A 57671-nucleotide genomic window follows, 5' to 3' on the forward strand; every position below is an offset into this window, starting at 1 on the left:
TGTTCGTAATTCATATTATTCAGCTAATTTTTTCTTTTATTTTACTAGAGCGCTCGCACTTTCGCAAGAGGTCTATTAAAGCATTGGGAATGAGTGAGGACGATCGGGGTTTGGAGCTTGCGTATAGTTGTATTATTTTTTAAATTGGTATAAAGAGTAACCAGCAAAGCCAAGAAGTGATTCTTGGAATCCCACACCATACCCGGAGAGGGTTGGCGTATGGAGGATTTCATTATGAGAACTGATAAAAAATGATAGATGCCGTAGCCTTGCCCGTAACAGAAGAAAGTCAAGTCGGAGAAGCGCGGCGAATCGCAGTCGCCCTGGCGGCCGAAGTCGAATTTAACGATACCGATCGCGGTAAAGTGGCAATTGTTACCACCGAAGCAGCAAAAAACGTGGTCAAGCACGCCCGCGAAGGAGAAATTTTGCTGCGAACATTCAAAACAGCGGCAGGATATAGCATTGAAATAGTAGCGCTAGACCGGGGGCAGGGCATGGCAAATGTCGCGTTGTGTCTGCGGGACGGTTTTTCTACAGCGGGAAGCCCTGGAACTGGATTGGGGGCAATTAAACGCCTCTCTACTTTTTTTGATATTCATTCTGTACCAAAACTCGGGACAGCCATATTAGCGCGGCTGGAACCGACCCAAAATAGCCGGGAAGCCTTCCAAAACAGCAATTACTTGGAATTTGGGGTCATCCACTTGCCCAAAGTAGGAGAGCAAATTTGCGGGGATTCCTGGGCTGCGGAAAATCACCTTGACAAAAACCTGATTTTAGTTGCTGACGGGCTCGGCTACGGGGATTTGGCAGAGGAAGCGTCTCGCGAAGCAGTGCGGGTATTTCAAGAAAACGCCAAACTCGGGCCGAAAGCAATTTTAGAGAAGGCGCACGCTGCTTTAAAAAATACCAGAGGAGCGGCTGCGGCGATCGCCCAAATAGATCCTACCCAACAAACAATTTGTTTTGCCGGAATTGGCAACATCAGCGGTGTAGTTGTCACAGATAACCAAAACCGCAGCATGGTTTCCTACAACGGCACAGTTGGACATATGATGCGAAAAGTAGCAGAATTTGTCTATCCTTGGTCGCAGCAGTCCCTACTCATCATGCACTCCGACGGTTTGGCGGCGCAGTGGAATTTAAACCGCTACCCGGGTTTAGCCTCCAGGCATCCTGCTTTAATCGCAGCCGTGCTCTACCGGGACTTCAAACGCACTCGCGATGACATGACAGTTATAGTAGCCAAGATGAGAGAAGCAGCGTGAGTTACCCAATCCTGACGACGGAAGTCCGCTTTGAACAAGACATCGTACAAGTACGCCAAAGAGCTCGCCAAATTGCTAAAGGGCTGGGATTCGATTCCCAAGTACAAACCCGCATCGCCACAGCAGTTTCCGAAATTGCCCGCAATGCTTTCAAATATGCAGGCGGTGGCAAAGTAGAATTCATTGTGGAAGGGGAATCGCCCCAAATTTTTCGGACTAGGATTTCAGACACGGGGCCGGGAATTGCTGATTTACCGGCTGTGTTAAGCCCCAATTTTCGATCGCAAACCGGCGCGGGACTTGGTTTAGCCGCAGCGAAACGGTTGATGGACGAAGTGAAAATCGACTCTCAGCCCGATCGCGGAACGGCTGTACAATTAGTTAAGCAGTTTTCCAAAAATATGCCTGCGCTGAGTGCGATCGAACTAAATCAATTAGTTGACAAACTAGCGCGCCAAATTCCCGAAGATCCCTATGCCGAAATTCAGCAGCAAAATCAAGAATTACTACGCACTTTAGACGAACTCCGCCAGCGTCAAGAAGAGCTCGTACAATTAAATCAACAACTAGAAGATACCAATCGCGGAGTCCTGGCACTTTACGCTGAATTGAACGACAAAGCCGAATCTCTCCGGCGCGCCAGCGAACTCAAAACCAGCTTTCTCTCCAATATGAGCCACGAGTTTCGCACTCCGCTAACGGCAATTATGAGCCTTTCCGAAATATTGTTAAATCGCCTCGACGGAGAACTTTCAGACGAACAGGACAAGCAAGTAAATTACATTTACAAATCTGCTGAGTCTCTCGCAGAACTTGTCAACGACTCGTTAGATTTAGCCAAAGTCGAAGCCGGAAAACTAACTGTTCGCTTGGCTGATTTTGAAGTCGAAGATTTGTTCAGCGCCCTGCGAGGAATGATGCGCCCCCTGCTTCCCCAAAACTCTGCCGTTTCTCTAATTTTTGAAGAACCTCTCGAACTTCCAATCCTCACCACCGACGAGGGAAAAGTTTCTCAGATTTTGCGAAATCTGATTTCTAATGCCCTCAAATTTACTGAAGCAGGTGAAGTTCGAGTTGCTGCGGAAATAGGAGAGGAGGGAACAGTTACTTTTTCAGTGGCAGATACGGGCATTGGCATTTCTCCACGCGACCAAAGGCGGATTTTTGAAGAATTTGTCCAAATAGAAAATCCCTTGCAGAATGGCGTCAGAGGCACCGGATTGGGATTGTCTCTATGCAAAAAACTGGCGGAATTTCTAGGGGGAAGCATTGAAATCACAAGTTCACCCGGAGTTGGTTCGACTTTTTTGGTCACACTGCCGATTCTGTATCCTGGAGAGGAAGAAAACCCTTTGGAAATGTCGGCTGCTAAGGGAGATGAAATATCGCTGGCAAGCGCAAATTCTCGTAGCTTGCGGGGTTCCGGGCGATCGCCAGCGGCGGATTCAGCAGCCAAAGTTTTGAGTGGGGAGGATGAAGATAGTTTTTCGGTATTTGCTGAAAAACTTGCTGGCAGAAATTCATTGTACTGCGATATAAACACCCACGGTGCTGCAAATTTGCGATCGGCGGCTCTTTGAGCAACCGCCAGCAATTTTTATCGACATTATGATACTGACTCTGACCGAATTTGAGGTTGGAGAAGGGTTGAAATGCGATCGAACTACTTGTCAAATACCTGCTATCGTGATGAATTCAAAACATTTTGGGTTACATCACTTTTTTGCTGTGCGGGATGCTAGACCTGCACGGTGCAAAATATTATTCCGATGCGAAGGGAAACGATATCAGGAATTATAGCTTTTGAGAACTGAAGTCGGATGCTGCGAACGTAATTATATTTTTTCACCAAAATTTATATTGTTCATAAGAGAGGTAATTTATAGCAGGCAAGATTTATTTAATTGGCAACAGAATTTAACCTTTGTGCTGTAAAATGTAGCAGTTCTCAGTTGCCGACTATATAGTAGGGACTTACCGAGGGCCTGTTTTCGTGTCGGCGATCGGCTAAAATCCATGATAAATCTCGTTCTTAGCAAAGTTTCGATTAATAAAAAGAATGCAACTGTAGGCGCGTAATTCAAACCCATACAAAATAAGCCATTCTCAATTCTAAAATCTCAAATCTAAAATGGTATGACTTTCATCTCCCTTCAATATGCGCTGTTTCTGTTAGTTTTGTTCGCGGCTTACTGGTTGGTTCCGCTGCGGTGGTGGCGGCTGTTCATCATGTTGGCAGGTAGTTTGATTTTTTACGCTTCGCTGCAAATTTGGTACATTCCTCTGCTGTTAGTTGGTGCTTTGTTTAATTACTGCTTGGCAATGGCGATTGGGGAACCTCTGGATTGGCGGATTGCTAATGAATCTTGGAACCGCCGCCGTTTGTTGCTGCTGTGGATAGGCATCTGCCTGAATGTTTTGCTGCTTCTGGGCTTTAAGTATGTGCCTTTTTTATTGAGTTCGATCGGCACTTTGTTCAATTGGCCTTTAGCTATCGACGGGGCTGACTGGGTGAAAAGTCACGTCATCGCACCTTTGGGATTGAGTTTCTTTTGCTTTGAGTGCATTGCTTATTTGATTGACGTGTACCGAGGCGCGCCTGCTGCTACTTCGCTGCTGCACTTTGCTGCTTACAAGCTGTTTTTTCCCAAGCTGATTTCTGGCCCGATTACTCGGTATCACAACTTGATCTATCAACTGAAAACCCAGCAATTTCCGACGCCAGATCGCATTTCTGAGGGACTTTGGACGATCGCCTTTGGTGCAGTAAAAAAAGGTCTTTTCGCAGATAACTTAGGAATTTATGTCGATTTAAGTTTTACCAACTTGCAGCGGGCGGGTAGCGAGGATTTGTGGCTGGCTATTTTTGCTTACGGGCTGCAACTTTATCTCGATTTTAGTGGCTATGTTGACATGGCGCGGGGTACTGCTTTGCTGCTGGGTTGGTATTTGCCACCAAATTTTGATTTTCCTTATTTTAGTGCCAGCATAGCTGATTTTTGGCGACGCTGGCACATGACTTTAGGCGATTGGCTACGCAATTATTTGTATTTTCCTTTGGGCGGTTCGCGAGTCGGTTTGTGGCGCACTTGTCTGAATTTGGCGATCGTCATGTTAATTGCGGGAATTTGGCACGGGGCAGCTTGGGGATTTATTGTGTGGGGGGGTTTACACGGTTTAGCTTTGGCGGTTCACAGGCTGACTGATGTGCTGTTTAAGCGGTTGCGGATCGAGTTTTTGTGGGAAAATCCGATCGGTATTGCGATCGGTTGGCTGTTGACTCAGGCGATGGTTTTTGGTAGTTGGATATTTTTCCGACTTCCAGATTTAAAGGATTCTGGATGGGCGATTTCGCATTTGTGGGGACACGCTGCTGACGTGCAGTTTGCTGAGAAAGTTTATGGCGAAGCTTTGGGTTTGGAAAGAGTGCATTTAACTTGGATGTTGGCGGCTTTGGCTGCGGCGATGCTGGGGAATTATGCGTTGAGTCGGGGTTTGAAATTGGAGTTAAATTGGCCGCTGAAATTGGTGTTAGTGCCGCTTTGTTTGTATGCGGTTTGGGTGTTGGCTCCCGAAGGGGGTTTGCCTTATATTTATTTTGATTTTTAGGGTATTATTTAATTCGCCGTAAGGTGCAGCGACCCTACGACGACATTGATGTCCGCCGAAGTGATTCCCAGTTACCTATTAGTGTCAACTTAAGCTTTTAGTTCGGCACTCCTTCCGCTCACCCAACAGTCCGCCAGGGAATGAATTCCCTGTCTCATAGCTAAAGTCCTCTCAAAGAGGACTGAAGAACTTATTAGTCCTAATAGCGAGGAGTTTCGCTTTGAGGCTCTTGTTTCAACCGCTGCCGGACTGAGGGTTGAACGTTAAGTTGACATCAATGCCCGCTACCCTACAACTCACACCCAACAGTCAACAATCATCTTGCTCTTGGGCCCTACAACTGATAAGAACACCAGTCGCTCCAGCTACCGACATAAAGTTTAGCATCGGGAATTCCGGCGATTTCTAAAGACAGTAAATTAACGCAAGCCGTCACCCCGGAACCGCAATAAACAATAATTTCTTCGGCTTTTTCTAATTCCGTCCACCGCTGTTTTTGTTCGGATGCCGATCGCAATTTTCCAGTTTCATCAGTCACCCCTTGCCAAGGATAGTTAACCGCACCCGGAATGTGACCTGCAATGGGGTCGATAGGCTCCCGCAAACCTTCATATCTCTCGCTTTCTCGCGAATCAACCAAAACATTTCCCGGCAAGTCTTTACGCTCTTTTACCGCCTCAATATCTACCGCCAAATCCTGCTGCAAGTGGGTCACAAATTTACCCTCCCGGGGTTCTGGCAAAATATTTGTTACCGGATAGCCCGTCGCTTTCCAGCCGCTGAAACCGCCGTCTAACAAAGCGACTTTGCTGTGTCCCATATATCGCAGCAGCCACCACAAACGAGCGGCAAAAGCCAGCCGCGAATCGTCATAGGCGACGACTAAAGTTTCTGGTGAATTAATGCCGATCGCGCTCAGCTTCTCAGCTAATTCTTCAATATTTGGTAGGGGATGTCTACCGCCGTGTTTGCCCACTGAACTCGCAAGATCGCGGTTTAAATCTAAATAGAAAGCTCCGGGAATGTGGCTTTCTTGATATTGTTTTTGTCCCAATTCAGGGTCTGCCAGGGAAAACCGACAGTCAATGATTACAACTTGCGGATTGTCCGTATTGGTGGCTAACCATTCAGGAGAAACGATTAAAGTGTTGTCAGTCATAATTATTCAAATCTATATTTTAACATTATCTAGAAGGAGATTTTTTCTCGGATTCTGCTTGGTCGGGAGGAGATTTCTTAGAAGTAGCTTTCTCTGAAGCTCTATTTTCAGAATTGGATTTTTTAGTAGTTGCTTTCTCCGAAGTTTCTTTTGGCGAATTGGATTTTTTAGGAGTTGCTTTTTCCGCAGGTGATTTTTCGGCTGGTGCGGGAGTTGGAGTTGGCAGAGGGGGAGTTACTGCTGCTTCTTGAGCGTAAAGCAGATATTTCTGATACTCGATTACTTTTGCTTGAGCTAGTTGATGGTTGGGGCTAGAAACTGGTACTCTTCTCATTAATGAGACCGCTTCTTGCCACCGATCGGTAACTGTAGTCCAATCTTCCTTTGTTTTTGCCGCTCGGCCTAATTCTGCTGCTTTGAGTGCGCTGTTAACGGCTTCTCGAAAAGTATCTGGTGCAGTTGCTAAATTTGCTGTTTCATCGGGATTCTCCCCCGCAGTTGCTGCTGGCTGGTTCAAAATTTTACCGACAAACGCCACCACGGCGATCGCCAACATACCGGTTACTAGCCCGACTACAATGAAAGTCGATCGCAGTCGATTCTCAAATGCAGCAAGTTCCGGCGGTTTTTCCTCCTCAAATTTGTTCTCCATCTCTGTGCGATCGTCCATATTAGCAACCGCAGTATTTGGCACAGATTCTCCCCCAAAGCTCTGTGGTTCAAAATTGCTATTCTCCAAACTAAACTCTTGACTCCAAGCAGCAGCAATCTGACCGTTTTCTCGGCCCTCAACCTTCACTTTACGAATCGAATCCGGCTGCAAATTCGTCAGATCGGTGCGGACAAAATCAACTAATGTATTTTCTATGGGTACCTGCTCGGCCTCAAGAATTACATCCAAACAGTCGCCGTCGAGATTCGCCGAGGCTGTGATGCCTTCAGATTGCAACTGGCTGTTTAGCCAAGATGCGATGGCCTGCGGATTTCCCTGCTTGGCAAGTTCCTGAAAATTAAGCTCTGTCATAGCTGGACACCTGATAATGCAGAAGGTAGAAGGTAGAAGGAAGTTCGGTAACGGATTACGTAACAGATGTAACGGATGGAAGAAGTCAGAAGGCTTTAGTTATTTAGCAGAGAAGTCAGAAGCAATATGATAGCTCATGTTTCAGCAATTAAGAACGTCTTAACCTTCGGGCGCGGTTGCTATAGAAGGCAGAATTAATGAAAAAGTCAGAAATAATTTTTTTAAAGTTGAAAACACCCTAACTGAAATTCAACAAATAGTATAATGTATCGTGGCAAATCCCAGCCCAAATACGCAAATTATCACTCTCGCTCCCCCTCCCAGCCCTTGGGAAAAGACTCGCAGTCCTTATTCCCAAACGAACTCAGGTTTGTAGTGAGGAATGCAAGTCGTCTTGATCAGCCGCCAAATACTGTTGCTGCAACCGGGTTTTTGATACCGGGCGCGCCAGTCCAGATATTGCAAGCATCGCCCCTAAAACCAGCATCCGGCTGGAAAAATTCTTGATCGCGCGGATGGGAGATGGGAAATTTTAGGTGAAAAATTTGTGCGATCGCAGTGCCATCGGCCGGCAGCGAGTGATATCATCAGTGAGTCAATATTCAAGTTTTTATAGCAAATAACTCGATCGCACAATGGTAGCAATAGCAATTTTAGCGGCTGGACGCGGCACACGCATGAAATCTGACTTACCCAAAGTTCTACACGAATTGGGCGGTCGATCGCTAGTTGAGCGAGTCGTCCAAAGTTGTCAACAAATTCAAATTACCAGGCGACTTGTCATCGTCGGTTATCGAGGCGAACTCGTTAAAGAATCGCTGATGAGATGTCAAGAAATATCGGAGAAAAATTCTCAACTTCCTCCCCTAGAATTTGTAGAACAAACCGAACAATTGGGAACAGGTCACGCCATCCAACAATTGCTGCCTCACTTAGAGGGATTTCAAGGGGACTTGCTGGTCTTAAATGGGGATGTACCTTTGCTGAGGGCAGAAACTATCAAACAATTGATAGCAATTCACAAACAGCACCAAAACTCTGCTACCTTATTGACAGCTAATTTGCCGAATCCCCAAGGATACGGTCGAGTATTTACCGACAGTCAAAACTTAGTCCAGCAAATTGTCGAAGACCGCGACTGCACACAAGCTCAAAAGCAAAATCACCGCATTAATGCAGGTGTTTACTGCTTTCATTGGCCGGATTTAGAGAAAATTTTGCCAGAATTGAAGGCAGATAATGACCAAAAAGAATATTACCTAACTGATACGGTAAATTTCCTCAATCCGGTAATGGCGCTGGATGTGGAAGATTATCAAGAAATATTGGGAATTAACGATCGCAAACATTTAGCCACAGCTTGCGATATTTTGCAAACGCGGATCAAGGACAAGTGGATGACGGCGGGAGTGACGCTGCTAGATCCCAACAGCATCACGATCGACGATACCGTAGAGTTGCAGCCGGATGTGGTAATTGAACCGCAAACTCACTTGCGGGGAAACACTTCGATCGCCTCTGGGAGTCGCATCGGCCCCGGCAGTTTGATCGAAAACAGTCAAATTGCAGAAAATGTGACTGTACTTTATTCGGTGGTTTCTGACAGTATGGTTGCCGAAAATTCGCGAATTGGCCCTTACGCACACTTGCGGGGACACGCAGAAATTGGGGCGAACTGCCGCGTCGGCAATTTTGTAGAATTGAAAAATACTCAAATAGGAGATCGAACTAATGTTGCTCACTTGTCTTATCTAGGCGACGCCACTTTGGGAGAAAAAGTCAACATCGGTGCTGGGACAATTACGGCGAATTATGACGGAAAAAACAAGCACAAAACTCAAATAGGCGATCGGAGTAAAACGGGTTCTAACAGCGTGCTGGTAGCACCGATAGCTTTGGGGGAAGATGTTACTGTAGCAGCGGGTTCTGTGGTGACAGAAGATGTGCCGAATGATTGTTTAGTAATTGCCCGTTCCCGGCAAGTTGTCAAACCAGGTTGGAAGTTGAAAGAACCTAAAAAGTGAACGATTGTTCACTTTTTAGATGATGAGTTTCCCCCCGCGAGTTTCGCATTCGATACCACAGAAACGGGGTTTTTATAAGGGGCGCGATCGCGCTCTAGGAGAAATTTTGGTAAAAAACCCGGTTTCTGCGTAAGTCGGCAAGCTTGAGAAATCGGGTTGATGGCGATCGGCTATTTTGTGTTATTTTTGCTCGTGCAGATAGTTGTTAATCGCTTTGGCGATTTTTTCTTGCTCGTAGGGACTCATCGTGTTGGGCAGGGATATGCGAGATCCTCCACAAACTAACAGTCTGACTTCGTACCAAGTGTCATTCTGCCGATCTTTGGTTTGATCGACTTCCACGCCATAAATCTCGCACAGAGAGTATTCAATTACTTTACGTGCAAACAAACCCTGCTGTTTAACAGTCAAGGTGTTTAAATTTCCATCGAAGCTGTAGGTTTCATTATTTCTCAAGACGATCACTGCGGCTGCTGCAAGCAAAAATATGCCTCCTGTCCATCCCAACCAGCGATCTTCTTGGCTTAAGCGCAGCAATCGATCTTTGGCATTTTTAACAAAAAAATTGATGTCAGAAGCAACAGCGTCTTGGCTTCCCCAATTAGTGGAGTTAGCAGTGAAAGGAACATAGCCAACAGAAGTCAAAAGTACCACTCTGGTTTTATAGCCGCATCTTTGAACTTTAGCTCCCTGCAAAGAAGCAAGCTCAATTTCTTTGATGTTCGACCCCAGTAAATTCGATCGCACCAACTGACAATTTCCTTGTTTGGCCTGCAATCGCTGGCAGCTCAGGGTTGCTTTATGATAATCAAAAGCCAGCCCGAACAGTCCAAAGGCTATGAATAAACAACTAGGCAACCAAAAATCAAATATGCTTTGAGTCTGAATTATTAATTCACTTGCTGTTTGCTTGATTATTTTCATTTATCTCACCTTGTGATTCCAAAAATGAGGCTACAGATCGACTTCCTGACCCGGATGAGCAGAATTGTTAACTTATATATTATTTGAAGTCGTCCTTTACCATGACCCCTTTTATTGTGCTAATAGATTAGCACTAAAAGCTCTCACAGACAACCAAGGTCGCGAGTTTACCTGCAGCTGAGTTTAAGATACTTTTCCGTGATTTAAAGTCAATATTCCGGACAGTTGTTCATAGCTGAATGGGTTATTCTCGCTTGACTTAGAGCCACTGTGGATGATTAAATCAATAGACCTCTTGCAAAAGTCATTATGAAAGGTTAAGTTCATAGTTATAGATGCCTGCAATCAGGTTGAAGCATAAACCAAATCTACGTCGGCGATTTCGGTAACGTTCCGACAGAATCCGAACAATTTTCAGTTTCCGATTGACGTGTTCAATGACAATACGTTGGCTTGCCAGAGTACGGTTTTCCTGTCGTCGAACCTTAGATAAATTAGAGCTTTTGGGCTTTTTAGTAGGGATCTGACTATTGGCAAGAAGTTTCCCAATTCCTTGATAACCCTTGTCACGCCAAAGCTTAATTGTAGTGGCTAGCCTGACTTTACTGAAGAATGAATAGTCACAAGGAATGCCTTCTGCCTTTACCACGAAGCTCTGCAAATAATTGCTCCCGTCTTTTGATTGACCACTAATTGTGACTTCAAGGTGTGATACTTTTTTTTGCCCGAAAACACTTGTCGTTTTTTTTTTGACGCTCGACTGGACTTTCGGCCACATCGACCACAACCAGTCCTAAAACTGAGTCAGGTTGTGGCAGTGCTTTCTTTCCGGGTAAGCTAAACCGACCTGAACGAATCAATGTATTCTCTACGTGCCTCACTTGCCGGAACGCAGTGGATTCATTGATGTTCCCGCTTTGAGCAATAGACATCTCCCAAAAAGAAATGGTTGATCGATCGCTCTTAAATTATAAGGGAATTTTATACCCCAAAAAGATGAGCAAACTCCGAGAATACCTGGAAAATCATCCATCCGAGACTCAAAGAATGTTGGGGATAGAGTCCGACCAACTAATAGAACTAATTACCAAGGCAAAAAACCTGTACGACCGCCACAAAAAACAGCAAGAAAATCAGAAAACTCGGCTCATCAAACCTGGCAGCGGTCGCTCTCCTAAACTAACGAGATCAGACCACATTCTTTTGACATTAGTGTACCTGCATAACTTACCTATAGCCTTTCTCCGAAAGATGAGGTACGACTGGGCATAGGGCATAAGGCATAGGGCATAGGGCTCCGTGGGCATAGGGCATACCTCACTTTTTTGAGAACCGCTATACTTTTCAAATACTTGGGGTACAATTTGGCATGGGTACTCCACGCTAATTATATTTTTCACCACTGAGTAAAGATTTTAAGAGAGTTATTACCCGGTTCATTGTTAGAACAAGTAAAAAAAAATGATTCCGCTCGGGCATGGGTGCGGGAAATTTTGAAAGAATTTGAGTTGATAGTAGATAGCTACCAGCAGCCCATACAAAGACCTACGGACAATGAAGAGCAGAAAAAAAATTACTCTGGCAAGCAAAAGAGACCTACTAAAAAGAACCAGGTAATAGTCATGCCATCCGGTAAAGAGAGGGTTGACGTAGTAGTAGGAGAAACCGGATAAACAGCCGACATAAACATTTGGAGAAAGCAGCAAGCGTCATGAGAAACCTCACAAAACTTTCAAGGGGATAAAGCTTATGCACTCGACCATTAATTAATACTACTCATAAAAAACATCGTCAGGGAGTTCTGACTCCTGCTTGCAGAGAGAGCGAATAAGTCAAAGGCTCAAAAAAGAATCTTTGTCGAGCATCTAATTAGATTACTAAAAATATGGAGAGTAGCATCAGAAATATTTCGCTTAAGAGCAAAAAATTACGCGAGAGTAATTTTGGTGGTATGTGGATTAGTAAGATGGCGAATAGGTGCGATCGTTATGTGTCAATAAAAGTCCCCACAAGCTGAAAAAAAACAGTAAAATTTAGGTCATCAAATTGGGTAGTTTTTATCGCTTGACCGTTGAAACCCTTATGGAAGCGTTGGTTTCTGGCCGACTGTCCCTGCGGGAACCGTCCGCCAGAAACCAAGCGGGGAAAGGGATTGGAATTATGGGAGAGGTCTAATGTGAAAGTAGGTACGGTACTCTCGTCAATATTGTAATGCCAGTAGTACCTGATCTTCTAAGCTCAGTTTAGGTGGACGACCGGGTTTCCGTTTCTTGCGTTTCTGTTGTTCGCTTTACTGACACCATTTCTGCAAAAGTTGTAGACCCAACGCCACATAATTTCTTAAAGGCTTCTGGCTTTAAGCTTTGCACTTGTTCGTAAGTCATCAGTTTTTCCTCTCAATCACCTCACTATTGCCCTTATTGGAGACTTTTGCAAGAGGTCTAAGGAAAAATAGGTTCCCAAGTATAATCCTCTATCGAGCCTATAACTGGAGATGCAATGGTAGCAATAATGGCTTGCCTCAATCTTTCAATCTCGTTTTCCGTCAGCACTCAAGAGTTCCTCTACAACTCGTAAAAATTCACCCATTGTTATGTCCAGAGCATTTGTAATGTGACTAAGAACTCTAACAGATGGACTTTTCAGCCCTCGCTCAAGCTGGCTGATATAGGTTCTGTGCAGACCTGTGACTTCTGCCAGATATTCTTGGGACCAACGTTTCTCTATGCGACGACGTTGTATTTCTAATCCTAAAGTTTGGTCTAGTTTGCTAGGCTGCATAGAGAGAAATAGTAAGGTTTTGAATACAAAAGTGCTACAGACTAAAGTATTCAAGGTGGCTATATGAACACTGAACTCACTCCCCTCTGGTGGCAATGGCATCTTGGCTGTGTCCAAAAGCCCAGGTTTAACCAGCTTTTTCCCCATGCCGGGAAACTTCCCGCTAAATTAAAGAAGTAAAAAAATCATTCACATCCTACCCAGGAGATGCCATGCCTCGCGTCAGAGCACCAGAATTCCCCGGAAACTACCCCTGGTTAAACACCGAGAAACCTTTATCCATTGAATCCTTAAAAGGGCGCGTCGTCCTCCTCGACTTCTGGACGTACTGCTGCATCAACTGCTTGCACGTCCTCCCAGACTTAAAATACCTCGAACAAAAATATAAAGATTCCCTCACGGTTATCGGCGTTCACTCGGCTAAATTTGAAAACGAAAAAGAAGTAGAAAACATCCGCCAAGCTATCCTCCGCTACGATATCGAACATCCCGTAATCGTTGACAGCGGCATGAAAGTTTGGCAAAGCTACGCGGTTCGCGCTTGGCCGACTTTAATGGTGATCGATCCTGAAAGTTATGTCGTCGGCTTTGTTTCGGGCGAAGGCAATAGAGAAGCACTTGACGAGTTAGTTGGCAAGTTAATTGCTGAATACAAAGATAAAAATGCACTTAACTTTAAACAACTCAGTTTTCGCTTAGAAAAACAGCGCAAACCTGTATCAACACCGCTGGCTTTTCCCGGTAAAGTGCTGGCATTTGCGATCGCTGCAACGGAGGCAAAACAGCTTCACCCACAGGTCGCGCTTTTGGGCGAAATGAGTCAGGAAAATGAATCTGTAGATGAAACTGTATTGCCCGGGCCTGCTAATTCAGTCATACAAAACTTAGTCGGTTCTTGCTTATTTATTGCTGATTCAGGACATAATAGGATTGTTGTCAGCACCCTCGAAGGTGAGGTGCTGCACGTCATCGGTAGTGGCAAACCGGGTTTAACTGATGGGGACTTTGAAGAGGCTGAGTTTTTTGCACCTCAAGGTATGGCTTTTGATGCAGAAAGTCAAATTCTATATGTTGCTGATACGGAAAATCATGCTCTCAGAAAGATTGATTTTACGACTCAACGGGTGGAAACTGTTGCTGGTACCGGCGAACAAAGTCACGAAATTTCACCCCGCAGCGGCAAGGGTTTAGAAACGCAATTGAATTCGCCTTGGGATTTAGAAAGAGTTGGAAATAGACTTTTTATTGCAATGGCGGGTTCCCACCAAATTTGGGAAATGCAGTTAGACACTGGCACGATCGGCACTTATGCGGGTATTGGCCGAGAATCCTGTGTGGACGGGAATCTTGCAGAATCAGCTTTTTCTCAGCCCAGCGGGCTCGCTACGGATCGATCGGAGTTGTTTGTTGCCGACAGCGAAATTAGTTCGATTCGTGCTGTGGGTATAGATGAAGACCCGAAGGTTCGCACTGTTTGCGGTAGCGGTGAATTGTTTGGTTTTGGGGATAAAGATGGTCGCGGCGATCAGGTAAGATTGCAGCACTGTTTGGGTGTTGAATACGCTCAAAATTACCTCTGGGTGGCTGATACTTACAATCACAAAATTAAACGGATCGACCACCGGGGCGGTACGTGCAGAACAATGATTGGAGATGGTAAAGCAGGTTTGGTTGATGCTAAAGGTCTCAAGGCTCAATTTTTTGAACCTTCAGGGTTGAGTGCGATCGGGCCTCATTTGTTTGTTGCTGATACGAACAATCATGTAATTCGGCGAGTTGAGTTGGATACGCTGGAAGTCACAACTTTGGATTTCCCCAGTTTGTGCGCTCCGGATGTTTGTCTTCCTGATTAAGCCGATCGACCTTTTTGACATCAGGCACGGTTTTCAATTCTCCTGATTGCCAGATTGATTGTGGTAACGTAGGGTGCTCTTCGGCGCACCTTACCGCAACTTTCCAGCAAAGTAAGTTACCCTAATTATTCGTGGCGAGTGTAGTGTCTCAACAGCAATTCAGTCCTGGATGCAGAACCTTTATATTTAGGGTACAGGGGAGAAGAACACCTGACCGATATAAGTAGAACGCCAAACCACTTTTTGCGTCCAGGACTGAATTACTAAATGTTGTTAATTCCATCGCTACTAAAACCCCGATCGCCCGTATTAAATAATCGCAAAAATCCTCGCCCCAATCTAAAATTCCGAATAGCTCAGCAGCCGCACTATTTTTTCATCATCATTCAATTCACCGACTATTCGTCGCACCGGTTTCGGCCAGATTTTAATCAAAGTAGGAGTTGCTGAAATCTGATCTGCCTCAGCTTGGTCTGGATGTTTCAAAACATCAATTACTTTTAAAGTGTAGGGACGATCGAGGCATTTCTCTAAAAACTGGTGTAAAGTTTCCAGGGTGCGTTCAGTGCTGGGGTTGCTGCCGGAAACAAACAGACGCAAAACGTACCCTTGAGTTTGTGGCGGTGGGGTAAGTGCTGTTGGTTTGGGCAGCCGAGTCTGCTGGGATTGCGGAAAGCCCAAGGGAGTTACTATCGAACTGCTCCAGTCCGATCGAGCTTCGGGACTCGCATACTGTACAACTAAGTCGTGATTTTCCCAAAGTTCGGGGAATTGTTCGTGATAAGTAGCAATCGCCATCGGTTCGCACATTTCTTCGCTCCGGGGATGCCACACTAAGTCACCAGTCCCAAAAATGGCGTTCAGCAGCGTTTGATGTCGCAGCACGGGGGGGTAAGCCTCGGCAGCAAGCCGCACCTGCCGATCGCCTGGATCGAGCCAGCAGTCAACGGTTGCCGTGTAGCAAGGTATCAGAAAATGCGGGGGTTCCGACAAACCGAGGATCTCCTGTAGAGCTACGCACAACTGCAAGTGCCACCGAGTTTGCTTGCGGGGGTCTATGCAATAGATTAAGTCTCCCCCTGGTGTAAACAGCGCAATTCCTTTGAAAAAATCCGGCAAAATGGGGCGATCGACTTTCAATTCACTACACCAATAAAAGTTAAAAGTTAACAGTTAAGTGTTAACTTTTAACTGTTAACACTCGACCTTTAGACTCGACCTCGGAGCATCTGAGCCATTTCGTTCGGGTACGGCGAGTTCTCTACACAAAGTTCTTCAGTAATCCGACCTTCTTGATAAAGACCGTAGAGCGACTTATTCATAGTCGTCATGCCTTCATAAGTATCTTTGATCATAATTTGATTGATTTCCTCATTCTGGCCCTTCAGAATGTATTCCTTAACCACGTCGGTATTGATCAAAACGTCGTGGAAAGCAGCCCGCTTTCCGTCTGTGGTTTTGCACAGCAGTTGAGCAATAATCGCCACTAGGGATTCGGAAATGGAAACCCGTATGGCTTCCTGTTCTTCGGGCCCGAACATATCCAGAATCCGGTTCAGGGTTTTAATCGCACTGTTGGTGTGCAGGGTTCCTGCAACTAAGTGACCTGTCTGAGAGGCTTTGAGGGCGATTTCCACCGTCTCTCTGTCCCGAATTTCTCCTACTAGCATCATGTCCGGGTCTTGCCGCAGAGCGCCTTTGAGAGCGTTCATAAACTTGAGCGTGTGCCTGCCGACTTCCCGGTGCTTGATCAAAGATTTTTTGCTTTCGTGTACGAATTCTACCGGGTCTTCGATCGTGATGATATTGTAGGCTTTATTCTTATTGATGTAATCGATCATCGCAGCCAAGGTGGTAGACTTACCAGAACCTGTCGGGCCCGTCACCAAAATCAGCCCTTTGTGGTAGCCGCATATTTTCTTAAAGACCTCCGGCAGCTTCAATTCCTCCAGTGTCATTATTTTGGAAGGAATTAGCCGAAGCACCATCGCCGGGCCGGCCAAGGAGTCCATGCAACTGATCCGAATCCGCACGAACCCGAAGTCGAAAGCGCCGTCAAAGTCTAGGGTTTTTTGGAAAATTTCAATTTCTTCATCGCTCATGCACTCGCGCAACCAGCCAAAAAACGTATCTAAATCTGTTGGTGGATAGCCGATGTCGGCAATTTCGCCCCGCGTGCGGAAGCGAGGCACTTCGTTTACGCCGAGGTGAAGGTCGGATACTCCTTCATCTTTGGCTCGGAGGACTAGCTCTTTCAAAGTCGGAGATCCGCCGCTGCTAAAGCTCGGGCTTTTAGGTGTGGCGAAGGATTGCGGCGGCGGTGCTGGTGCTGGTGCTGGTGCGGGCGGCGGTGCGGGCGGCATTGCTGCTGCTCTGGGGGGCATCCCTGGAGCTGGAGGGCGGGGCATTCCTGGCGGTGGGGGAGCTCCGGGTACGGGAGGGCGAGGAGCTGGCGGATGCTGCTGTGTCATATGCGCTACCTTAAGTTGGTGAGAAGGCTGACTCGAACAGATGATTTGTGGGAGTTGGACAATGCCGATCGCCCGAAGAGCGTCTCTTGCACAAAAGCTTAACTGCTCTCCTCAGTCTATCGCAAGATCAGTTTCTACTGGTGCAATACAAAGGAAATATTCTGCCAATAGGAGGATGCGCTCACTCTTTATCTACGCCCAAATAGGGATTTTCCACATTTTTGAAGCAATTTTTTAATGGAAAGAGTTTTCCGCACTAAAACAGTATAAATTGATACTTCATCCAACAATTAAGGACTTAAACCGATGAATTCTGTCGATCTGGCTTTTACTCCAGCTCTGGAGTTGGCGGAGTCGATCCGCACCCTGGAAGTGTCGCCTTTAGAAATTGTCAATCTCTACTTGGAACGGATCGATCGATTAAACCCTGAGCTGGGCAGTTATTTTACGGTAACGGCAGAGCGGGCGATCGCCCTAGCTAAATCTCAAACCGAAAAACTAGCGGGGTTAAACAAGCCACAGGAATTGCCACCTTTTTTCGGAGTGCCGATCGCCATTAAAGACTTGACACCAGTTACGGGCGTTCCGTGTACATACGGCACTCAGGCTTTGCTTGGTAACATCTCTGCCTACGACGAGTCAGTAGTATGGCGGATCAAAGCAGCGGGATTTAACATTCTGGGCAAAACAGCCACCTCTCAAATTGGCTCATTACCTTACACCGAACCAGAAGGTTTCCCGCCCGCGCGCAATCCCTGGAATTTAGACTATACGCCCGGAGGTTCCAGCGGCGGCTCAGCGGCGGCTGTAGCAGCGGGTTTGTGCGCGATCGCCCAAGGTTCAGACGGCGGCGGTTCGATTCGAGGGCCGGCTTCCTGCTGCGGTTTAGTGGGCATTAAACCGTCGCGGGGGCGAGTTTCCTGGGCACCTGTCGGAGATTACCTCAGCGGCATTTCTGCCAACGGCCCCCTGGCGCGCACAGTAGCTGACGCCGCCGCACTTTTGGATGTGATGTCAGGCTACACAACAGGCGATCCGTACTGGCTACCAGATTCAAATCCGACGTTTTTAGAGGCTTCCCGTCAACAGCAGGGTAAGCTGCGAATTGCGTTTTCTACGACTATTTCCCCTGTGGGCGAGGCTGCGCCTATCTGTCAGCAAGCGGTACTCGAAACCGTCAAGTTACTGACAGATTTGGGTCATGATGTCGAACCTGGATGCCCAGATTTTACGGGTTTAATCGAACCGTTTATCGCAATTTGGCAGTCTGGGGCGGCGGCAAGTGGCATTCCAGGCGCTGCTTTGGAACCGATGAATCGCTGGCTGTTAGAAAGAACTATTTCCGCTGGGGAATATTTGCGGGCGGTGAATCAAATGCAGGTGATTTCACGGCGGATTGTGGGATTTTTTGAAAAATTTGATGTGTTAGTTTTGCCGACTTATATGCACTCGCCAATCCGGGTTGGAGAGTGGGCGGATTTGAGTTTTGAAGAAACTTTGCAGCGGATCATTAATTGGGTTGCTCCTTGTCCGCCATTTAATGCTAGCGGTTTGCCTGCGATCGCACTTCCTGCCCTTTTAGATAACAACGGTTTGCCCGTGGGAATTCAAATTATCGGGCGGCCGGCGGCGGAAGCAACTTTAATTACTTTAGCGGCGCAGATGGAAGCGGCGAAACCTTTCCCGGTTTTAGATTTTAAATAGGGAAGAGCCAGGGATAAAAGCACGTTTCCCTTTTTTATGGGTATTATTCCCAATCAGGACTTGTGGGTCGGAAACTAGAAACCGGGTTTTTTTCAATAATTTCTCGTCCTAAAACCCCTATTTTGCCAAGGAATAGGGTTTCTCCGGGCAAGTTTTACTTATTACCAATTACGCTGTAATTTATTGAGAATACCTCTTTAGATTGATAGATATTGTGATTATTTTATTTTAAATATAATAGCAGTTCGCTGCCAATATTTAGGGTGAAATGTATGTTAACTTCCGGGCCGATTACCGCTCCCGTTCCCGTTTTTCTAGTTCTTTTAGCAATCATGCTACTCGCGCCTCTGTTATTTGAGCGCTTGCGACTACCGGGAATAGTCGGGTTAATTATTGCGGGCGTAATTGTCGGCCCCAACGGTCTCAATTTGCTGCAACGAGACGCTACTATTGTTTTGTTAGGTACTGTAGGATTGCTGTTTTTGATGTTCCTAGCGGGACTGGAAACTAGCCTCGACGACCTTAAACTCAATGCGGACAAAGCTGTCATATTTGGGCTGGCTACTTTTTCGTTGCCGATGATATTGGGGACAGGAGCAATGCTGCTGTTGGGATATAGCTGGCTAGCTTCAATTTTAGTCGCTTCTTGTTTTGCTACGCACACGCTATTAGCGCTGCCAATTCTCACCAAATTGGGATTGATGCGAACTCAGACTATTACTACGACTTTGGGGGGGACTTTAATTACGAATGTGTTGGGACTGTTGGTGCTGGCAATTGTTGTTAAAGCTTTCAAAGGAAATCTAACTCTCGAATTTTGGCTATTTCTCATTCCATCTCTTGCTATCTACACTTTTGCTACTTTGTGGGGAGTCCCCAAAATCGGTCGCTGGTTTTTTAAGAAATTTGGACACGACGAGAATGCCGAATTTATATTTGTATTGGCTACCCTATTTCTAGTTTCTTACGCAGCAGAAATAATTGAAATTGAGGCAATTATTGGGGCCTTTTTATCGGGAATTGCCATTACTCAAATTATTCCCAAAATGAGTCCGCTGATGAATCGGATTGAGTTTATTGGCAACACGCTGTTTGTGCCGTTTTTTCTGATTTCTGTGGGGATGTTAATTGACCCGCTAATTTTGGTGAAGCAGCCACAGTCTTTGTTAGTGGCGGCGGTGATGATTTTAGCAGAGGTGGTGAGCAAGTTTTTGGCAGCTTGGCTACCGGGGAAATTATTTGGTTTTGAGTTTCCGAACATTATGGTAATGTTCGGTCTTTCTGTTGCTCAAGCTGCTTCTACTTTGGCGGCGATTACGGTTGCTTTTGACATTAAATTGGTCGATCGCGTAACGGTGAACGGCATCATTGCCATGATTTTAGTAACTTGTGTCGCTTCTCCTTGGATTGTATCTCGGTGGGGTCAAGAAATGCAGCAGCCGGGGTCGAGTTTGCCGACCGCTACGTCGGGAAAGCATTCATGGGGAGAGCGAGTTTTAGTGCCTGTTGCTAATCCGAATACAGAAGATAATTTGCTGCGTTTGGCTTTGATTTTAGCAAAAAGATATCAGGGAACTTTGCTGCCGCTGCATATTTTGTCCGATCGCGGGGAAGCAATTTCGCCGGCAGATAAAATGCAGCAAACTCAACTTTTGACGGCTGCGGAAACTGTTGCTCATGCTGCTGCTTGTGCGGTTGAACCGATCGCGAGGATAGATGATGCGATCGATCGCGGAATTCTGCGGAGTGCAACCGAACGCGAAGCTAGTTTAATTGTTTGCGGTTGGAAGGGATTTTCTACGACGCGCGACAATTTTTTTGGCAGCATCATTGACACAGTGATCAGGCGATCGCCCGTACCCGTACTGATTGCTCGATTTCCCGATCCTCTCCAGAATACAGCCAGAGTTATTTTGGCGGTAACTGACAGCGAGTTGACTCGGTTTGGGTTTCAGGAAACCGTGGATATTGCTAAGAGTTTGGCAGAGGAACTCAAGGCGAGTTTGCAAGTGTTGTTGGTGGCGACAAAACGGGAACAAATCAACAAAAGTGCGGCGGAGGTGGAAATTCTTTCTGAGATACCAGTAAATCGGGTGCGGGGAAATTTTATCAAGTTAGTTTCGCAGAATTTGTTAGAACACGATTTGCTGATTTTAACAACAATTTCTCAACAACAGAATTTGTGGGAACAACCTGGAACTCTCAAAGAACCGGAAGCGATTGCCCGGACTCACCCAAATATTTCCATGCTGGTTGTTTATTTTCCTGTATCTTGAGGAATATATTAACCGCAGATGATGTTATGAATCTGCATTCATCTGCGGTTAATATTTTAGGACTAAAGCTAACTGGCAAATTAAACAAAGGTATGTAGTTGCAATCGAATCACTATTTACTAAGCTAAGATCGCAACTACATACCTAAAATTTAAGCCCTACTTATGACAATTGTGTAAGTCCTATATTTAATCCTAATCCAACGGAATTGCTAGCAAAATTTCCGCACCTTGGCGCGGTTAGAGAATACACTCGATCGCTCTTTTGACTCGCGAAGTTGGTATTTTTTGGGCTGCCGATTAAAAAATCCTTCAACTCATCATCCTTAGCACCCGCACAAGAAGTGCACTTAGGTACGGAATGTGCGATCGGCAAGTAAATATGCGTAGAGGCCTTGCCGATCGCACTCCGATGGAGGCAATTTCTCGGCATCTAGGACAATATCTCGGTATCTGGGAGAATTTTGAGAATATGGTGATCTACCCCCTCTAGTTCAATAAGGTAAAAATGAGCATCAGACCAAATTTCAGATGGTTTTCTTCAGTGGCGAGTGTTTTGGGTTCGATTTCGATCGGCCCTTTGAGCGGCGCGACATCCTCTGTAAAAGCAGCAGAAACGGTTGTTGTCCGCAAAGGTATTTTAGAATCGTCAATATCGGTTGCGGATTTGCGCGAACTCGCAGAAACAGGAAAAGTCCCTGCCAAACTGCAAGCTTATGCCAATCTCCTGTCTGAGGAACAGCGGAGTAAGATTTTTCGGGCGCTGCAAGCGAAAATTCCCCTAAATGTAGTCGGCCTGAGCAACTTGCTAAATACGGGCATCGGCACTGCCATCCTGACGGATTTGACTACAGTGATACCCAGGCACGACGGTGGGGGTGTGGAAGCGCTGCGATCGGCTCTGCTGCTGGGAGCAAACGCGCCGGAAGGCTTATCGGTATTGAGTTTCATTGAGTCTTATCCGATCTCGCGGGTCGTGGTGGATCTCGATCGAGCTTTCGCAGTTTTGGGAAATATGAACACAAGTTTTTGGCAAACTCAGCGCTTTATGGCGGCGATCGCACCTCAGTTAGCAGCGGTTAAACCCGCGTTTAAGCTGCCTTTCGATCCCACCCAGCCCGGACCTAATGTCGTGCAGGTACGGGCGCTAGATTTGAACGATAGTACCCGCAATCGACCTATTCCGGTGGATGTGTACTGGTCGATAGCTGCGACGGCCGACAAACCGACGATCGTCTTTTCTCACGGGTTGGGTTCCGTCCGCACGGATTTGCGCTACTTAGCCGAGCATTTGGCGTCTCACGGCTATGTGGTAGCAGCTTTAGAACATCCGGGCAGCAACGAGACGAATACCAATGCTGCGATGGCGGGGAAGTGTCCCTTGCTAGCTCCTCAAGAGTTTTTAGACCGTCCCAAAGACATCAGTTTTGTACTCGACGAACTGACAAAATTGAACCAAACTGATGATAACTTGCAGGGGAAAATCGCGATCGACCGAGCGATAATAATTGGCTATTCTTTCGGCGGCGCTACAGCCTTGTCCGTGGCCGGCGCCGAACTGCAATTGAGCGCACTCAAACAAAGGTGTCAGGGAGATTTGATTGGGTTCAGCTTAGGCGAAGGCATTCAGTGCGCGGCGGCCGGATTGCCCGAAGAACGGTATCAATTGCGGGATGCGAGGATTAAAAGGGCGATCGCCATGAATCCGATCACATCATTATTATTTGGAGAAACTGGTTTAAGTGCCATTCAAATTCCCACATTAATAGTAGCATCTTCTGCGGACAAAACCACTCCCGCCTTAGCAGAACAAATTGCAGGATTCCCAAAAATTCCATCTCCCAAATGGCTAGTCGGTTTTGTAGGAGGAACCCACTTAAGCGTCAAAGATCCGAGTACAACTTTAAACCAAGTTCGCAGACCGAACACAGTAATGAGTGGCGATGAAGTTGTCGGCGACCAAGCTGTTAGCATACGCAATTATATTAAAGCTATAAGTTTAGCCACGGTCGCTCAACTGACTCCAGAAGCTGACAAATATGCAGTTTTTCTTACGCCAGAATACGCGCAATTAGCTTCCACCTCGGCAATCCCGGTGCGGCTAGTAACAGAAATTTCCCCGGAAATTCATACAGTAGTGCAAACTTTTATTCAAGGGAATAAGTAGTGATTAGTTATTAGTCGTTAAGTAGGTAAGCGCCAAAAAACCATAGTATTTTGTTGAGTTCTCGACCCAGAACATAATTATGTAGAGTTCGCAGTCCGAGCCTTACCACTATTAGTTATTAGCTAATAATCTGATGTCCGCTCGAACACCTCTAATAAAGGTGTTTGTAGTGGTAGTTCGAGGGGACATCAGATTGCGACTAGCCGGCTTTCCTATTGTAGGCGACGCCCCTTACCCCCCAGGGCTGTATTTTCTTCTTAAGCTGTCTCTGATATTTTTTGTCCGTGCAAGGGCAAAATATAACAAAGCGCTTTCACAAACTCTACTCCCAAACTGCCATGCCTAAAAAAAATCTTATCCCGCTGTTGCTGCTGTTTATAGCGCTGTTTACCCTTTACGGTGACACTTTAGCTTTTCTGCCCAAACCTGTAAGAGATACTAGCGTGGCAAGCCGAAAGTTCTTCGTCGGGTTGTGGCCTTCGTGGGTGAAGCCGAAAGATTCAAACAAGCAAAGGGAGAAGGAGATTGAAAACTTGGAAAAAAGTCCTAGTCCCAGTCGATAGTTTTGAGCTATCAGCGAGAAACCCGGTTCCTCTAATAATACCTAGCTATTTTCTTGTAGGTTGGGTTAAGGGAATCACAACCAAACATGACGATTTGAGATTGTAGATTTGAGATTTTTCCTTCAATCTCAAATCGATTAAACTTGAGATTTTAGATTTTCCTCAAACCAGTAAGGTGTGCAATGCACACCCTACAGATAGAGGTTCTGCCTCCAGAACTGTTTTAGATTGGTTCTCCCATCTAAAATCTAAAATCTAAAATCTAAAATTGATTAGGCGTGCTTTTTCAACCAGCTAAACATAGCTCGCAAATCTTTACCAACTTCTTCAATAGGATGTTCTGCTTCCTGACGGCGCATGGAGGTAAAACCTGGTTTGCCGGCTTGGTTTTCGAGAACGAATTCGCGGGCAAATTGGCCGGATTGAATTTCGCTGAGAATTTTCCGCATTTCGGCGCGGGTTTGATCCGTGACGATGCGGGGGCCGCGAGTTAAATCGCCGTATTCTGCGGTATTGGAGATGCTATCGCGCATTTTGGCGAGACCTCCTTCTACTACTAAGTCAACGATAAGTTTAACTTCGTGCAAACATTCAAAATAAGCTAATTCCGGTTGGTATCCAGCGTCAACTAAAGTTTCAAATCCAGCTTTAATTAAGGCGCTCAAACCGCCGCACAAAACTACTTGTTCGCCAAAAAGATCCGTTTCTGTTTCTTCGCGGAAAGTGGTTTCCAGGATGCCGGCTCTGGTGCCGCCGATACCTTTAGCATAGGCCATTGCCCGATCGCGCGCTTGACCGGAAGCATCTTGATATACTGCAAACAAACTCGGAACGCCTTCCCCTTGTTCGTAAGTCCGCCGCACCAAGTGTCCGGGGCCTTTGGGGGCAACCATTACTACGTCTACATTCGCCGGCGGAACAACTTGGCCGAAGTGAATGTTAAAACCGTGAGCAAATGCTAAAACATTTCCTTCAGAAAGGTTCGGTTCGATTTGTTCTTTGTAAATAGTTTTTTGAACTTCATCGGGCAATAAAATCATGATGAAGTCAGCGGCGGCGGCTGCTTTGTCTACCGGGTGAACTGTTAAACCCGCGTCGGTTGCTTTGGCGGCAGATTTGCTACCGGGATACAAACCGACAACGACATTCATGCCACTGTCTTTGAGGTTTAGGGCGTGGGCGTGTCCTTGGGAACCGTAGCCGATGATAGCAATCGTTTTGTTGGCTAAGAGGTCTAGGTTCGCGTCGGTGTCGTAATACATACGGGCCATAGTGCTTGTCTCCTGAGATGCAAATTGGGTGATTGACTGCAAAACTCTCATTTTATCAAAGTAGGGTACTTTTTTTACATAAATTTTCAGATTAAGATTTTGGCGGGGGAAAATAAAGGGCGATCGCGCTGAATTTAGCAGGGTTTCTCGCAGAGTCTGCGATCGTCAAATATAATTGTCAATAGCGTGCTGTGCATTTGAAAAAACCTCATATCTTGCACGATTCTCAAGAACAGGCAAGATGCCTGTTCCACAAAGAGTAAATTTTCTTGTGGAACAGGCATCTTGCCTGTTCCTAAAAAGCTTATTGAGAATTCTCCAACATCTCAGAAAAACGCAACTAACTAACTTTTTTCATATGAAAATAAAAGCAATACATCATGTGGCGATTATTTGCTCGGATTACGCAGCGTCGAAGAAATTTTATGTAGAAGTATTGGGATGTTCCATTATCAAAGAAACTTTCCGAACCGAGAGGAATTCTTACAAACTAGATTTGCGAGTCGGAAACGGCGACACCATCGAGCTTTTTTCATTTCCCCATCCTCCTGAAAGAATTAACAATCCTGAAGCTTGCGGTTTGAGACATTTAGCTTTTGCAGTGGAGGACATAGAAGCATCAGTTGCTTACTTAAAATCTCAACAAGTAGAAGTAGAAGAAATTCGCCTTGACGAGATTACTGAAAAACGGTTTACATTTTTCAGAGATCCCGACAACTTACCGTTAGAAATATATGAAAATTAAGGAGTCTCTCTATTTGGTCAAGCCGTTATTAAGTCAACCAGTCCGTAGTGCTGACTATACAAACTGCATCATTCATTTCCAATCTAAAATCTAAAATCTAAAATCTAAAATTGTATAATGGACTCTATCATCAGAAACACAATCACGATCGGATTGCCGGCTTTAATGCTATTTATAGCCATATTAGCTACAGGTAAAACAGGTGACGCAGCCGTTTGGTCGGGTTTGGTCAAAGTCGGCGGTTCCTTTGGTATGCTGATCGGCTTAGGTGTGTTGGTATTTGTAGGATTTGTTGCCAATTATTTTAGTTATTTTGTGGTAGATAGCTTGCTGGTGAGGTTTTATCAAAAGCGGCGAGAGTTGGAACAGCCAGAACAACTGGTAATAGAAATTGATAAATTGCCGATTACCAACGACCTTAAAATTAAGCTCAAATGGGCAGTGATGCACAGCACGCCCAACAAAAACCTTAGCTTGAAGCACATAATTTTAAAATGGTTTATTATCGCAGCAACTGTCAATGCCGTATTATCAATAGTCGGTTATTTGGGAGAATTCAACATTTTTTTTGAATTGAGTTCTCATTTTAAACTACAATATCTGGTGGTGGGTTTCTCTACTTTTATATTCTTCGCTCTCGTGCGCTCAAAAAAAATATGGTGGCTGGTGAGCGCATTTTGCATTATCATTAATTTGGCGGAAATTGTTCCTTGGTATTTTCCAGCGCCAGCAGTTGCCGGAGCAACGCCCGGACACAACTTGCGGATTTTGCATTCAAATGTTTTAAGGGCTAATCGGCGATATTCTGAGGTGATATCGCTGGTTAAAGCAGAACAACCTGATATCGCGGTTTTTGTAGAAGTCAACTCAACTTGGGCAAAACAGTTATCGGTTTTAAGCGAGATTTTTCCTTACTCTTCTACCCAGCAAGAATCTGAGAGATTTGGCAGTGCAATATACAGCAAGCTGCCTTTAGAAAATTCCTCTGTTAAAGCCTTTTCAAATCGAAGAAAGAGCTTGTCGGCGGATGTTAAATTTCAAGGTAAAATCATTTCTCTGATTCTTGCTCATCCGACTGTGCCAGTCAAACAGGAGAGTTTTATCAATCGCAATAAACAGCTAGCAGCCATCGGCGAGTATGCAGCCCAAGTAAAAAATCCGCTGATTGTGGTTGGGGATTTAAATACCACAATGTGGTCGCCATTCTACAAAAATATGGTAAAAACCGGAAATTTGCGAAATGCGCGATCGGGCTTTGGCATTTTACCGACTTGGCCGACTTTTATGCCGCTGGCTTATATTCCGATCGATCACTTTCTAGTCAGCAAAGAAATTGGTGTTTTGAAGATTCGTACTGGCCGCAATGTCGGTTCGGATCATTTGCCGTTAATTACAGATTTGGTCATTTGAAGGCAGGATTCGATATTTTCTAACAAATTATTGATTAACTGTATCTGGTATTGCTGAATATTTGTCTGTAGCGGCTCTTTGCTTTCATGAAAACAGATAACTTTTCCGGCGATTTCCTTGTAGTGTTGCAGCATGAAAAAAGTATCGGTACTGAAGCGAGCGAGATAGTTTTTAGCAGCCTCGCTGCAAATTTCCGTTACTTGATTTAGATAAGCTTCTGACGATTCAGGCGGCTTTTCATACCCTGTTCTTTTATTCAAAATATAGCTAGCACCGCCGACTACGGCGGCTCCCACAGGCCCGCCCAACAGCCAACCTAAGCCGGTGGCGATCGCCACTGGAGCCACTTCGCTGTCGATCGACTTTTGAGCTGGAGGTGGTGGCGGTTCCGGTAAGCTGACTTGTGGGGATGGAGGAAAGGAAATCAAAAGTGCGATCGGCTGTTCTTTCTCAAAGAATTCGCAAGCTTTATTTACCCATTCTGCGATCGTTTGCTGCTGATGTAACGCCTCTCGCTGAAATTTTAGCTTCCACGCATCAAAACTCCCTTCCTGAAGCGACAGCGCCATTTCCGATTGATACCGCTGCAAAAGTGTGGGCTGGTAAAGCCAACTCTCGAAGTCAGAAACGCTGGCAAAAAACCCTTTTGATATCAGTTTTTCAGCTTTTTGTTTAATTTCAATTTTGTCTTTGTGCTTTTTTTGAGCGGCAGCTATTTCTGCAGTTACAGTTTCAGACTTTGCTCGGAGAGATTGGCCAATTTTAGTAGCTATAGCTTCAATTCTGGGCAACTTAACTGCTAGTTGTTCCTGTTGAGCTGCCACAATACTTTGCAAAGCCGATTCAAACGTGGCAATTCCTGTAGTTTGGGCTGCGGCCACATCTCCTTTCAGCCTCGCCCTCAAAGCCGGCAAAGCATCGACGCGGTAGATATTGCTGATATTGTTCGGCAAATTGGAGCGAAAACTTTCGGCAACAAACAACAAGCGATTGTAAACTTGTTTTTGGTCGTCTGGTTCGAGTAGATTGAGAAAATTGGCAACAAAGACTACAGTGTTGATGTGGCGATCGCTCAACCAATCTCTCAAGTTCTCCCGTTCCCCTAAAGTCATCAATTTGCGAGCATCTAAAACCTGCACAACCAAATCAGCAGTTAGCAATTTATCCCGAACCAAATTATCCTGTTCTTCCCGATCGTTGGTTCCCGGCAGATCCAGCAATTCCACACCCGTTTTCAGGAAAGGGTGGGGACAGTAAACATTCACGGCGGCCACATCATCCCGCATTTGTCTCGCGTCGTCAAGGATGGCGTAGCGTTTCAAAACATCAGTCCCCGCTTCGCTAACTTCCGTGCCGTCTTTCAGGGTAATTTTGGCGCGCAATTCCTCGCCGTAGTTGACATAAATGGCAGCACCTGTAGTGGGCACTAGGTCGATCGGCAAAGCACGATTTCCCAGCAAAGCATTGAGCAAAGTTGACTTGCCGTAATTAAACGGGCCAAAGACAGCAATTTGAAAAGTTGGTTTGGCGAGATAATCGCAAATTGAGGTGGTATCTCGATACAGTTGGGAGTTTTTGTCAAGTTCGAGAATACCGAGTGCTGATTTGAGATAGTCAGTCAGGTTTTGATAAATTTCGGGTTGTTGCATATTGCTGTTTTATTTCATTTAGCGGATGCTAGGAAAGCTTGATATAGCGATTCAATACTCTGCGACTGGGCAGAAACATCAGCCTCCAATTTTTTCAACCGCTCAGATTCAGCCTGACAATTAATCTCGCGAGATTCCTTTTGTTCGAGCAAATTATCTAACTCAGATTTCCGAGAATTAATATCCGCATTCATGCGATCGCCCACTTCCCGCCCGTAAACATCAAAACACTCTTTCACAGCATCGTGAATCGGCTGCCACTGCTCTTTAGCCACCTGCGGCAGATATTTCACCAGCTCTTTTTTCGCGGCTTTCACCAACTCTTTGCGAGCTCCGTCTGCTTGCAAGAACCCAACACCCATCCCCAATAAAGCCAAGTACAGCGGCCCCAAAACAATCCCCGTCAAACTAGCAAGAATCGTACTAACGCTTAACACAGTGATTAAATTAAGCAGGATATTTTTCCAATCAAAACCCGCTCCTGCCATTGCTACGCCCGCAAGATTTCCGGTCGTTAACGAGAACAATCCCATCGCCCATTTTGCCCAAGCTGGCGAGTTATCTTCGTTTGAGTTGCTGACTGCTGCTGGTATTTTTTGCCCGGTCAGTTTTTCTGTGATTTTTTCAGTCACTTTCGTGTAAGATGCTCCGTAATTTGCCGCACTTTTCGATAGCTGTGAAAATGCGGAATTCATCTCTTGTTCTGCTGTGAGAGTCCAAGCTGCTAATTTGTCATTGATGTACTGCTCTAATGCTCGTTTTAGCGATGCTTCAAAGGCTTCTCGCTTGCCTTGGCTGAAGAAATCCAGAAATTTTAGATCCGGTTGATACCGCAAAAAATCTGTTTCAAAGGTATTTTCTAAGTTGAGAACGTAGGCGCGGAAAGAATCTGCGATCGCCCGCGATTTACTATCTCTAACTCTGCTAATTTCTTGTTGAAACTCATCGCGAATCTGAGTCAGCTTTTTAAACTCCGGCTCAACTGAATTAATCTTTTCCTTCAACTCATTGACATCGCGATCGAGTAATGGTAATCTGCGCCCAACAGCTTCGCGGACGCGAGCAGAAATTTGACGCGCCAAAGTCCTCGCCGGACGCAATTCTGAAATCGCCCTTTCCTGCGTCAAAAACGTATTCAGTGCCGCCATAAACTCGGGAAAACCAGTTCCTGCCAAATCCGCATCCGGGTTTTTTATCCGCAACCTGAGTGCCTTAATTGAGGTAATTGCAAACACTCGCTCGTCGTAAATATCGTGTCCTTCTGTTAAACAATATTCAGCTAAATTAGCTTGAAAAACCCGCCGCAGTTTCCCTTCGGCTTCTGCCAATTCTTCAGGATCGTCCGGGTCAATCAAACTTTCTCGCACTTGATCCCAAGCATTAATCAGAAAGAAAACGCTCAATCCGCGATTTTTGATGTAATTTTCTAAATAACGTCTTTCACCCATTGTGCAAGGCTGAGTTGCCCTGAGTACAAACAAAATAGCGTGGCAGTTGTTGATATAACCGAGAGATAATTCGTTGCGGGCTTCTGTATCGTTCAGTCCGGGACTGTCTACTATTTCTATGCCTTTTTCCAGTAAAGGTAAGGGATATTCTACTACGGCACAGTCGATATCTGGAAATGCTGGTTTCTTTTCTTCTTCTAAGCGTTTTGCTTCAGCGGGGTCAATTGTGTAGTTTTGTTTAAAACTTTTAAAATCTAGCTGTTTTGGGCTTTTGCCGTCATTGAAATAAACGGTGACTTTTTTTTCTGACCCATAGCGCAAAATCGTCAGCAAAGCTGTACAGGGATTTACATCGCTGGGTAGTAAGTTTTCGCCGATTAACGCATTGAGAAAAGTGCTTTTGCCGCGTTTCATGTCGCCTAGCACTAGCAGGCGAAAGACTCCTTGGCGCAAGTTTTTACTGGCGACATCAATGTCGGCATTGTCTGTTTCTAAACCGAGTTTTCCCGATGCTTCTCCTCCTGCTAATTCTGATTGGTTTATAGCTGTGGCGATGTTGCTGAGGCGATCGGCAATTTCTCGGCGGACGGCGGCTACTCGCTCTAAATCGTTGAGAAAGTTGCTAGTTTCTACTTTAAGGTTCATGGGGGTTTCCTGATAGTTTCCTGCTTGAGCTTTTCAACTTCTGTCTTCTTCAATAAACATTTTGTAAGCAATCAAAGCAATTCCTCCAACTATCAGCGCAGTTGCCAGCCAAGATGCTATGCGAACTGCAACGACAACAGCAATGACAATGCCTGTAAATTGAGCGGCTGCTATAATTTTTCGGCGCCACTGTTTGAGTTTGCCGTTAACTTGGCTGTCTGGTTCTTCGTACTTGCTCGTTATATGTTCGGGCACTGAGCGGTCGATTTCGGCTTCTAGTTCGCGGAGCAGAATTTCTTGTTCTCGCTTCCGCAGTTCTTGTTCTTTGTGCCGAAGTTCTCTGGCTTTTTGGTCGGAAGAATCCATAAATTTTACCCGGTTTGCTGGTGGCAAAGTGTGTTATTTATTGTCAATGTTGCGGAGCGATAAGTTTTTTACAACTGTAACTCACATTTTCCGCCGTGTCGATAGATGTTAAGAAATGTAAAAAAGGGCGATTCCCTACGGGATAGCTACGCTTCACGACCAATTAAGCCGATCGCCCCCAGCGCTGCAAATCATCAATAGCCTTCGGGCCCGATAGTAGTGCGATCGCACTCCGCTTCCGACAAATCAACCAAGCGCGATCGAAATAAGTTGCATCCCGCTAATTGAGCTTTGCTTAACTTTGCTTTCTCCAAATTAGCTCGGCTCAAATCCGCATATCTCAAATCGGCATTCGTCAAATCTGCATTGTACAAATCCGCACCTTGCAAATTGGCTTTCTGCAAATTAGCACCTTGCAAATTGGCGTGACGCAAATTAGCTCTTGATAAGTTTGCTCTTGATAAAGTTGCTTCCGACAAGTTAGCTTGATAAAGTTGAATGTCGCCCAATTCAGCATCTTGCAAATCAGTTTTATAAAGATTGGCTTGAGTCAAATTTCCGTAGGGCAAGTAAGCTCGCCTCAGAACGCTTCCAGAAAGATTTATTTCTGTCAAATCTGCTTGAAACAAGTTATGTTCACTTAAGTCAACGGCGTTAAAGTTTCGCTGGCCCTCAGCATACTGAGCAAGCAATTCCTCAGCGCTTAGCTTTTGCATTTTCATTCCTCATGACGACAGCTACTGCAGCCAATCCATAACAGTAATTAATGGTTATTATTCTGCGTATTTATACTTATGTATCTTCTTATGTTAAGCTTGTGTAACAACAGTCGCATTTTTTCTAAGATTTTTTTTATATTTGTAAATTTCTGCCTTGCTCAACCAGAAAGCGGTTAGTAATGTCAAGATCGATCGAGAAACCAAAGCGAATCCTCTACTGAAATATGCCAGAACATCCTCTCTCCATTGCTCAGCACTACCACGAACGGACAAAATACGACCCTGAAACCATTGCTGCTAAAAGTAAACAGCTAGATTGGACAGAGCAACCTGTGCCTTTCAAAGAATATAAAATTGGAGCGTATTTTGACCTCAAGCCTTATCTAAAAGACCCCTCGGAGGATGCCGATGCCGATCCCGATGCCGCTTGGTGGCGTCGGTTATCTAGCTTGTTGCTGTGCAGCTATGGGTTGACGGCGAAAGTGCAGACGGTAGACGACAGCTACCTGTATTTGCGATCTGCACCGTCGGCGGGTGGACTCTACCCAGCAGAGGTTTATTTAATCTCCCGTGGCACTGCCCAGTTGCCGGCCGGACTCTACAACTATCAGTGCAGAACTCATTCACTTGTTCATTTTTGGGACAGTCAAGTTTGGCCGGCGTTGCAAGCAGCTTGTTTCCAGTCGCCAGCGCTAGAAAATACCCAATTGGCGATCGCCATTACCACTGTTTTTTTCCGTTCTTCTTGGCGTTACGAAGACCGAGCTTATCGGCGAATTTTTCTAGACACCGGCCATTTATTGAGCAATATCGAGTTAGCTTGCGCCGTCAACGATTACCGACCTCACCTAATTGGAGGATTCGCCGACGAAGCTGTCAATGAATTACTGTACATCGACTCGGAGCAAGAAGGAGCGATTTGTGTAGTTGCTTTAGCCGACTTGCTAGATATTGACCAAAACTTGCCTAAATTTAAAACAGCTTTGCCCGGAAACACCACCACAGATTACCCAAAAATTTCCGAAGGTCAACTGTTAAAATACCTCCACAAAGCCACGCATTTAGAATCAGACCCTACCGGAGCAGACGGGTGGAAACTTGATGAAAGTGAAGGCGTACTAGAAGATAAATACAACTTTCCCTTTTGTACTAAAGTTTCGACGGTCACTCCTTCGATTCCTTGGGGAGTGAACCTGGAAACTTTAGAAAACACTATGCTAAAAAGGCGTTCTACCCGTGCTTATACAGGTGCTTCTTTGAGCTTGGGCGAACTGCTAGCTATGCTCGATTTTACTTACCAGCCCCAGCACTATATCGACCAAGGATTAGACGGTTCTCCAGACTATTTCGATCTAAGTTTGATCGAAACTTTTATTGCTGTTTCGGGAGTAAATGGGTTAGAAGAAGGCTGTTACTATTACGCTCCGAAAGCTCAAGAATTGCGGCAAATTCGGTTTAAAAATTTCCGCAGGGAACTGCATTTTTTGTGTTTGGGGCAAGACTTGGGGAGAGATGCGGGGGCGCTGTTGTTTCACACGGCGGATTTGAACAGGGCTGTAGCAAAATATGGCGATCGAGTTTACCGCTATTTGCACATGGACGCGGGTCATTTGGGCCAGCGGTTGAATTTAGCAGCTATGCAACTGCGTTTGGGTGTCAGCGGTATCGGGGGCTTTTTTGACGATCGCGTCAATGACGTTCTCGGTATTCCTGCGGGTGAGGCTGTGCTTTATATTACAAGTCTCGGAAGACCTCGATCGTAAGAATGAGTCAATCGATTTTAGATTTTAGATTGAAGGATTGGCCGAGGTGATTTACAGTAGGAACCACTCAATCTGCAAAAAATCAAACAAGCGAGTCAGTCAATCTCCTGCATTTTCAAGTTATAGCGCTAAAGTGAGGATTATAAACCTGTAATAAAGAGGTTTTACGTAAGTCCTACCATTGCTATTTGCCAATGCAAAATCTGCTAAATATTCTGTCGAGCACTGATTCTGTCACTTCTTCGCCTGTAACTTCCCCCAATGCTTGAATTGCACCGCGCAAATCTATGGTCCAGAAATCTAAAGGCAATTTATTGCTAATAGTATCTGTACATTGTTCCAGAGAAATTTTAGCTCTGGTTAACGCCGCTGCTTGTCGCTGGTTGATTGCTAAGTCTGAGTTTGCTGCTTGCAAATTTCCCCCGCTGACGGCATCTAAAATTGCTGTTTCTAAGTCTTCTATGCCTCGATCGAGGGCGGCGGCGGTAAGTATGCAGTGAATTTCAGAGGAAAAAGGTAATTCTGGGAGTGTTTTTACTAGGTCGATTTTGTTGATAATTATAATTAGCTGGCGGTGCTTTACTTGTGCGTAAATTTCCGAATCGCCCTCTGTCCAACCTGATTGCGCGTCAATTGTCAACAACACTAAATCGGCTTGTTTTGCTGCTGCGCGCGATCGCTCAACGCCAATTTTTTCTACCTTGTCTTCGGTTTCTCGAATGCCCGCAGTATCGAGCACCTGCACCGGAATTCCGCCCACAACTAGCTGCGATTCTACCACATCCCGCGTCGTACCGGGCAAATCCGTGACGATCGCCCGATCGCTCTTACTCCACGCATTCAACAAACTCGATTTTCCCACATTCGGCCGCCCGACAATCGCTACTTTCAAACCAGTTCTCAACAATTCTCCGCGCTCTGCCGTTGCCAAAATTGTTGACAATTCCTCCAAAACATGATTTATTTCCAAAGAAGTTTTAGCTTCATCTAAAGGCGGCAAATCTTCCTCAAAATCAATTCTCGCCTCAATTTCTGCCAGCACGTCCAAACAAGTTGTTCTCAATTTGCGAATTGGCTGCGCTAATTTTCCTTGCAAACCGGCCAAAGCACTTTGTGCAGCAGCGGGCGATTTTGCTCCCACCAAATCTGAGATACTTTCCGCTTGAGTTAAATCGAGCCTCCCGTTCAAAAAAGCCCGCAGCGAAAACTCTCCCGGTTCGGCCAATCTCGCCCCATTTTCCAAACACAATTGCAAGACTTGCTGCACGGCCATAATACCGCCGTGACAGTGAAATTCCACCACATCTTCGCGAGTAAAAGAACGCGGTGCTTTCATGATTAGCAGCAAAGCTTCATCGACTAATTCTTGAGTTTTAGGGCGGCGGATGTGACCGTAAAGAATGCGGTGAGACTCCCAAATTTGCCGTCCTGGGGCGCGAAACAGAGTTTCGGCAATTTTTAAGGCTGCGGAACCGGAAACTCGCACAATGCCGACGCTGCCTTGTTGGGGAACTATGGCGGTGGCGATCGCTGCGATCGTTCCTCCTTTTGTTAGTGATTCAGACATTTTTATTGTTCACACATTCAAAACTTCTGTCAATCTCCTGTTTTTGAGTATCAGGCAATTGTTTCTCGGTATTCGAGGATATAAATTTCTGGTGCCTCATTCAAAAAATTTAAATAAACGCCCTTTTGGGCAAGCTGCACCAGTTCCTGAGTCCAAGGGGTATGGGAGATTTGGTAATATTTTTCCTAGGCTCGCTAATTGAGCGTCTGCGGCGAGAGGTAAGATAACTTTAATTAGGGATTCAACCAGTTGTACGTTCATTAGACTGACCTCCGACTTGGTTGTTAAATTATACATATCTCATTGATAAAATAAACAATTTCAGCAATTTTTTTGTAAGATATTAGAAGAGCGTCGCCGCCGCGCTTGACTGGGATAGCCAATCCGATCGCCCGTTTGCCCAGTCAGTCGATTTTAAATTTTAGATTTTAGATTTTAGATTGACCCCACAGATGAATCGGGGAGCTTCAACTCGGCTCTAAAGTTTTGGGAGGCTAACGACTCCTGTCGGAAAGCAACTATCCGTTTTTGAGTGGGAGTCACGGCTCGATCGAACTTAAATTACTCAGCCAAATATTTTGGCTATTATGATTTCATGCGATAATGGAACATTGATAGGGTAGAGGGCAAAGCATGATTGGTCAACTTCTAGACAGACGTTACCGCATCATTAAAGTCACAGACTCAAGTGAGGTGGGAAAAACTTATCTAGCAGCAGATACTCACCGTCCCGGGTATCCGCAATGCACGGTTAGAGAAATGCGGCTACCCGGCACAAGTTCGCAAACTCCAGAATTAGTCAAAGTTATATTTCAAAGAAACGCCGAAATAATTGAAAAATTGGGGAAACACGACAAAATTCCCGAATTATTGGCGTATTTTGAGGAAAATCAAAGTTTATACTTAATTGAAGAATTTATTGCCGGATCACCTTTAAGTCAAGAACTAATACCCGGTGAACCTTGGGATGAAGACCAAGTAATTGGTCTGCTATCAGAAATATTAGAAATTTTGGTGTTCATACACGAGAAAGGTTTCATTCACCGCAGAATTCAACCAGACAGAGCGATCCGGCGCGAGTCAGACGGCAAATTTGTATTGGTAGACTTTAGCTTAGACAAAGAAATTAACCCGGAACTTGCTAACTGTCATTTGTTGTCGCCAACTTCCCCGAACTCTGTTAAACGGCAGGAGGCAAAAAAACAGAATTTGGCAGCCCAGGAGTTATACGTGCCGATCGAGCAATTGAGCGGCAACCCCGGTTACAATAGCGACATCTACGCTCTAGGTACGATCGCCCAGCTTGCCGTCACGGGACTCTCACCCAACGAACTGAGTGCCTTAAAAAACAACAACAACGAAATTCCCTGGCGAAACCGGGCAACTTGTTCGACAGCCCTAGCAGATATTATCGATCGAATGGTGCGCCCTGACTGCGAGGAACGCTATCAGGAGGCAGCCGAAGTTTTAGCAGACCTCAAACAAATCGCCGTAAAATTGGAGGTTGAGCCGCCGCCAGCCACAATCATCACGCACGCTATGAGTCAACCGCGAAGACACAGCCAAAGCAAACTGCTGCTGTTGCCTGCAACAGCGGTAGCTTTAATCTTGACGGCACTGATAATTTACTTTTGGCAGAGTCAAAGTCCGGCGAGGTCAAAAGAATGGTTAGCCCGCGGCGCTACCAAGGCGCAGCAAGGTGACACAACAGGCGCGATCGCCGATTATACTCAAGCGATTGCCCTGAATGCCAGCGATGCGGAAACTTACTACAAGCGGGCAAACGCTCGCTACGACATGGGCGCAACCGAGCAAGCAATACAGGATTACACGCAAGCAATTAAAGTCAATCCTAGCCACACCAAAGCTCTCTACAATCGAGGTATGGCGCGCCTCGACAGCGGGGACAAGCGGGGGGCCGTGGAAGATTTCACCCAAGTAGTGCGACTGAATCCCAGCGACGGTGAGGCATACTCTCAGCGGGGTTTAGCCTACTACGATTTGGGCGACTACCGCGCGGCAATAGAAGACTACACTCAAGCAATTCGGCTCAGTCCCAACGATGCTACAGCTTACAGCAATCGGGGTTTAGCTCGATCGGCAGCAGGCGACAAAACAGGAGCAATGGCAGATTTTACTCAAGCCCTTCAAATTAGCCCCAAACAAGCTGGCGTATACTACAGTCGTGGTCGATCGCGGTTTAATCTGGCAGATTATCAAGGAGCGATGGAAGATTATACTAAGGCGATCGAATTGCAACCAGATCTCGCTGATGCTTATACCAATCGGTGCAGCGCTTACTTGAATTTGGCCACCTACGACAAAGCGATTGCAGATTGCACCGAAGGAATTCGCCTCGATCCAAAAGATGAAGCAGCTTACAACAACCGCTGCGTTGCTTATCTGAATTTAAAACAATTTCAAAAGGCCAGCGAAGATTGCAGTTTGACGATCGGACTCAACGGCAACAATTCCAAAGCCTACAGCAATCGAGGATTAGCTCGATGGGCTTCGGGAGACAAGCAGGGGGCTGTGGAAGATTTTACTCAAGCAATTCGACTCAATCCCAGCGATGCAGTAGCATACAGCAATCGCGGTACTATTTACTCAGAACTAAAAAATTACCCTTTAGCGGTTGAGGATTTCGCTCACTCGCTGCGGCTCAACCCCAACAATGCTAGCGCTTTTTACAGCCGAGGCCTCGTCCGCCGCCAACTCAAAGACCGTACCGGGGCGATCGAGGATTTTCAGAAAGCTGCAACGCTGTTTCTAGAACAAGGAAGAGCCGAGGGTTTCCAAAAGGCACAAGCACAAATCAACGACCCTAAATAAACTATTAATCCTCAGTCTGATGTTAAAAGAAGAAGAAAAAAGGAAGAAGGAAGAAGGAAGAAGGAAGAAGGAAGAAGGCCAAATTACCAACTCCCCGTTACCAACTCCCCGTTACCAACTCCCCGTTACCAACTCCCCGTTACCACCTCCCCGTTACCAATTCCCAATTCCCGATATGAACATGGTTGGTCAACTTTTAGACAGGCGTTATCGCGTAGTGCAAATTCTCAGCTCGGGTGCTTTTGGACAAACTTATTTAGCTGTGGATACTCGCCGGCCGGGCCACCCTCAATGTGTAGTCAAACAACTGCGCCCTCCCAGCAATACTTCCACAGTTCTTAAAACAGCTTACCGCTTATTTAAACAAGAAGCAGAAATATTAGAAAAGCTGGGAAAACACGATCAAATCCCATTTTTACTAGCTTATTTTGAAGAAGCCAATCAATTCTACCTCGTTGAAGAGTTTGTGCCCGGACACGCCCTAAATAGGGAAATTGTGGCCGGTCAACCTTGGCGAGAAGAACGAGTGGTGGATTTGTTGCAAGAAGTGTTACAAGTTCTCGCATTCGTACATTCTCAGGGAGTGATTCACCGCGATGTTAATCCCTCCAACTTAATCCGCCGCAAACCAGACGGCAAATTAGTTTTAATTGACTTCGGTTCTGTTAAAGAAGTTGCGAATCACGTCAGTGACTACGATACAGAATTTCCGCGAACCATTGCTACTGGTACTCCGGCTTATATGCCGATCGAACAATTTCAAGGCAACCCGCAATTTAGCAGCGACCTCTATGCAGTCGGGATGATGGCAGTCCAAGCTATCACTGGTTTACCCGGTACGGATTTGCCAAAATTGCAAGATCCGAGTCCTTCTCATACGGGGGAAATTGTTTGGCGAAACCGATCTCAATGTTCTGTGGGATTAGCCAATATAATTGACAAAATGGTATGTCACCAATTTGCCAAGCGCTATCAATCTGCGGACGAAGTTTTGGTAGCTCTCAGCAAGTTGAGGCACCGCCAAGAGCCTGTAAATACGGCTCACAAGAAAAGTATTTCTCCCAGCTTAGTGTCTTCTGATAGTTTTTATTCACGTTTGGGAAGTCGATTTGGGTTGCTGATTTTGGCGGGCGTCGGGGCGGCGATATTTCTGATATTTCTGTTTAGTTATTGGAGCCGCCCCAATCCGATTAAAGCTAAGGAATATTACGAACAGGGAGTTGAAAAGTCTCGCAATCAAGATGCGGCGGCAGCTTTGCAGGCTTTTAATAAGTCCATTCAATTGAATCCTAAAAATGCTGAGAGTTTTTACCAGCGCGGTAATGCTAATTATGATTTACAAAAGTATCAAGAAGCAATTGCGGATTATTCTCAGGCGATCGTTCTCAATCCTAAATATGTTCAGGCTTATTTTAACCGTGGCCTAGCCCGTCACGATTTTAATGACAAGCGTGGGGCGATTGAGGATTACACTCAAGCTTTGAATCTCCAGCCCAGGGATGCTGACACATATTATGAAAGAGGAGTTGCTTATTTAGAACTGCAAGATTACAAGGCCGCTATTGAGGATTTTACCGAAGTAATTCGGTTGCAGCCGAACCTTGTTAAAGCTTATCATTCGCGGGGGCTGGCTCGTGCTGGGAGCGGCGATTTGCAGGGAGGGATGGGAGATTATACTGAGGCAATTAAACTTGATGCTAAGAATGTTGATGCTTTCTACAGTCGGGGGAGAACTCGCTTTCATTTAGGAGATTATCAGGGAGCTTTGGCGGATTATTCTCAGGTAATTGCGATCGATCCCAAGAGTGCAGATGCTTACGCTAATCGTTGCAGTACACAGTTGAATTTGGGAGCCCATCAAGCGGCAATTGACGATTGTACTAAGGCAATTTCGTTAAGCGAGGAGGATGGGGTTCCTTACAACAATCGCTGCATTGCTTATTTAAATTTGAAGGATTATCCGAAAGCAATTGCCGATTGCACTCAAGCGCTGAAAGTGAATCCGAATGATTATAATGCTTTTAACAATCGTGCTTTAGCTCGCAGCGCCGGGGGTGACGCGCAGGGGGCGATCGCAGATTTTACAGCAGCAATCGGGTTCAATCCCAACAATGCTGAAGCTTACGCCAATCGGGCTAAGATTTATCAGGAGTTAAAGAATTACAATAGTGCGATCGCAGATTACGTGCAAGCTATTCGGATCAGCCCGAATTATGCTGCGGCTTACTACGGTAGAGGCATGGTTCGCCGCTCCTTGGGAGACAAAGCCGGAGCAATTAGCGATTTAGAAAAAGCCGGAAAAATGTTTCTAGATCAAGGACTTACTGGCGGTTACAAAGATGCACAATTTGAGATTGAAAAGCTAAAGTAGTCATTAGTCATTAGTCGTTATTTCTCGGTGTTATATTTCTTATGTAGCAGATTTTTATAATTTTAGATGGCTCAGGGGCGGGTTCACGCTAATCTTTAATACCAACAAAAAATGCAGGTGAACCCGCCCCGGAAGGCTATTATCAATCAATTTTCTGGGTCTTGAAGTCGTTTAACCAATTCATAAAACGGTTCCCAATTATCATCAATAGTTATGGGTTCCCAAACCGCCTCAATCGTCGGTCTCAACAGCGATTGTTCGGGATTGTGCCTCCGCAAACAGTCCGCCATTTTGTCCATATCATCCGCAGACAAACTTTGCAAAACGTGATAATAAAACTGCCGCCAAGGTGCTATCAAGTCCGCCGGTTCCGCCTCGTTAAAAATTAGACTAGCGTCATCTCGCCAAGTGCGATCGAACTGTCTTCGCAGTTCAAAAAAGAAATCGTGATACTCAACTTGAGACTCCGCCAGCATTTTAATTGTCACCTTCAACAACTCATCTCCCTCCGCCTCTGGCAAATTTTCAAATCCCAATCTCTTGAGCATCAACTGCCGATAAGCTGCATTATAATAATCGCCAAACTTTGCCAAAGCCGCATCCATATCAGCTTGAGGAATCGCCGCTGCTAGCGGTTCCTGGAGCTTCTCTAAATTGTCCCTACAAATCAACGGTTGATTGCCGTAACAATAAAGACCGGAATAGTCAAAATAAGCTGCTGTAAATTCCGGCTTGTAAGTTGGGATAAAAGCGAAAGGCCCGTAATCGAAACTTTCTCCAGTAATTGACATATTATCAGTATTCAGCACAGCGTGGCAAAATCCTGCCGCCATCCACTGAGCGACTAATTCAGCTACTCGCTGGACTAAATCTGCATAAAATAGCGCATATTTTTCGGCAGGCGAAACAGCCGAATTACTTGCTTCTAAATGCAGTTCTGGATAGTAATATTCAATAACAAAATCTAAAAGTTTTTTAGTTAAATCCGGCCTGCGGATATAGTACAATCTTTCAAAAGTTCCAAACCGGATGTGAGAATGACTGAAACGCACCATTACGGACGATCGCGTCGGAGACGGTTCGTCGCCCCGCCACAAAGCATCCCCAGTTTCAACTAAACTAAAACAGCGAGATGTCCGAACTCCCAACCGGTGCAAAGCTTCGGCGGCTAAAACTTCGCGAATTCCCCCTTTGAGAGTAAGTCTACCGTCACCGCCCCGCGAGTAGGGAGTGCGGCCGGAACCTTTCGTGCCGAAGTCGTAAAGTCTGCCGTCGGTGCCGCGAACTTGGCCGTATAAGAAGCCTCTACCGTCACCTAAATTGGGGTTATATTGGTTGAATTGATAGCCGTGATAGCGAAGTGCGAGAAAGGGACGGACGCAGTGAAATTCGCCGAACGCTTCGATAAAATGTTGGTCGGTTACTTGTGCGGGGTCTAAACCCAATTTCGGCAATAATTTGTCATTGCGGAACCGGAGAATGTGCTGCGGAAAATCCGCAGCAGGGACTTCATCAAAATAGTCGCCACCGAGAGATTCGATGGCGGGTTCGTAGTTGAGGGAAAGTAAGGGATTTGACATTTTTCTATTTTATCTTGAAATTGGAGATCGCTCCAAATTATATACGGGTAAGGTGGGGACTGCATTGGTGTCCACAATTCCCTCAGACCCTTTGTATCCCTAATTTATAGCCGAGTTCGATACCCCTCGCATCCTCGCATTGCTGTTTCATTTTAAAATTTTTTCATAGCTCTAGTTTGAGCATGAAACATTAGTGTCTTCATCGCCGGCTAAAAATTTTTACTGTCAATTTTAGTGATAGTTGAATTAACGGTTTTCCTTGCTAAAAATCGGGTTGAATGCTTCATTTTTTATATATTAGTTGTATTCAGCAACTAATATATAAATCCTAAATCATTTGTTAATTTATCACTCCCTCCCGTTGGTAAGGGGAGGGTTGGGGTAAAAAAATTACAACTCCTGCAAGGATTGCTATATACCTTTTCCCCTATTTAAAATTCGTCAACACCCCGTAAATTGCCCAAATTGCCATCGCCCGCAAATAGTGACTTGCCCGAAAAGTTCCCCCCGCCGTAATCGCTTCCGGCGTGCGAAACTGCAACCCATTTTCATAAATCTGCTTCACCACCGCATCGGTCAATTTAAACGCTTTATCCTCCATCCCCATCTGTACCAAAAAAGCAGCCAACCCAAAATTAATCCCCGTCCAAACTTCCAAAGGATGAGTCGCATTCGGATTTTCCGGCGAACCATTCAGCATCACCCCATTCGCCGCACCAAACTCGCCATCGTTGAACTTCAAAAAGCAAGATTCATACACAGTTTTTAAAGCACTGACTGCACATTCTGGCGGCACAATATCCGGTAATCCTAACAGTTTCGCATAAAATTGACCGCACAGTTGGTCAGCCATCACTACTTCGGAATTACTCTCGCTGTCCAAACGGTAATATTGACCGTTCCACAGCTTTTCTTGATAGCTCGGTCTTGCTTGTAGCAGCCAACTGTGATATAATGCAATCTTTGCTTGAGGGTTAGGAATTATCTCCGGTGCTGCATCTTCCAAGATTTCGCCGATCGCGATCGCAGCCTCCAGCGCCGCCAACCACAAACCCCCGCAATACGCACTTATCCCCCGCATTTGCCAGTCATCAAACGTCTGATCCGGTGCTCCCGAATTCTCAGGAATTCCGTCCCCATCCTCATCAAAAGTTTTTAGATAAGCCAAAGCCTCAACAATTGCCGGCCAACACTCTTGCAGAAACTCACAATCTGTGCCGCCAGTCAACAGGAAATCCCGATAAACCTGCAACACAAAATCGCAAGGTAAATCCTTCCACAAATTGCAATCTTGATAGCTAGTATAATTCGTTTTCTCCCAAGGATGTTCGTTAGGAGCACCCAAATCGTGCGGCGTCGCCCCGACAGCTTTTCTAATAGCCGAAGCTTGATTCCAGCCAATAATTCTCGGCGTATCGTCTCCGGCAGAAATTGCCCTAGCAAACGCTAAAACTACCGACTTTTCTAAATCCGGCCACAGCATCAACAAAGCAAAAGAACCGTAAAGCCGCACGTCCAAACTTTCGTACCAGCGGTAATCAATACACTCCAAAACCGCAAATTGACCCTTCGGATCGCGTTCGTCAGCCGCACTCCACAGAGTACCGCCGTCTGTCAGGGCGTATAACTCGTTAAACAGCGCCATTTTAAAACTGTCTGACAAATCTTTCCGTTCTAAAATCGGTTTTTGCCAAGCTTCAATATTTTCGCGCCAAGTATCGGAATGCTTCATTGCAGTGCGAATAATCGGCCAAGCATTTTTGCCGTTGCGGCCGAAGAAATCTGTATAGCGGCGGTAGTACCAAACTCCCGATGCAAACTCAGTAACGGGCAAATCCCAAGCTATAATAAAGGGGATTTTGCGCGTTTTTCCCGGTCGAAGAGTAAAGCGAACTGCGATCGCACAAGCCAACTGTTCTCCTGCGGCTGCGGCTGTCTCGTCTTTATCATCCAACAAGAAACCTTCAGCAGAAAAGTTGCGCCAAATATCATCACCGTTCCCCGCCGGGTTCCAGCGAGTTTGATAGAATACTTCTACCGCCGGATTAGTAATAGTTGCGATCGCCCATTGTCCATCCCCCTCTTGCGGCTCGTCCTCAGCCGTCAACCGCGTCATCACGCAACCGATCCGGTGAAAATCTTCCACCAACAAATTCAAATTTCCTGCACTTTCTCCCCACCGGGGTTGATAGTCATAAAATGGACTACCATCATCTCGAACCATCACTTTCGGCGACTTATTGGCATTAGTAAACCAACCGACAATATTCTCCCAAGTCAGCATGATGCTGAGAGTAATCGGCGCATCTGTAGGATTGTGCGCCACCCATTCAAACATGGCAACTGGGTAACTGCTTTCCTGATAATTTTTCGGCAAAATTGGCGAAAATTGCTCGCAGCTTAATTGAGCCTCAAATACATTTTCGTAAACATACCAACTGCGCGGATACAAAGCATGATAAGTGCCAGAATTAGACTTTACCCCTCTCCCTTCATCCTGGTGTATTCTATCCGTTACATCCGTTACAAAATCCGCTGCCGAACTTCCTTCTTCCTTCTTCCTTCTTCCTTCCGATGGATACCATTTCCAACTAGATAAACTGCCATCAGTAGGCGGTTCAGTGGACAGTGCGAAAGCTTGTTTATTGCCTTGAGTTTCTTCAAAAACGCTGAACTGACAAGCGGGCAAACTGCGAAAAATGTGTTCGCCGCCGTCAATGTGCCAGAGGTTGAAGTCGCCACGGGGCGATCGCCCGATGCAGCCGGCACCGAACCCGCCCAGAGGCATTCCGTGCCAGGGCCCGTCGTCGAGATTGCTTGCGTAGCGGACTGTATAGGGATTCTCCCAACCGAGGCCAATGGGACGTTTCCAGGCCTGTGGGGGGATGTTTGGATTGGATGTGCGATCGTTATTCATGTCAATTGATTTTAGATTTTAGATTATCGATATAGGAATGTTTCAAAGCTTAGGAGTTTTTTGGCGGTGTTAGCAATTATTAATCAATAAATTTTTGCTTAATTTTCATTACTCTAGTTTAGCATTTATGAGATTGTTCGATACGCTTAGAATGACAGATTTGCCTTGAAATGTGTAAGTCTTGTACCTCAACAAAACTCATTAAGAGTGAGTCTTATAGTCCTGGACGCACGGGGGATCGGAAACCCGGATTCTTTCAAAATACTTCGTTACAGCCCGCAAAAACCGCAAAAAACCCGGTTATGAAGGTTTTTATGCGTCCAAGACTATCCTGAAAACTTTATTCCTTCACCTCAGTAAATCCCAAATCAGAACCTTTCCCCGCGTGTACCAAAGCCAACTTTTCGTAACGCTTAGCGTGTTCCACCAACTCCGCAGCTTCTTCCTCAGAGACATCCCGCAGGCGTTTGGCAGGCACTCCCGCAACTAGCGTATGAGGGGGAACGTCCTTGGTGACAACCGCCCCTGCACCGACGATAGAGCCTGTTCCCACCCTCACTCCATCGAGGACGATCGCCCCAATCCCGATCAGGCAGCCCCGTTCAATGTAAGCTGAGTGAATCACGGCTCGGTGTCCCACTGTGACGAAATCTTCCAAAACAGTCGGTTTCCCCGGATCGCCGTGCAGAATTGCTCCATCTTGGATATTGGTACTTGAGCCGATCGCAATTCGCTCTACATCCGCCCGCACCACCGCCCCGTACCAGATACTAGCGCCCGCAGCCACCTCTACCCTGCCGATCACAACAGCGCCTTCAGCGACAAAAGCCGCTTGGGATAGATCTGGTCTTGGCCAATATGAAGGAAGTGCAGACTGAGATTCGTTGAGATTGCTCATTAGTTGGTCGATCGTTATACTTCTAGCAGATTAGCTGGTTGTTGATACGGGATATAATAAAAGTATTTGGGACTTTTGCAGAGAAAATATGCTGGGACGCAAATAAATGATTGAAGTTGCCTTGCAATACCCGATGTTTGGCCCGGAAATTCAGTGTCCCCACTGTCGCCAAACAATTCCGGCTCTAACGCTCACGGATACCTATTTGTGTCCGCGTCACGGGGCATTTGAGGCAGATCCAAAAACGGGGGAACTGGTTCACCTTCAGTCTGGGCGGCACTGGCGCCGCTGGGAGAATGAATGGTATCGCCAGCACACGCACCCGGACGGGATTCGGTTTGAAATTCACGAAGCGCTCGATCGACTCTATACTCAAGGCTACCGAGCAACTCGCGTGATCGTTGCCCAACGCTATCGCGACTTAATCAGCGCTTATTTGGAACGCAGCACGCCTTGGCGCGGTCAGTCGGAATCGCCCCGGCCGAGACTGTACGGTTTGCCTGTGGATTTTAGCCCCGAGCCTCAAGAGGACCCTTGCTGGGAAGTGATTAATTTTGATTTGGAAAAAGAGCCGGGAGTTCCGATTAGATATCCCTACTTTCGGTTGTTTGAATAAGTTAAGGAAGAAGGAAGTTCGGCAACGGATTCGCTCGACGGATGTAACGGATGTAACGGATGTTAGGAAGAGGGAAGAGGGAAGAGGGAAGAAGGCTCTATTGCTTTCGCGCTAAAGATGCTGCGACCGTTTATAATTCCGAATTCCGAATTTACCCTCTAAAATCTCAAATCCAAAGCTGTAATTCCTACTTCCATTCTCAAATCTAAAATCTAAAATCGAATGCACCACGCCTCCATTCGCACTGCTAACATACACCGGGCGATCGCCTTTTACGAACAGTTGGGATTTACTGTGAGCGATCGCTTTACCACTGGTTACACTCTAGCCTGTTGGATGGAAGGTCTCAACGGACGCATCGAACTAATTCAAATCCCGGAACCAAAACCCGCACCGGATGCTTTCGGAGACGAGCATTATGTTGGATATTATCATTTATCTTTCGATTTAACTGAGGCGACAACTGACTTGCCTAGCTGGTTGCAGTCTCTGAAAGAACGGTTTGAGGAAGCTGCTAAAGACCAACCAAACCAGTTTCAAGCTTTAAAAGTTTTGTTAGAACCGACTCAACAGGCGATCGGGCAAAATGTTTACGAAGTAGCTTTTATTGCCGATACAGACGGTTTGCCCTTAGAGTTTATCCGGCGCATGAATGACTAATTAAGTCGGAAATCCCATCAGCGTGCATCTGTGTTCATCTGCTGATATCTGCGGTTAAAAAATCCCCATCCCACTAATTTGCTTTAATCAGGATCAGGATATCAATTAACCAATAACTTAAGTAGAAGGAAGAAGGAATAATGCTCATAGAGGCAGTTTTTTAACTATCTGTATCTTACGTTGCATCACGTAAATTTACTTAATACCCTCTAACAATAAGCATAAAAACAAAACCCGCTGGCGCGGGCTTCATCTTCATCCTTATGGTTAATAAATTAAGGTTTCAACTACTTACTTTTTAGGAACAAGAACCTCATTAGCGGCCACGGGACGCGCCGAGGAAGCGGTATTTTTCAAAAGTGCGATCGCCTGCGCGTAGCAAGGATCATCCTTAGTAGCAACCAACATCGGTTTGTTAGCTAATTTCAGCTTTTGTTCGTCGGTGACTTCGACTTTAACATCGGGAGTAACCCCCTTTTGGCTGATATCCGTACCGTTGGGAGTATAGTAGTGAGCGATCGTCACCGCCAATCCCGAACCGTCAGCCAAAGAATGCACCGACTGCACCAAAGCTTTGCCAAAAGTTTGGCCGCCCATCACAGTTGCGCGCTTGTTGTCCTTCAGAGCACCTGCCAAAATCTCGCTGGCGCTGGCCGAGTTGTCGTCCACGAGCACCACCAAAGGCTTGTCAGTGAGCGCAGTGCGATTTGCCTTCATTTCCTGAGAATCGCCCGCGCGATCGACTGTGCGGACGATCGCCCCTGTATCCATCCACATCCGAGCGATATCAATGCTCACTCGCAGCAACCCGCCGGGATTGCCCCGCAAATCCAAAACAAAAGCGTCAGCTTTCTGATCCGAGAGCTTTTTAATCGCCACCTGCATTTGTTCGCCCGCGTGGGAGCTAAACTCTTGCAAACGGATGTAACCGACATTCTGGCCGCCTTCATTCTTGAGGCTGTAGCGAACCGCAGCTACCTCAATTCTCGCCCTAGTCAGAGTGATGTCAAACTCGCTTTTGCCCTCACGAGCAATCCGCAGCGTGACTTTTGTGCCTTCGTCGCCCCGAATTATCTGAGCCGCATCCGAGACAGTCATGCCTTTGGTAGTTTTGCCGTCTATCACCAAAATCCTATCGCCCGCTAGAATCCCTGCCTTCAGGGCCGGGGAATTTTCCATCGGCTCGACTACGGTAATCACTTTCGTTTTCTCGTCTTCTTCGAGCCTCATCCCCACCCCTGTCAGTTCCCCAGAGGTTTGATTCGTCAGCGCTTCGTACTGCTTCGGGTCCATGAAGCGCGTGTACTGATCGTTTAATTTCTCTAGGGCTTTGCGGAGAGCGGTGTAAGCAGCTTCGCGAGAGGTATAGTTTTTGCTCAACAGTTCTTGGCGGGTCAATTGCCAGTCAGTCTTGTTAAAGCTGCCATCAACATACTCTCGGTTGACAATTTGCCAAGCTTCGTCTAAGACAGCTTTGGGGCTATCTTGAAGCTCGGCGCGGACTGATTGGCTCAGGCCGGGAACGAGTAAAGATATCGAAGCGGTTGTTGCCATCGCCCCACTGAACAGGGCTGCCTGTAATTTAGAAAAGCGTCTGCGGGCTTGATTCATTGAATTTGGCTCAATTCGATTTTAGATTTTTGATTTGAGATTTTATATTGCTAAAAAATCTCACACTACTACTTAAACTATTGTGTGGAGGCTCCACCATCCCTTTGGACAGTTTAACGAGATTTATTGTCGATCGCCAACCAATTATTACTCTCTTTCAATAAACTTAATTTAAAACTTGGATTTATAAAGTGCCGTGGAAGCTAAAATCGAACAATTTTCGCGTAAGTGGTTGAGCCTGCTCGTTAATGGAGCTATCGGTCTAGCAGCGCTGGCGGGGGTCGTTGCCATGCAGTCTAGCGGGGAGTTGGGCGGAATGCCCTCTGTTGGTGTTCAGGGGCAAAAGCCGCTCTCTGCAATGTCTGATGCCAGTTTCAAGCAAGCCGCACAGCAAGAAGCGCAGCAAGAAGCCCTGCGGCTGAAAATGCTCAAAACTATCCCTAGTTTTGGATTTGACAATTTAATTGCAGATTGGACATTTCTCAAATTTTTGCAGTATTTTGGCGACGACGAAGCGCGAGATGTGACGGGCTACAATCTGAGCCAAGATTATTTTGACATAGTTACGCAGCGCGACCCGCGGTGGGCTGACATCTACCTGTTTCTTTCCACAGCTATTTCTTTTTATCAGGGAAAGCCTGAAACTGCTGTTAACTTTATAGAGCGTGGTACTAGGGCCCTTGCCGTTTCGCCGCAACTTCATTCCCAATCCTGGATAGTGTGGCGAACTAAAGGTCTTGATGAGTTGCTGTTGTTGGGGGATATTCCAGAGTCAATTAACTCTCATGAAATGGCCGCTGATTGGGTGGAAGGAAGCCCGCAAGGGCAGAATTTGGCGCCGATGTTTCGAGCAACTGCTGAGTATTTGCGCCGAGATCCCGATAGCGTGCCGGTGCGGTTTACTGCTTGGAGTACGGTTTATGCTCAAACAACTGATAAGGTGGTGCGTCAAAGGGCCAAACAAGCTCTTGTCAAGTTGGGAGCTCAGGTACAAAAAGATAAGGATGGAAACGAAAGTTTTATTTTGCCACCTCGAAAGTAGGTGATTATTGATTGTTGACGGTTAACGGTTGACGGTTGACGGTTGACTGTAATTCCCCAATCTAAAATCTAAAATCTAAAATCGGCTTGAGTTAGTTCGCGCCATTCACCGGGTTTGAGACCTTCCAGACGCAAAGGCCCGATCGCACACCTGACTAGCCGCAGCGTCGGAAACCCTACTGCTGCGGTCATCCGGCGCACTTGGCGGTTGCGGCCTTCTGTGAGAGTCATTTCCAGCCAAGCTGTCGGCACGTTTTTGCGAAATCTAATCGGCGGTTCGCGGGGAGGCAAAGGTGGTTCTTCTAACAATAATTGCACTTTTGCCGATCGAGTCCGATAATCTTGAATTGTGACACCTGTCTGCAAAGCGGAGATCGCACTTGCATCGGGAATTCGTTCAACTTGCACCCAGTAAGTGCGGGGATGAGCGAATTTCGGGTCACTGAGGCGGTGCTGCATTTGTCCGTCATCGGTTAGCAGCAACAAACCTTCACTATCGCGATCGAGCCTTCCTACTGCATAAATGTTAGGAATAGGAATATAGTCTTTGAGAGTGCTGCGTTTAGTTTCGCTGGAGTTGTCAGTAAATTGAGTTAAAACGTCGTATGGTTTATAAAATAGAATGTAACGATAGGGCATGACAAATTAAAAAATAAAAATGTACCAAAAGTGCAAGCAGAAACGATATAACTCCCAAAAAAACACCTTCTATCTCTCTTCACTCCTCTGCGCCCTCTGCGCCCTCTGCGGTTCATAAAAAAATAAATCTTATTAACCAACGATTCAAACCTGCTATAAAATATTGAGCCTTTAACACCCTCGCAAATCTCAACTATCCAATTTTACCATGCCCGAAGCCACACACCGCGTTTGTATCGTCTTAGGAACTCGCCCAGAAGCGATTAAACTAGCGCCAGTAATTCAACTCTTCAAAAGTTCGCCCACCTTTGACACCCAAGTAATTTTAACCGGCCAGCACCGAGAAATGGTCGAGCAAGTAATGCGAATGTTCGATCTAAAAGCCGATCGGGATTTAGCAATTATGCAGCACCAGCAAACCTTAACAGATATTACATCCCGGAGTTTGCAGGGTTTGGAAGCCTTGTTTAAAGAATTGCAGCCCGAAATCGTCTTAGTTCAAGGCGATACAACGACTGCATTTGCCGCTACTTTGGCTGCATTTTACCAGAAAATACCCGTAGGTCACGTAGAAGCGGGATTGCGAACAGATGACGTATTCAATCCTTACCCCGAAGAGGCTAACAGACGGTTGATATCTCAGCTCACACGGCTGCATTTTGCCCCGACAGAGCTGGCCCAAGAGAATTTAGGGCGATCGGGCGTTTTGGGAGAAATTCACCGTACAGGCAACACAGTAATCGATGCTTTGCTTTCTGTCGCCAAACGCGGACCAGAATGCAACATTCCCAATTTAGATTGGAGCAAATATCGCACTATCTTAGCAACAGTTCACCGCCGCGAAAATTGGGGCGAACCCTTACAAGGAATTGCTCACGCCTTTCTCCAAATCTTAGATAAATTTCCCGACACAGCTTTACTGCTACCCCTGCACCGAAATCCTACTGTTAGAGAACCTTTGCAAGCTCTTTTGGGCGACCACCCAAGAGTATTCTTAACAGAACCTTTAGATTACGCAGAATTAGTAGGAGCGATTCAGAGATGTCATTTAATCCTCACAGATTCCGGCGGCTTGCAAGAGGAAGCACCTAGTTTGGGCAAGCCAGTTTTAGTATTGCGAGAAACCACAGAAAGACCAGAAGCAATTTCCGCAGGCACAGCTAAACTTGTGGGTACGAATTCTGATACAATTTTCACAGCAGCGGCAGAATTGCTCAGCAATTCCGAAGCATACAACGCAATGGCAATGGCAATTAATCCCTTTGGTGACGGTTTGGCAGCCTCGCGGATTTTGAAAATTGTTGAAGAGTATTTTAGTTAACTACTCCATAGCGAGTTGGGCGGTTGAAAGCGCAATTAAACAAACAAAGTCCCCGCAGAGGGGGACTAATTCCTGTTAAAAAAACTCAGTTTTGGCCTCCCTTCCCGAATTACCAATCCCCACCGCCACCCCCACTACTAGAATCGCTGCTACTAATGCTACTGCTGTAGTCGCTACTGCTACTGCTGTAGTCGCTACTGCTACTGCTGCTGTAGTCGCCGCCACCGCAATAATCGCTACTGCTGCTGGTGTAATCGCTACCCCCACCCCCACCGTTGGAGTCGCCACCGCCAAAGCTACCGCCGCAGTAGCTACTGCTAATGCTGTAATCGCCATCGGCACCGCCACCGCTGGAGTCGCCACCGCCAAAGCTACCCCCGCAGTCGCTGTTGCTAATACTGTAGTCGCTGCTATTAGTGCTGTAGTAGCCACCGCAATCATCGCTACTACTGTTACTGCTGTAGTCGCTAGTGCTACTGTAATCAATGCTGTTACTGCTGTAGTCGCCACCACCACCGTAATAGTTGTGGCTGTTAATGCTGTAATTTGGACTGTTACTGCCGTGGTTGCGATTGTTACTGCTGTAATTGCGCGGATAACGGCGGTGGCGGTAACGAGATATCCGAGAAAATAAGCTGCGAAATATTCTGAAGATAATGAAGCAAGGTATAAATGCTATGAATGCTATGAATAACAACCCAAGTAAGCCATAGATTAGATTCGATGAATCTTCACCTGTGGATGTACTATTGCTAATAACTGGCGATTGACTAGGTATTGGTGACGGTTTCACCCCTTGAGATGGTACGATTGGAGCCAAAGAAAGTGTGGTTTGAGATTGAGCATTTACCGTCGGAATTTGTAAAACATTTACTAACGCCTTTGTCCCGGCTAATGTGCCCCCGTCAAAGTCTTGCTGTTTAAATCTGGGCGTAATTTCGGTTTTAATAATTCCCACTACCTGTGCATCGGGTAAAATGCTTTGAATGCCAGAACCTGTTTCAATTTGAACGCGGCGTTCACCCGACGAAATCAACAATAAAACTCCGTTATTTTTACCTTTTTTGCCAATCCCCCAAAAGTTAAATAATTCTGTAGCAAATTCTTTGGGGGTCGCCGATGGCTTAGTATTAGGCACTGTCACAACAGCGATTTCTGAGCTATTTTTCTCCTCTAAATCCGAAATTATTTGATTTAGCTGAGTTTCGGTGGTGTCGCTGAGAATGTTTGCTTTGTCCGTTACCCAAGTGCTATTTACTTGACGGGGATTCGGTACTTCTTGTACTGTTAAAGCTTGGCTCGTTAAGGGAAATGCAATTGCCGAAAAGCATAGCAAACTGGTCCAGATTATTTGTTTATTGCTAAATTGTAACTGCATCGCTTCAGTCTCCTGAATAACTGCTAGTCTGAAATTGACATATATCTGTCCGCCTAATTACAATTCAATAACCAGATCACTTTCATGTCAATTCATATTATTCAGAAGTTCGGTTCATAAAAATCATAATTTTAGGTGCGCCATCAGCACTTTACATTTATAGTCTAGGACGCAGGGGTGGCGAGAAACCTGGTTTTTAACCAAAATAATTGCTGAAAACAGTTAATCTCGGTTCAAAAACCAGGTTTCTTAGTGGGCGAGTGCGAGTGCGAACTAATTTAGATATTTTTAAGGAGAGGGAACTGGTTGCAGAAAATTGCTGCTGCCTTTATAACCGGATAAAATAGCAAGTTTTTCCAAAGATTGCCGGCCCGTGTAATATTTACCCCGAATTTCCCAAGTGGGATAAGCTTTAATATTGGCAGCTTTGCACAAATCTGGTTGAGCATCTTTGCCTCTGGGATCGCACTCAATGTAAGTAATTGCGGTAAATGCTTCTTTACCGAAAAGTTCTTGTTGTGTTTGGCAGTGAGGACACCAGTAAGCACCGTAGAGTTTAGCTTTGATGGTCTGCAAATGGGTTGCTAAAGCTATTTGATCCGGCACGGATTCGCTGCGAATAGGTGGCGCTTCTTGTTCGGTAACAGGCTGTGCGAAAGGGGGAGGAGGAGGGAGGGTTTGTGCTACTTTTTGAGTGGATTTGTTGCTGAAACTGAACTGTGCAATTCTTCCGTCTGCTTTGGTACTGACGAAAATCCCCAAAGTCAGAAAAATGCCGATCGCACAAAAGTTGAATTTACTTAGTCTCATCTTGGATTTCATCTTGAATTTACTAGGATTTCGCGAGCTTGATTCATAGCCTCTACAGCAGTGTTTACCACAAAGATGTTAAATTGTGCTAAACCTTTAAAAAAAATTTGACTTTCGGCGCTGTGATTTAACAATATAACTTGTTTGTTAGCTTTGAGGGCGAGGGCAATTTCCGAAGCTGTGCCCGTCCCCATACCGCAGGCAATTATTACATCTGAAGAAAGAACGTTAATGTTATTTCTGGCGTTTCCCATATCGGTGACAATGGCAATATCTACAGATTCAGAAAGGCCGCGAGTGTCATTTCCCGGAAGGAGGCCGACTGTTAAACCGTTAGCTGATTTTGCTCCTTTGTTGGCGGCATCCATGACGCCGACATTTCTGCCACCAGTTAGCAATATCCATCCTGCTTCGGCGATGAGTTGTCCGAGTTGATAGGCGTTTTCTAAGTCGGTTGATGTGGCACTATCGCCGGGGCCCATGATGCCAATGATGATTTTTTTCATAGTTTTGGGGTGGATATATCGCATTTTTGAAAGAGCGAGAACTCTTCTGAATCTCGCTGAGAAACGGATCTAGATCTTTCTTAGCCAGATGCCCCAGCCTCACCTGTCACAATCGGTTTGTATTTATTTTTATTCAGCAATATTTAGGATAATTGAGTAAAATTTTGTGTAACAAAAAAATATCAGTTTTTAGAAGCCTGCACATTATTAATTTATGTAAAAAAAATAATTTAATTGGATTGATAACTAAGTATATTGAACTCAGTATATTTCTGTATAATAATCGTGAAAAAGGGGGAATAAGCTATCGCTCGTCCCCCTTTTTTCGGGGATGTGCAGCCGTTGGAGACTTCGATACAAAGCAGAGAGACACAGGCTTTGAGGCTTAAATCAATGGGAAGTTCTTCTGTCAAAATTCAATCATTGGAGTTTCATACCCGTTTCCTGCAGGAAAAGCCATACAAAAAACTAAAAAATCTCTCCAACAATCATCCCCGCCAATATGACAAACCCCACCCAAACATTTTGGCGAAAAATTTGACCGTAAACAAGCTTAGGAAGATCCGCTTTCTTCAGTTGACTGTACTGCAAAAACCACAAAATAGCCGCCGCACTAATTGCCATCCAAAAACCAATGTGCAAGTGCAGATCAATTCCCATTGCTGCTAACAAACCGACAGTACCAACAAAGAAAAAACCCACAGCATTAGCAGCATTGTCCCCGAAAAATATCGCGCTGGAATTCACCCCCAAACGCAAATCGTCTTCCCGATCGCTCATCGCATAAACTGTATCAAATCCCATCGTCCAAAACACGACTGCTCCCCACAACAACCAGGTCGCTAATTCTAATTCATTGACGGCAGCGCTCCAACTAATTAAGACTGCAAAACCCCAGGCAATTGATAACACTAATTGCGGCACTGGAAAGAATCTTTTGGCCAGCGGATAGCAGATAATTATTGGTACGGCTGCGACACACAGCCAGAAGCTTAAAGGATTGAGATAAAAAGCGAGAATCGCCGCGCAAGCAAAGGAAATTAATGCAACTCCGATTCCAGTTCGCACGGTGAGGGCGCGGGATGCTAGCGGGCGCGATCGCGTTCTTTCTACTTCGGGATCGATATCGCGATCCCACAAGTCGTTGATGACGCATCCCGCCGCACTCGTGGCTAAGGTACCCAACACAATCACGCCCACCAATGCTGCGGGCGGCCTCCCGTCTGCTGCTAAAAAGACTGCCCAGAGGGCTGGAATCATTAAAATCAGCCTTCCTGCTGGTTTGTCCCATCTCAAAAGCCTCACGACAGTTAGCAATGTGGATTCGGGTTGGCGATCGGGCTCTTTAAGCATTTCAATTCTAGATTTCATATTTTTAACTCTAGATTTTATCAAATTTTAGGCACAATCACTTACTATCTCTGCTGGCGATCGCACTTCTGCCGAAATTTAAAACAGGTAAAAGTCTTGACCAGTCAGCAATTCCAAATTTTTGCTAATTTAATACAATGCCTCACTGGATTCGTGAAATAATCATAAATATCTGTCAACCCCGATACTCCAATGGTTAATTCACTTGCTTCTGCGGAGTCAAATCGCATTATTGCTGCTATTGATATGGGTACTAACTCGTTTCACATGGTGGTGGCGCGCATCGATCCGAAATTACCCGCGTTTACGATTATTGCTAGAGAAAAAGATACGGTTCGGTTGGGCGATTGTGAGGTTAAGACAGGGTGTTTGAAGTCCGAGGTTATGGAAAGGGCGATCGCCACTCTGCGCCGTTTTCAAGATATTGCTAAAACTTTCAATGCCGAACAAATTATCGCTGTGGCTACCAGTGCAGTTCGGGAAGCCCCTAACGGGCGGGATTTTCTGAAACAAGTTGCTGAAGAATTAGACCTGAATGTTAGTTTAATTTCCGGTCAAGAAGAAGCGCGGAGAATTTATCTCGGCGTTCTTTCGGGTATGGAGTTTAACAATCAGTCGCAGGTAATTATTGATATTGGTGGCGGTTCTACGGAGTTGATTTTAGGAGACAGTTCTGAGCCTCGCTGTCTCACCAGTACAAAAATTGGTGCTGTTCGCTTAACAGGACAATTTGTCAAAACTGACCCGATTAGCAGGGAGGAGTTTGCTTATTTGCAAGCTTATATTCGGATTTCGCTAGAAAGACCGATCGACGAATTGCGATCTCAATTCCATGAGGGCGAACCTTTGCGCTTGATTGGCACTGCTGGAACCATCGAAACTCTAGCGGCAATTAATGCTCGCGAAAAGTTGGGAACAGTGCCGAGTCCCCTAGCCGGATATCAGTTAAGTTTAAAAGATTTGCGTGATTTAGTCAATCGCTTTCGCAAACTTTCTTATGCCGAAAGGTTGGCAATTCCGGGAATGTCGGACAAGCGGGCGGAAATTATTCTGGCAGGCGCTTTGATTTTGCAGGAAGCTATGATACTATTAGGAATTGAATCGCTGACGGTTTGCGATCGATCTCTGAGAGAAGGGGTAATTGTTGACTGGATGCTGGCGCACGGTTTAATTGAAAACCGCTTACGCTATCAAGGTTCAATCCGCCAGCGCAGCATTCACCACATGGCTGAGAAATATCAAGTCAATTTAGAACAAAGCGAAAGAACCGCAGCATTTACTCTCAACTTCTTCGACCAAACTCAAGGAATTCTACACAACTGGGGAAGTGAAGAACGCGAGTTGCTGTGGGCTGCCGCAATTCTGCACAACTGCGGTTTGTACGTCAGTCATTCAGCGCACCACAAGCATTCTTACTATTTAATTCGCAATGGTGAGTTATTGGGCTACACTGAAACAGAGATTGAAGTAATTGCCAATTTGGCTCGCTATCACCGGAAAAATCCTCCCAAAAAGAAGCACGAAAACTTTATTGCTCTTCCGAAAAAATACCGTGAATTCGTCAATAAATTGCATCCTTTTCTGCGGTTAGCTGTGGCTTTAGATAGGCGGCAAATAGGCGCAATTTCTGATTTTAAATGCGAATATCGCCCGGAAGTTAGAGAGTTTCACTTGCGCCTACAACCGCTCAATCCCGAAGACAATTGCGCTCT

At 45.8% G+C, this 57671-nt stretch carries 46 protein-coding genes (1 of these 46 running past the window's edge); 22 read left to right on the forward strand and 24 right to left on the reverse strand.

Annotated elements, in window-relative coordinates:
• The first annotated feature begins 251 nt into the window (after positions 1-251).
• The 3 genes from QUA77_RS14425 to QUA77_RS14435 all read left to right on the forward strand — a co-directional run bounded on the left by QUA77_RS14425 (position 252) and on the right by QUA77_RS14435 (position 4880).
• Complete coding sequence (locus QUA77_RS14425) at positions 252-1271, forward strand: ATP-binding SpoIIE family protein phosphatase (RefSeq protein WP_333040034.1); 1020 nt, start codon at positions 252-254, stop codon at positions 1269-1271.
• A complete protein-coding gene (locus QUA77_RS14430; RefSeq protein ID WP_333450762.1) occupies positions 1268-2851 on the forward strand; it encodes an ATP-binding protein in 1584 nt (527 codons plus the stop codon). Before QUA77_RS14425 ends, QUA77_RS14430 begins: the two co-directional genes overlap by 4 nt.
• A gap of 556 nt (positions 2852-3407) precedes the next feature.
• Positions 3408-4880, forward strand: coding sequence for an MBOAT family protein (locus tag QUA77_RS14435; RefSeq protein WP_333450763.1), 1473 nt, complete (start codon positions 3408-3410; stop codon positions 4878-4880).
• 334 nt (positions 4881-5214) lie between these two features.
• On the opposite strand, the gene QUA77_RS14440 is transcribed toward QUA77_RS14435, so the two are convergent.
• Positions 5215-6039 carry a sulfurtransferase gene (locus QUA77_RS14440; protein WP_333450765.1) on the reverse strand — a complete coding sequence of 275 codons (825 nt, stop codon included), beginning with the start codon at positions 6037-6039 and terminating at the stop codon, positions 5215-5217.
• 25 nt (positions 6040-6064) lie between these two features.
• A complete protein-coding gene (locus QUA77_RS14445) occupies positions 6065-7063 on the reverse strand; it encodes a hypothetical protein (protein WP_333450767.1) in 999 nt (332 codons plus the stop codon).
• Positions 7064-7698: 635 nt separating this feature from the next.
• On the opposite strand from QUA77_RS14445, the gene glmU reads away from it, so the two are divergent.
• Complete coding sequence (gene glmU / locus QUA77_RS14450) at positions 7699-9087, forward strand: bifunctional UDP-N-acetylglucosamine diphosphorylase/glucosamine-1-phosphate N-acetyltransferase GlmU (RefSeq protein WP_333450769.1); 1389 nt, start codon at positions 7699-7701, stop codon at positions 9085-9087.
• 180 nt (positions 9088-9267) lie between these two features.
• Here glmU and QUA77_RS14455 read toward each other — a convergent pair whose 3' ends face one another.
• A complete protein-coding gene (locus tag QUA77_RS14455; RefSeq protein WP_333450771.1) occupies positions 9268-10011 on the reverse strand; it encodes a hypothetical protein in 744 nt (247 codons plus the stop codon).
• Positions 10012-10318: 307 nt separating this feature from the next.
• Positions 10319-10789: a transposase family protein gene (locus tag QUA77_RS14460; protein ID WP_333450772.1), complete on the reverse strand. Its 471-nt coding sequence runs from the start codon at positions 10787-10789 to the stop codon at positions 10319-10321.
• A gap of 218 nt (positions 10790-11007) precedes the next feature.
• Between QUA77_RS14460 and QUA77_RS14465 the strand changes: the two genes are divergently transcribed.
• The 3 genes from QUA77_RS14465 to QUA77_RS14475 all read left to right on the forward strand — a co-directional run bounded on the left by QUA77_RS14465 (position 11008) and on the right by QUA77_RS14475 (position 12011).
• Positions 11008-11283 (forward strand): hypothetical protein, encoded by a 276-nt coding sequence (locus QUA77_RS14465; protein ID WP_333450774.1) that lies wholly within the window; start codon positions 11008-11010, stop codon positions 11281-11283.
• Between the two features lie 167 nt (positions 11284-11450).
• Complete coding sequence (locus QUA77_RS14470; protein ID WP_333450776.1) at positions 11451-11684, forward strand: transposase family protein; 234 nt, start codon at positions 11451-11453, stop codon at positions 11682-11684.
• Between the two features lie 135 nt (positions 11685-11819).
• Positions 11820-12011 (forward strand): transposase family protein, encoded by a 192-nt coding sequence (locus tag QUA77_RS14475; RefSeq protein WP_333450819.1) that lies wholly within the window; start codon positions 11820-11822, stop codon positions 12009-12011.
• Positions 12012-12254: 243 nt separating this feature from the next.
• Here the strand turns inward: QUA77_RS14475 and QUA77_RS14480 are convergent, their stop codons facing one another.
• Positions 12255-12395, reverse strand: a complete 141-nt coding sequence (locus QUA77_RS14480; protein ID WP_333450778.1) for a hypothetical protein — start codon at positions 12393-12395, stop codon at positions 12255-12257.
• 145 nt (positions 12396-12540) lie between these two features.
• Positions 12541-12939, reverse strand: coding sequence for a helix-turn-helix transcriptional regulator (locus QUA77_RS14485; protein WP_333450780.1), 399 nt, complete (start codon positions 12937-12939; stop codon positions 12541-12543).
• 65 nt (positions 12940-13004) lie between these two features.
• On the opposite strand from QUA77_RS14485, the gene QUA77_RS14490 reads away from it, so the two are divergent.
• On the forward strand, positions 13005-14645 hold the full coding sequence (locus QUA77_RS14490) for a thioredoxin-like domain-containing protein (RefSeq protein ID WP_333040051.1): 1641 nt from the start codon (positions 13005-13007) through the stop codon (positions 14643-14645).
• Between the two features lie 339 nt (positions 14646-14984).
• On the opposite strand, the gene QUA77_RS14495 is transcribed toward QUA77_RS14490, so the two are convergent.
• The gene (locus QUA77_RS14495; RefSeq protein WP_333040053.1) at positions 14985-15785 is read right to left on the reverse strand and encodes a circadian clock KaiB family protein; all 801 of its coding nucleotides are present in this window, start codon (positions 15783-15785) and stop codon (positions 14985-14987) included.
• A 68-nt stretch (positions 15786-15853) separates the two neighbouring features.
• A complete protein-coding gene (locus tag QUA77_RS14500; RefSeq protein WP_333040055.1) occupies positions 15854-17116 on the reverse strand; it encodes a type IV pilus twitching motility protein PilT in 1263 nt (420 codons plus the stop codon).
• A 306-nt stretch (positions 17117-17422) separates the two neighbouring features.
• Here QUA77_RS14500 and QUA77_RS14505 point away from each other — a divergent pair, with 306 nt between their 5' ends.
• The 4 genes from QUA77_RS14505 (at position 17423) to QUA77_RS14520 (ending at position 23825) form a co-directional block, all read left to right on the forward strand.
• Positions 17423-18820 carry an amidase gene (locus tag QUA77_RS14505; RefSeq protein ID WP_333450782.1) on the forward strand — a complete coding sequence of 466 codons (1398 nt, stop codon included), beginning with the start codon at positions 17423-17425 and terminating at the stop codon, positions 18818-18820.
• Between the two features lie 332 nt (positions 18821-19152).
• A complete protein-coding gene (locus QUA77_RS14510) occupies positions 19153-21096 on the forward strand; it encodes a cation:proton antiporter domain-containing protein (RefSeq protein ID WP_333450784.1) in 1944 nt (647 codons plus the stop codon).
• A gap of 507 nt (positions 21097-21603) precedes the next feature.
• On the forward strand, positions 21604-23262 hold the full coding sequence (locus QUA77_RS14515) for an alpha/beta hydrolase (protein ID WP_333450786.1): 1659 nt from the start codon (positions 21604-21606) through the stop codon (positions 23260-23262).
• Between the two features lie 338 nt (positions 23263-23600).
• Complete coding sequence (locus QUA77_RS14520; protein WP_333040066.1) at positions 23601-23825, forward strand: hypothetical protein; 225 nt, start codon at positions 23601-23603, stop codon at positions 23823-23825.
• A 272-nt stretch (positions 23826-24097) separates the two neighbouring features.
• Here QUA77_RS14520 and ilvC read toward each other — a convergent pair whose 3' ends face one another.
• Both ilvC and QUA77_RS14530 read right to left on the reverse strand, forming a co-directional pair.
• Positions 24098-25147, reverse strand: a complete 1050-nt coding sequence (gene ilvC, locus QUA77_RS14525) for a ketol-acid reductoisomerase (protein WP_333040067.1) — start codon at positions 25145-25147, stop codon at positions 24098-24100.
• Positions 25148-25230: 83 nt separating this feature from the next.
• The gene (locus QUA77_RS14530; protein WP_333450788.1) at positions 25231-25380 is read right to left on the reverse strand and encodes a hypothetical protein; all 150 of its coding nucleotides are present in this window, start codon (positions 25378-25380) and stop codon (positions 25231-25233) included.
• 74 nt (positions 25381-25454) lie between these two features.
• Between QUA77_RS14530 and gloA2 the strand changes: the two genes are divergently transcribed.
• Both gloA2 and QUA77_RS14540 read left to right on the forward strand, forming a co-directional pair.
• Entirely contained in the window at positions 25455-25841 is a 387-nt protein-coding gene (gene gloA2 / locus QUA77_RS14535) for an SMU1112c/YaeR family gloxylase I-like metalloprotein (RefSeq protein ID WP_333450790.1), read from the forward strand.
• A 117-nt stretch (positions 25842-25958) separates the two neighbouring features.
• Positions 25959-27251: an endonuclease/exonuclease/phosphatase family protein gene (locus QUA77_RS14540; RefSeq protein ID WP_333450792.1), complete on the forward strand. Its 1293-nt coding sequence runs from the start codon at positions 25959-25961 to the stop codon at positions 27249-27251.
• Here QUA77_RS14540 and QUA77_RS14545 read toward each other — a convergent pair.
• The 4 genes from QUA77_RS14545 to QUA77_RS14560 all read right to left on the reverse strand — a co-directional run bounded on the left by QUA77_RS14545 (position 27218) and on the right by QUA77_RS14560 (position 32075).
• Positions 27218-28900, reverse strand: a complete 1683-nt coding sequence (locus QUA77_RS14545) for a dynamin family protein (protein WP_333450794.1) — start codon at positions 28898-28900, stop codon at positions 27218-27220. The genes QUA77_RS14540 and QUA77_RS14545 overlap by 34 nt on opposite strands.
• 14 nt (positions 28901-28914) lie before the next feature.
• Entirely contained in the window at positions 28915-30993 is a 2079-nt protein-coding gene (locus QUA77_RS14550) for a dynamin family protein (RefSeq protein WP_333040076.1), read from the reverse strand.
• A gap of 33 nt (positions 30994-31026) precedes the next feature.
• Complete coding sequence (locus tag QUA77_RS14555) at positions 31027-31359, reverse strand: hypothetical protein (protein WP_333040078.1); 333 nt, start codon at positions 31357-31359, stop codon at positions 31027-31029.
• Positions 31360-31553: 194 nt separating this feature from the next.
• On the reverse strand, positions 31554-32075 hold the full coding sequence (locus tag QUA77_RS14560) for a pentapeptide repeat-containing protein (RefSeq protein WP_333040082.1): 522 nt from the start codon (positions 32073-32075) through the stop codon (positions 31554-31556).
• 227 nt (positions 32076-32302) lie between these two features.
• Here QUA77_RS14560 and QUA77_RS14565 point away from each other — a divergent pair, with 227 nt between their 5' ends.
• Positions 32303-33841, forward strand: coding sequence for a SagB/ThcOx family dehydrogenase (locus tag QUA77_RS14565; protein WP_333450796.1), 1539 nt, complete (start codon positions 32303-32305; stop codon positions 33839-33841).
• A 184-nt stretch (positions 33842-34025) separates the two neighbouring features.
• Here the strand turns inward: QUA77_RS14565 and mnmE are convergent, their stop codons facing one another.
• A complete protein-coding gene (gene mnmE / locus QUA77_RS14570) occupies positions 34026-35408 on the reverse strand; it encodes a tRNA uridine-5-carboxymethylaminomethyl(34) synthesis GTPase MnmE (protein ID WP_333450798.1) in 1383 nt (460 codons plus the stop codon).
• 633 nt (positions 35409-36041) lie between these two features.
• Here mnmE and QUA77_RS14575 point away from each other — a divergent pair.
• Together QUA77_RS14575 and QUA77_RS14580 are read left to right on the forward strand one after the other, a co-directional pair.
• Entirely contained in the window at positions 36042-38240 is a 2199-nt protein-coding gene (locus QUA77_RS14575; RefSeq protein WP_333450800.1) for a tetratricopeptide repeat protein, read from the forward strand.
• A 19-nt stretch (positions 38241-38259) separates the two neighbouring features.
• Complete coding sequence (locus tag QUA77_RS14580; RefSeq protein ID WP_333040095.1) at positions 38260-40611, forward strand: tetratricopeptide repeat protein; 2352 nt, start codon at positions 38260-38262, stop codon at positions 40609-40611.
• A gap of 146 nt (positions 40612-40757) precedes the next feature.
• On the opposite strand, the gene QUA77_RS14585 is transcribed toward QUA77_RS14580, so the two are convergent.
• The 3 genes from QUA77_RS14585 to QUA77_RS14595 all read right to left on the reverse strand — a co-directional run bounded on the left by QUA77_RS14585 (position 40758) and on the right by QUA77_RS14595 (position 46006).
• Positions 40758-42191: a protein adenylyltransferase SelO family protein gene (locus QUA77_RS14585; protein ID WP_333450802.1), complete on the reverse strand. Its 1434-nt coding sequence runs from the start codon at positions 42189-42191 to the stop codon at positions 40758-40760.
• A 427-nt stretch (positions 42192-42618) separates the two neighbouring features.
• Positions 42619-45108 (reverse strand): GH116 family glycosyl hydrolase, encoded by a 2490-nt coding sequence (locus QUA77_RS14590; RefSeq protein ID WP_333450804.1) that lies wholly within the window; start codon positions 45106-45108, stop codon positions 42619-42621.
• Positions 45109-45448: 340 nt separating this feature from the next.
• Positions 45449-46006, reverse strand: a complete 558-nt coding sequence (locus tag QUA77_RS14595) for a gamma carbonic anhydrase family protein (protein ID WP_333450806.1) — start codon at positions 46004-46006, stop codon at positions 45449-45451.
• 106 nt (positions 46007-46112) lie between these two features.
• Between QUA77_RS14595 and QUA77_RS14600 the strand changes: the two genes are divergently transcribed.
• Entirely contained in the window at positions 46113-46622 is a 510-nt protein-coding gene (locus tag QUA77_RS14600) for a TIGR02652 family protein (RefSeq protein WP_015175878.1), read from the forward strand.
• A gap of 222 nt (positions 46623-46844) precedes the next feature.
• Complete coding sequence (locus QUA77_RS14605; protein WP_333140329.1) at positions 46845-47282, forward strand: VOC family protein; 438 nt, start codon at positions 46845-46847, stop codon at positions 47280-47282.
• Positions 47283-47573: 291 nt separating this feature from the next.
• Here the strand turns inward: QUA77_RS14605 and ctpB are convergent, their stop codons facing one another.
• A complete protein-coding gene (gene ctpB, locus QUA77_RS14610) occupies positions 47574-48893 on the reverse strand; it encodes a carboxyl-terminal processing protease CtpB (RefSeq protein ID WP_333064345.1) in 1320 nt (439 codons plus the stop codon).
• Positions 48894-49089: 196 nt separating this feature from the next.
• Between ctpB and QUA77_RS14615 the strand changes: the two genes are divergently transcribed.
• On the forward strand, positions 49090-49935 hold the full coding sequence (locus QUA77_RS14615; RefSeq protein ID WP_333450808.1) for a hypothetical protein: 846 nt from the start codon (positions 49090-49092) through the stop codon (positions 49933-49935).
• A 68-nt stretch (positions 49936-50003) separates the two neighbouring features.
• Here QUA77_RS14615 and QUA77_RS14620 read toward each other — a convergent pair whose 3' ends face one another.
• Positions 50004-50573 (reverse strand): pseudouridine synthase, encoded by a 570-nt coding sequence (locus QUA77_RS14620; RefSeq protein WP_333176673.1) that lies wholly within the window; start codon positions 50571-50573, stop codon positions 50004-50006.
• A gap of 208 nt (positions 50574-50781) precedes the next feature.
• Between QUA77_RS14620 and wecB the strand changes: the two genes are divergently transcribed.
• Positions 50782-51894 carry a non-hydrolyzing UDP-N-acetylglucosamine 2-epimerase gene (wecB, locus tag QUA77_RS14625; protein WP_333450810.1) on the forward strand — a complete coding sequence of 371 codons (1113 nt, stop codon included), beginning with the start codon at positions 50782-50784 and terminating at the stop codon, positions 51892-51894.
• 109 nt (positions 51895-52003) lie between these two features.
• On the opposite strand, the gene QUA77_RS14630 is transcribed toward wecB, so the two are convergent.
• The 4 genes from QUA77_RS14630 to QUA77_RS14645 all read right to left on the reverse strand — a co-directional run bounded on the left by QUA77_RS14630 (position 52004) and on the right by QUA77_RS14645 (position 55941).
• Complete coding sequence (locus tag QUA77_RS14630; RefSeq protein ID WP_333450813.1) at positions 52004-53272, reverse strand: TPM domain-containing protein; 1269 nt, start codon at positions 53270-53272, stop codon at positions 52004-52006.
• 288 nt (positions 53273-53560) lie between these two features.
• On the reverse strand, positions 53561-54082 hold the full coding sequence (locus QUA77_RS14635) for a hypothetical protein (RefSeq protein WP_333450815.1): 522 nt from the start codon (positions 54080-54082) through the stop codon (positions 53561-53563).
• 8 nt (positions 54083-54090) lie between these two features.
• Positions 54091-54588, reverse strand: coding sequence for a TIGR00725 family protein (locus QUA77_RS14640; protein WP_333041439.1), 498 nt, complete (start codon positions 54586-54588; stop codon positions 54091-54093).
• 468 nt (positions 54589-55056) lie between these two features.
• Positions 55057-55941, reverse strand: a complete 885-nt coding sequence (locus tag QUA77_RS14645) for a 4-hydroxybenzoate solanesyltransferase (protein ID WP_333450821.1) — start codon at positions 55939-55941, stop codon at positions 55057-55059.
• 210 nt (positions 55942-56151) lie between these two features.
• Between QUA77_RS14645 and QUA77_RS14650 the strand changes: the two genes are divergently transcribed.
• Positions 56152-57671: the 5' portion of a Ppx/GppA phosphatase family protein gene (locus QUA77_RS14650; protein ID WP_333041447.1), read on the forward strand. The gene runs 97 nt beyond the window's last position; only the first 1520 of its 1617 coding nucleotides appear in the window; its start codon is at positions 56152-56154; its stop codon lies off the right edge, out of view.

This window comes from Microcoleus sp. K5-D4, assembly GCF_036704575.1.
Taxonomy (GTDB): Bacteria; Cyanobacteriota; Cyanobacteriia; order Cyanobacteriales; family Microcoleaceae; genus Microcoleus.

What these genes read in the sequence shown, in the direction of transcription:
- QUA77_RS14585 (WP_333450802.1), bottom strand. Translation starts at nt 42,191, where the DNA reads ATGTCAAATCCCTTACTTTCCCTCAACTACGAACCCGCCATCGAATCT.
- QUA77_RS14460 (WP_333450772.1), bottom strand. Translation starts at nt 10,789, where the DNA reads ATGTGGCCGAAAGTCCAGTCGAGCGTCAAAAAAAAAACGACAAGTGTT.
- QUA77_RS14640 (WP_333041439.1), bottom strand. Translation starts at nt 54,588, where the DNA reads ATGAAAAAAATCATCATTGGCATCATGGGCCCCGGCGATAGTGCCACA.
- QUA77_RS14565 (WP_333450796.1), top strand. Translation starts at nt 32,303, where the DNA reads ATGCCAGAACATCCTCTCTCCATTGCTCAGCACTACCACGAACGGACA.
- QUA77_RS14605 (WP_333140329.1), top strand. Translation starts at nt 46,845, where the DNA reads ATGCACCACGCCTCCATTCGCACTGCTAACATACACCGGGCGATCGCC.
- QUA77_RS14485 (WP_333450780.1), bottom strand. Translation starts at nt 12,939, where the DNA reads ATGGGGAAAAAGCTGGTTAAACCTGGGCTTTTGGACACAGCCAAGATG.
- QUA77_RS14515 (WP_333450786.1), top strand. Translation starts at nt 21,604, where the DNA reads ATGAGCATCAGACCAAATTTCAGATGGTTTTCTTCAGTGGCGAGTGTT.
- QUA77_RS14645 (WP_333450821.1), bottom strand. Translation starts at nt 55,941, where the DNA reads ATGCTTAAAGAGCCCGATCGCCAACCCGAATCCACATTGCTAACTGTC.
- QUA77_RS14580 (WP_333040095.1), top strand. Translation starts at nt 38,260, where the DNA reads ATGTTAAAAGAAGAAGAAAAAAGGAAGAAGGAAGAAGGAAGAAGGAAG.
- glmU (WP_333450769.1), top strand. Translation starts at nt 7,699, where the DNA reads ATGGTAGCAATAGCAATTTTAGCGGCTGGACGCGGCACACGCATGAAA.
- QUA77_RS14490 (WP_333040051.1), top strand. Translation starts at nt 13,005, where the DNA reads ATGCCTCGCGTCAGAGCACCAGAATTCCCCGGAAACTACCCCTGGTTA.
- QUA77_RS14590 (WP_333450804.1), bottom strand. Translation starts at nt 45,108, where the DNA reads ATGAATAACGATCGCACATCCAATCCAAACATCCCCCCACAGGCCTGG.
- QUA77_RS14500 (WP_333040055.1), bottom strand. Translation starts at nt 17,116, where the DNA reads ATGACACAGCAGCATCCGCCAGCTCCTCGCCCTCCCGTACCCGGAGCT.
- QUA77_RS14530 (WP_333450788.1), bottom strand. Translation starts at nt 25,380, where the DNA reads ATGCCTGTTCCACAAGAAAATTTACTCTTTGTGGAACAGGCATCTTGC.
- QUA77_RS14575 (WP_333450800.1), top strand. Translation starts at nt 36,042, where the DNA reads ATGATTGGTCAACTTCTAGACAGACGTTACCGCATCATTAAAGTCACA.
- QUA77_RS14620 (WP_333176673.1), bottom strand. Translation starts at nt 50,573, where the DNA reads ATGCCCTATCGTTACATTCTATTTTATAAACCATACGACGTTTTAACT.
- QUA77_RS14560 (WP_333040082.1), bottom strand. Translation starts at nt 32,075, where the DNA reads ATGCAAAAGCTAAGCGCTGAGGAATTGCTTGCTCAGTATGCTGAGGGC.
- wecB (WP_333450810.1), top strand. Translation starts at nt 50,782, where the DNA reads ATGCCCGAAGCCACACACCGCGTTTGTATCGTCTTAGGAACTCGCCCA.
- QUA77_RS14550 (WP_333040076.1), bottom strand. Translation starts at nt 30,993, where the DNA reads ATGAACCTTAAAGTAGAAACTAGCAACTTTCTCAACGATTTAGAGCGA.
- ilvC (WP_333040067.1), bottom strand. Translation starts at nt 25,147, where the DNA reads ATGAGAGTTTTGCAGTCAATCACCCAATTTGCATCTCAGGAGACAAGC.
- ctpB (WP_333064345.1), bottom strand. Translation starts at nt 48,893, where the DNA reads ATGAATCAAGCCCGCAGACGCTTTTCTAAATTACAGGCAGCCCTGTTC.
- QUA77_RS14540 (WP_333450792.1), top strand. Translation starts at nt 25,959, where the DNA reads ATGGACTCTATCATCAGAAACACAATCACGATCGGATTGCCGGCTTTA.
- QUA77_RS14600 (WP_015175878.1), top strand. Translation starts at nt 46,113, where the DNA reads ATGATTGAAGTTGCCTTGCAATACCCGATGTTTGGCCCGGAAATTCAG.
- QUA77_RS14465 (WP_333450774.1), top strand. Translation starts at nt 11,008, where the DNA reads ATGAGCAAACTCCGAGAATACCTGGAAAATCATCCATCCGAGACTCAA.
- QUA77_RS14505 (WP_333450782.1), top strand. Translation starts at nt 17,423, where the DNA reads ATGAATTCTGTCGATCTGGCTTTTACTCCAGCTCTGGAGTTGGCGGAG.
- QUA77_RS14635 (WP_333450815.1), bottom strand. Translation starts at nt 54,082, where the DNA reads ATGAGACTAAGTAAATTCAACTTTTGTGCGATCGGCATTTTTCTGACT.
- QUA77_RS14440 (WP_333450765.1), bottom strand. Translation starts at nt 6,039, where the DNA reads ATGACTGACAACACTTTAATCGTTTCTCCTGAATGGTTAGCCACCAAT.
- gloA2 (WP_333450790.1), top strand. Translation starts at nt 25,455, where the DNA reads ATGAAAATAAAAGCAATACATCATGTGGCGATTATTTGCTCGGATTAC.
- QUA77_RS14510 (WP_333450784.1), top strand. Translation starts at nt 19,153, where the DNA reads ATGCTACTCGCGCCTCTGTTATTTGAGCGCTTGCGACTACCGGGAATA.
- QUA77_RS14545 (WP_333450794.1), bottom strand. Translation starts at nt 28,900, where the DNA reads ATGCAACAACCCGAAATTTATCAAAACCTGACTGACTATCTCAAATCA.
- mnmE (WP_333450798.1), bottom strand. Translation starts at nt 35,408, where the DNA reads ATGTCTGAATCACTAACAAAAGGAGGAACGATCGCAGCGATCGCCACC.
- QUA77_RS14555 (WP_333040078.1), bottom strand. Translation starts at nt 31,359, where the DNA reads ATGGATTCTTCCGACCAAAAAGCCAGAGAACTTCGGCACAAAGAACAA.
- QUA77_RS14480 (WP_333450778.1), bottom strand. Translation starts at nt 12,395, where the DNA reads ATGACTTACGAACAAGTGCAAAGCTTAAAGCCAGAAGCCTTTAAGAAA.
- QUA77_RS14445 (WP_333450767.1), bottom strand. Translation starts at nt 7,063, where the DNA reads ATGACAGAGCTTAATTTTCAGGAACTTGCCAAGCAGGGAAATCCGCAG.
- QUA77_RS14425 (WP_333040034.1), top strand. Translation starts at nt 252, where the DNA reads ATGATAGATGCCGTAGCCTTGCCCGTAACAGAAGAAAGTCAAGTCGGA.
- QUA77_RS14630 (WP_333450813.1), bottom strand. Translation starts at nt 53,272, where the DNA reads ATGCAGTTACAATTTAGCAATAAACAAATAATCTGGACCAGTTTGCTA.
- QUA77_RS14455 (WP_333450771.1), bottom strand. Translation starts at nt 10,011, where the DNA reads ATGAAAATAATCAAGCAAACAGCAAGTGAATTAATAATTCAGACTCAA.
- QUA77_RS14520 (WP_333040066.1), top strand. Translation starts at nt 23,601, where the DNA reads ATGCCTAAAAAAAATCTTATCCCGCTGTTGCTGCTGTTTATAGCGCTG.
- QUA77_RS14595 (WP_333450806.1), bottom strand. Translation starts at nt 46,006, where the DNA reads ATGAGCAATCTCAACGAATCTCAGTCTGCACTTCCTTCATATTGGCCA.
- QUA77_RS14435 (WP_333450763.1), top strand. Translation starts at nt 3,408, where the DNA reads ATGACTTTCATCTCCCTTCAATATGCGCTGTTTCTGTTAGTTTTGTTC.